At 66.4% G+C, this 43,194-nt stretch carries 37 protein-coding genes, 1 other RNA gene and 4 pseudogenes; 24 read left to right on the top strand and 18 right to left on the bottom strand.

Annotated features, from left to right (window positions below; translation table 11 throughout):
• From C996_RS0106110 to C996_RS0106085, 6 genes are all read right to left on the bottom strand, one after another.
• The coding region (locus C996_RS0106110; RefSeq protein WP_018866570.1) for an NAD-dependent epimerase at positions 1 to 884 on the bottom strand (884 nt) is incomplete at its 3' end.
• Between the two features lie 4 nt (positions 885 to 888).
• The gene (gene minE, locus C996_RS0106105) at positions 889 to 1,146 is read right to left on the bottom strand and encodes a cell division topological specificity factor MinE (RefSeq protein WP_026142882.1); all 258 of its coding nucleotides are present in this window, start codon (positions 1,144 to 1,146) and stop codon (positions 889 to 891) included.
• 2 nt (positions 1,147 to 1,148) lie between these two features.
• Positions 1,149 to 1,958 (bottom strand): septum site-determining protein MinD, encoded by an 810-nt coding sequence (gene minD, locus C996_RS0106100; RefSeq protein ID WP_018866569.1) that lies wholly within the window; start codon positions 1,956 to 1,958, stop codon positions 1,149 to 1,151.
• Between the two features lie 101 nt (positions 1,959 to 2,059).
• Positions 2,060 to 2,830, bottom strand: a complete 771-nt coding sequence (gene minC / locus C996_RS0106095) for a septum site-determining protein MinC (protein WP_018866568.1) — start codon at positions 2,828 to 2,830, stop codon at positions 2,060 to 2,062.
• A gap of 138 nt (positions 2,831 to 2,968) precedes the next feature.
• Positions 2,969 to 3,730: a DUF1295 domain-containing protein gene (locus C996_RS0106090; protein ID WP_019592964.1), complete on the bottom strand. Its 762-nt coding sequence runs from the start codon at positions 3,728 to 3,730 to the stop codon at positions 2,969 to 2,971.
• 15 nt (positions 3,731 to 3,745) lie between these two features.
• Entirely contained in the window at positions 3,746 to 4,783 is a 1,038-nt protein-coding gene (locus tag C996_RS0106085) for a cyclopropane-fatty-acyl-phospholipid synthase family protein (RefSeq protein WP_018866566.1), read from the bottom strand.
• 145 nt (positions 4,784 to 4,928) lie between these two features.
• Here C996_RS0106085 and C996_RS0106080 point away from each other — a divergent pair, with 145 nt between their 5' ends.
• Complete coding sequence (locus C996_RS0106080) at positions 4,929 to 7,085, top strand: DUF1631 family protein (protein WP_018866565.1); 2,157 nt, start codon at positions 4,929 to 4,931, stop codon at positions 7,083 to 7,085.
• An 88-nt stretch (positions 7,086 to 7,173) separates the two neighbouring features.
• Positions 7,174 to 7,704 carry a lipocalin family protein gene (locus tag C996_RS0106075; RefSeq protein WP_018866564.1) on the top strand — a complete coding sequence of 177 codons (531 nt, stop codon included), beginning with the start codon at positions 7,174 to 7,176 and terminating at the stop codon, positions 7,702 to 7,704.
• A gap of 158 nt (positions 7,705 to 7,862) precedes the next feature.
• On the opposite strand, the gene C996_RS0106070 is transcribed toward C996_RS0106075, so the two are convergent.
• Positions 7,863 to 11,528: a hydantoinase B/oxoprolinase family protein gene (locus C996_RS0106070; protein WP_026279222.1), complete on the bottom strand. Its 3,666-nt coding sequence runs from the start codon at positions 11,526 to 11,528 to the stop codon at positions 7,863 to 7,865.
• Positions 11,529 to 11,623: 95 nt separating this feature from the next.
• Here C996_RS0106070 and C996_RS0106065 point away from each other — a divergent pair, with 95 nt between their 5' ends.
• Entirely contained in the window at positions 11,624 to 12,712 is a 1,089-nt protein-coding gene (locus C996_RS0106065) for a metal-dependent hydrolase (RefSeq protein WP_018866562.1), read from the top strand.
• Between the two features lie 59 nt (positions 12,713 to 12,771).
• The gene (locus tag C996_RS0106060; RefSeq protein WP_018866561.1) at positions 12,772 to 13,035 is read left to right on the top strand and encodes a hypothetical protein; all 264 of its coding nucleotides are present in this window, start codon (positions 12,772 to 12,774) and stop codon (positions 13,033 to 13,035) included.
• Between the two features lie 288 nt (positions 13,036 to 13,323).
• Here the strand turns inward: C996_RS0106060 and C996_RS14760 are convergent.
• Positions 13,324 to 13,548: pseudogene (locus C996_RS14760) on the bottom strand (hypothetical protein).
• A 367-nt stretch (positions 13,549 to 13,915) separates the two neighbouring features.
• Complete coding sequence (gene orn / locus C996_RS0106050; RefSeq protein WP_018866559.1) at positions 13,916 to 14,479, bottom strand: oligoribonuclease; 564 nt, start codon at positions 14,477 to 14,479, stop codon at positions 13,916 to 13,918.
• A gap of 127 nt (positions 14,480 to 14,606) precedes the next feature.
• Here orn and C996_RS0106045 point away from each other — a divergent pair, with 127 nt between their 5' ends.
• The 3 genes from C996_RS0106045 to rsgA are packed head-to-tail and all read left to right on the top strand — an operon-like array spanning position 14,607 to position 16,173.
• Entirely contained in the window at positions 14,607 to 14,927 is a 321-nt protein-coding gene (locus tag C996_RS0106045) for a cytochrome c (RefSeq protein ID WP_018866558.1), read from the top strand.
• Positions 14,920 to 15,255, top strand: coding sequence for a 4a-hydroxytetrahydrobiopterin dehydratase (locus C996_RS0106040; protein ID WP_018866557.1), 336 nt, complete (start codon positions 14,920 to 14,922; stop codon positions 15,253 to 15,255). Before C996_RS0106045 ends, C996_RS0106040 begins: the two co-directional genes overlap by 8 nt.
• A 21-nt stretch (positions 15,256 to 15,276) precedes the next feature.
• Positions 15,277 to 16,173: a ribosome small subunit-dependent GTPase A gene (rsgA, locus tag C996_RS0106035; protein ID WP_018866556.1), complete on the top strand. Its 897-nt coding sequence runs from the start codon at positions 15,277 to 15,279 to the stop codon at positions 16,171 to 16,173.
• Between the two features lie 232 nt (positions 16,174 to 16,405).
• On the opposite strand, the gene C996_RS0106030 is transcribed toward rsgA, so the two are convergent.
• From C996_RS0106030 to ffs, 6 genes are all read right to left on the bottom strand, one after another.
• Positions 16,406 to 17,212, bottom strand: coding sequence for a hypothetical protein (locus tag C996_RS0106030; protein WP_369771469.1), 807 nt, complete (start codon positions 17,210 to 17,212; stop codon positions 16,406 to 16,408).
• 30 nt (positions 17,213 to 17,242) lie between these two features.
• Entirely contained in the window at positions 17,243 to 17,587 is a 345-nt protein-coding gene (locus C996_RS0106025) for a histidine triad nucleotide-binding protein (protein WP_018866554.1), read from the bottom strand.
• A 37-nt stretch (positions 17,588 to 17,624) separates the two neighbouring features.
• Positions 17,625 to 18,215 carry a recombination mediator RecR gene (gene recR / locus C996_RS0106020; RefSeq protein ID WP_018866553.1) on the bottom strand — a complete coding sequence of 197 codons (591 nt, stop codon included), beginning with the start codon at positions 18,213 to 18,215 and terminating at the stop codon, positions 17,625 to 17,627.
• Between the two features lie 22 nt (positions 18,216 to 18,237).
• A complete protein-coding gene (locus C996_RS0106015; protein WP_018866552.1) occupies positions 18,238 to 18,564 on the bottom strand; it encodes a YbaB/EbfC family nucleoid-associated protein in 327 nt (108 codons plus the stop codon).
• 43 nt (positions 18,565 to 18,607) lie between these two features.
• Positions 18,608 to 20,437 (bottom strand): DNA polymerase III subunit gamma/tau, encoded by a 1,830-nt coding sequence (gene dnaX, locus C996_RS0106010; RefSeq protein WP_018866551.1) that lies wholly within the window; start codon positions 20,435 to 20,437, stop codon positions 18,608 to 18,610.
• 85 nt (positions 20,438 to 20,522) lie between these two features.
• An RNA gene (ffs, locus tag C996_RS14145) (signal recognition particle sRNA small type) lies at positions 20,523 to 20,619 on the bottom strand.
• 278 nt (positions 20,620 to 20,897) lie between these two features.
• Between ffs and C996_RS0106005 the strand changes: the two genes are divergently transcribed.
• Together C996_RS0106005 and gorA are read left to right on the top strand one after the other, a co-directional pair.
• Positions 20,898 to 21,647 carry a glutathione peroxidase gene (locus C996_RS0106005; protein WP_018866550.1) on the top strand — a complete coding sequence of 250 codons (750 nt, stop codon included), beginning with the start codon at positions 20,898 to 20,900 and terminating at the stop codon, positions 21,645 to 21,647.
• Between the two features lie 174 nt (positions 21,648 to 21,821).
• Entirely contained in the window at positions 21,822 to 23,216 is a 1,395-nt protein-coding gene (gorA, locus tag C996_RS0106000) for a glutathione-disulfide reductase (protein ID WP_018866549.1), read from the top strand.
• 103 nt (positions 23,217 to 23,319) lie between these two features.
• On the opposite strand, the pseudogene C996_RS0105995 reads toward gorA, so the two are convergent.
• From C996_RS0105995 to C996_RS0105985, 3 genes and pseudogenes are all read right to left on the bottom strand, one after another.
• A pseudogene (locus C996_RS0105995) lies at positions 23,320 to 23,532 on the bottom strand (porin family protein); the annotation flags it as partial.
• A 270-nt stretch (positions 23,533 to 23,802) separates the two neighbouring features.
• Positions 23,803 to 24,198: pseudogene (locus C996_RS0105990) on the bottom strand (outer membrane beta-barrel protein); the annotation flags it as partial.
• A gap of 243 nt (positions 24,199 to 24,441) precedes the next feature.
• On the bottom strand, positions 24,442 to 24,735 hold the full coding sequence (locus tag C996_RS0105985) for a hypothetical protein (RefSeq protein WP_231366583.1): 294 nt from the start codon (positions 24,733 to 24,735) through the stop codon (positions 24,442 to 24,444).
• Positions 24,736 to 25,033: 298 nt separating this feature from the next.
• Between C996_RS0105985 and C996_RS14135 the strand changes: the two genes are divergently transcribed.
• The 15 genes and pseudogenes from C996_RS14135 to C996_RS0105920 all read left to right on the top strand — a co-directional run bounded on the left by C996_RS14135 (position 25,034) and on the right by C996_RS0105920 (position 42,954).
• A complete protein-coding gene (locus C996_RS14135; protein WP_018866545.1) occupies positions 25,034 to 25,198 on the top strand; it encodes a DUF1328 domain-containing protein in 165 nt (54 codons plus the stop codon).
• Between the two features lie 188 nt (positions 25,199 to 25,386).
• Complete coding sequence (locus tag C996_RS0105975; RefSeq protein ID WP_018866544.1) at positions 25,387 to 27,264, top strand: DUF294 nucleotidyltransferase-like domain-containing protein; 1,878 nt, start codon at positions 25,387 to 25,389, stop codon at positions 27,262 to 27,264.
• A gap of 43 nt (positions 27,265 to 27,307) precedes the next feature.
• Positions 27,308 to 27,571, top strand: coding sequence for a DUF4212 domain-containing protein (locus tag C996_RS0105970; RefSeq protein WP_018866543.1), 264 nt, complete (start codon positions 27,308 to 27,310; stop codon positions 27,569 to 27,571).
• Between the two features lie 7 nt (positions 27,572 to 27,578).
• Positions 27,579 to 29,348, top strand: coding sequence for a sodium:solute symporter family protein (locus tag C996_RS0105965; RefSeq protein ID WP_018866542.1), 1,770 nt, complete (start codon positions 27,579 to 27,581; stop codon positions 29,346 to 29,348).
• 249 nt (positions 29,349 to 29,597) lie between these two features.
• A complete protein-coding gene (locus tag C996_RS0105960) occupies positions 29,598 to 31,448 on the top strand; it encodes a putative nucleotidyltransferase substrate binding domain-containing protein (RefSeq protein ID WP_018866541.1) in 1,851 nt (616 codons plus the stop codon).
• A 163-nt stretch (positions 31,449 to 31,611) separates the two neighbouring features.
• A complete protein-coding gene (locus C996_RS0105955) occupies positions 31,612 to 32,223 on the top strand; it encodes a 3'-5' exonuclease (protein WP_026279221.1) in 612 nt (203 codons plus the stop codon).
• Between the two features lie 112 nt (positions 32,224 to 32,335).
• Positions 32,336 to 34,294 carry an acetate--CoA ligase gene (gene acs, locus C996_RS0105950; protein ID WP_018866539.1) on the top strand — a complete coding sequence of 653 codons (1,959 nt, stop codon included), beginning with the start codon at positions 32,336 to 32,338 and terminating at the stop codon, positions 34,292 to 34,294.
• Between the two features lie 187 nt (positions 34,295 to 34,481).
• A complete protein-coding gene (locus C996_RS0105945; RefSeq protein ID WP_018866538.1) occupies positions 34,482 to 34,868 on the top strand; it encodes a winged helix-turn-helix domain-containing protein in 387 nt (128 codons plus the stop codon).
• Between the two features lie 252 nt (positions 34,869 to 35,120).
• Positions 35,121 to 35,900, top strand: coding sequence for a molybdate ABC transporter substrate-binding protein (gene modA, locus C996_RS0105940; protein WP_018866537.1), 780 nt, complete (start codon positions 35,121 to 35,123; stop codon positions 35,898 to 35,900).
• A gap of 6 nt (positions 35,901 to 35,906) precedes the next feature.
• A complete protein-coding gene (gene modB / locus C996_RS0105935) occupies positions 35,907 to 36,599 on the top strand; it encodes a molybdate ABC transporter permease subunit (protein WP_018866536.1) in 693 nt (230 codons plus the stop codon).
• Entirely contained in the window at positions 36,596 to 37,702 is a 1,107-nt protein-coding gene (gene modC / locus C996_RS0105930; RefSeq protein ID WP_018866535.1) for a molybdenum ABC transporter ATP-binding protein, read from the top strand. Before modB ends, modC begins: the two co-directional genes overlap by 4 nt.
• Positions 37,703 to 37,861: 159 nt before the next feature.
• The gene (gene drt3a, locus C996_RS14550; protein ID WP_155985243.1) at positions 37,862 to 39,088 is read left to right on the top strand and encodes an antiviral reverse transcriptase Drt3a; all 1,227 of its coding nucleotides are present in this window, start codon (positions 37,862 to 37,864) and stop codon (positions 39,086 to 39,088) included.
• Positions 39,078 to 41,237, top strand: a complete 2,160-nt coding sequence (gene drt3b / locus C996_RS14130; RefSeq protein ID WP_081623679.1) for an antiviral reverse transcriptase Drt3b — start codon at positions 39,078 to 39,080, stop codon at positions 41,235 to 41,237. The genes drt3a and drt3b overlap by 11 nt, the downstream gene beginning before the upstream one ends.
• A gap of 690 nt (positions 41,238 to 41,927) precedes the next feature.
• Positions 41,928 to 42,464: pseudogene (locus C996_RS13770) on the top strand (type I restriction-modification system subunit M N-terminal domain-containing protein); the annotation flags it as partial.
• A 172-nt stretch (positions 42,465 to 42,636) separates the two neighbouring features.
• Positions 42,637 to 42,954, top strand: a complete 318-nt coding sequence (locus tag C996_RS0105920; RefSeq protein ID WP_018866533.1) for a HigA family addiction module antitoxin — start codon at positions 42,637 to 42,639, stop codon at positions 42,952 to 42,954.
• Positions 42,955 to 43,194: the final 240 nt, after the last annotated feature.

The following is a 43,194-nucleotide window of genomic DNA, read 5'->3' as shown; positions in this document are numbered from 1 at the left end:
TCCCCCGGCTGCAGCGGCAGGAGGTTCTTTTCGGCCTTCCGGCCCAGACAGTCCTCCAGCACCTCGATGTAGCGCATCAGCTCCACCGGCTCGTGGTTGCCGATGTTGTAGAGCCGATAGGGCGCGGCACTGGTGGCGGAATCCGGCTCGGCCCCGCTCCACTCGGGGTTGCGCGGCGCCACGTGATCCAGGGTGCGGATCACGCCCTCGACGATGTCGTCGATATAGGTGAAGTCGCGCCGGTGGTGCCCGTAGTTGAAGACGTCGATCGGCTCGCCCGCCAGGATCTTCTTCGTGAACAGGAACAGCGCCATGTCCGGGCGGCCCCAGGGGCCGTAGACGGTGAAGAAGCGCAGGCCCGTCACCGGCAGGTCGTAGAGGTGGCTGTAGGTGTGCGCCATCAGCTCGTTGGCCTTCTTGCTCGCGGCGTAGAGGCTCAGCGGGTGATCGACGTTGTCGTGCACCGAGAACGGCATGGTGGTGTTGGCGCCATAGACCGAACTGGAGCTGGCGTAGACCAGGTGCTCCACGCCGTTGTGGCGGCAGCCCTCCAGGATGTTGCCGAAGCCGACCAGGTTGGTGTCGACATAGGCCGCCGGGTTCTCCAGCGAGTAGCGCACCCCGGCCTGGGCCGCCAGGTTCACCACCCGCTGCGGGCGATGCTCGCGGAACACCCGCTCCATCGCCGCGCGGTCGGCGATGTCCTCGCGCACCTCGGTATAGCTCGGGTGGTCCTGAGTGCGCGCCAGGCGCGCCTCCTTCAGCGAGACGTCGTAGTAGTCATTCAGGTTGTCGACGCCGATCACCTCGTCGCCGCGCTCCAGCAGGCGCAGGCTGAGCGCGCTGCCAATAAAGCCGGCCGAGCCGGTGATGAGCACTTTCATCGTGCTATTCCTTGTCGTCCGGCAGGGTGATGTTCAGCTCGAGGACCTCGCAGTCCCCCTCGCGATCCACATTCATCTGCACCGCGTCGTCATCGACCTGCACATACTTGCGGATCACCTGGAGCAGTTCCTGCTGCATCGCCGGGAGGTAATCGGGCCCGGAACGCGCCGCGCGCTCGCGCGCCACGATGATCTGCAGGCGTTCCTTGGCGACACTCGCGCTCTTCTGCCGCGGCTGGCGGAAGTAATCGAAGATCCCCATGATCACCCCTTGAACAGGCGCCCGAAGAAGCCCTTCTTCGGTACGTCGACAAACCGCAGCGGGCGTTCCTCGCCCAGGAAGCGCGCGACCGCATCCTGGTAGGCCTGCCCGGCGTCGGACTCCTCGTCCAGCACCACCGGCTGGCCGGCGTTGGAGGCATTCAGCACCGCCTGGGATTCCGGGATCACACCGAGCAGCTCGATCGCGAGGATCTCGCCGACGTCCTCGATGCTCAGCATCTCGCCACGTTCGGCGCGCTCGGCCGAATAGCGCGTCAGCAGCAGCTTGCCCTCGATCGGTTCGCCGCCCTGCTCCACCCGCCGCGTCTTGCTCGCCAGGATCCCCAGGATACGGTCGGAGTCGCGCACCGAGGAGACCTCGGGGTTGGTCACCACGATCGCCTCGTCGGCGAAATACGCAGCCATCAGGGCGCCACGCTCGATGCCGGCCGGGCTGTCACAGACGATGTACTCGAAATCCTCGGACAATTCGTTCAGCACCCGCTCCACGCCGTCCTGGGTCAGGGCGTCCTTGTCGCGGGTCTGGGAGGCCGGGAGGATGTACAGGTTGTCCACCCGCTTGTCGCGAATGAGGGCCTGCTTCAGGTTGGCGTCGCCGTTGATCACGTTGACGAAGTCGTACACCACGCGCCGCTCGCACCCCATGATCAGGTCGAGGTTGCGCAGACCCACGTCAAAGTCGATCACGGCGGTCTTGTGACCGCGCAGGGCCAGGCCGGTGGCAATCGCGGCCGAGGTGGTGGTCTTGCCCACCCCGCCCTTGCCCGAGGTAATCACTACGATACGTGCCATGTTGGCTGCAGCTCCTTGTCGTCTTGCCGGTACCCGGCAGTGCCCGGGACAGGCGGACGGGTTCCTGTCATGTCGTGGCCGGCCGCCCCGCGGGCCGCCGTTCAGATCTCCGCGATCTTGAGGCTTTCGCCGTCCAGTGTCACCAGCCGATTCTCGCCACGCTCGGCTTCCGTGATGTCCTCGGCGATCCGGTAATGCCCGGCGATGGACAGCAGCTCGGCATCCAGACGCCGGCAGAAGATACGCGCCGTCACCAGGCCACGCACCCCGGCCAGCGCACGCCCTCTTAACGGCCCCAGCACATGGATGTGCCCGTCGGCCAGCAACTCGGCCCCCGGCGAGACCGCGCCGGTCACGATCAGGTCGCCGCCACGGGCATAGATCTGCTGCCCGGAGCGCACAGGCTGATCGACGATACGGGTCGCGCTGTGGACGGCCGCGACCTCGGCCGGTGCGCTCTTCTCCTGCGCCTCGTCGGCCCGCTCGGGCGCCGGGGTCTCGTCCTCCAGCGACACCTCGCCGGTGGGCGCACCGCCGCGCCCGCCCAGCTGCAGTACCGGCAGGACATCGAACAGTTCGGCGTAGCTCTGCAGCCGCTCGGCGACCTCGCCGGCCTGCAGCCCGATCAGCTTGAAGCCCTCGGCGCGCACGCGCTCGATGGTCGCCTGCAGATCCGACTCCGGGCTCTCGGCCACCGCCTCCAGATCGAGCACGATCGGCATGTCGCGCATCAACTCCGGGGCCTGCTCGCGCCGCGCCGCCAGTACCTCGCCCAGGACCTGCGGATCGGTCTGGTACACGCGCAGCACGGAGACCAGCATCATGCGCCCTTTCAGCTCAATGGCCTGGACGGAACTCGGGGTCGCACTCATTGGATCGATCGACTCGCTCGCGGTTGGCTGCATCAATGAAGGCTGCGCCCGGCGGCGAAACCGCCCGGCGGGACGTGCGCTTTATAGCGCGGAGGGGGAAAGCACGGCAAGGGATCCGGGCCCGTTGCCACCCGCAGTTCAGGGGCGTGGCGGACCCGGGATCAGCGTGTTGGTGCGCCGCACGTAGTCCGCGTACCCGGGACGCGATTTGTGCAGGCGTCGTTCCAGCAACGTGACGCCGGACACACGCAGGATCAGCAGGATCATGAGCACCGCCGACGGGACGGCCCACCAGCCCCCGGCGGCCAGGGCCAGCATGCCGAACCCGACCCAGACCACGATCTCGCCGAAGTAGTTGGGATGGCGGCTGTAGCGCCAAAGCCCGCGATCCATTACCTGCCCGCGGTTACCCGGGTCGCGGCGGAAGCGCGCCATCTGGGCGTCGGCCACCGCCTCGAACCACAACCCGACGGCCCAGGCCAGAAGCCCGGCGACAGCCAGCGGCCACCACAGGCCATCCGCCTGTATCACCGCCAGCATCGGCAGGCCGATCACGGCCACCAGCCCCCCCTGCAGCCAGAAGATGGTCACCAGGCTGCGGGCGGCGAAGGCCGTTTCGCTGCGACCGGCGCGCATGTCGGTGTAGCGCCCGTCCTCGCCATGGCCCCAGTTGCGCCAGGTAATGAAGGCGGACAGGCGCACACCCCACAACAGCACCGGGACCACGATCCACAGCCCCTGCGGCGGCCAGCCGGACAGCCCCCACCACACCAGCGTGACCAGCACGAAGCCCAGCCCCCAGTAACGATCCACCAGGCTGGCGTCGCGGCGGGCGACACTCGCCGCCCAGACCCCCGTCATCAGGAGCAGCGCCGCGGCCAGCCCGGCGAGGAACAGCATCCAGCCCGCCACGGCTCAGGCCTCGGGTCGCGTGAACAGGACGTGCGACACGAACCACTCGTTGCCGCCGCGATAATCGAACAATTCGGCACAGGCCATGTAGAACATGCGCCAGCGCTGGAACCACAGCGCCGCGTCCTGCTTCCCGTAGGTCTGCTCGAACAGCGGCATCAGCTCGTTCCGCGCGGCGTCCTGACGGCTCAGCCAGGCGTTCAGGGTGCGCGCGTAGTGCTGGCCGTTCACCCGCCACTGGCGGACCACCCGCAGGTCGTCCTGGAAGTGCCGCGCCAGGTCGTCCGCCGGCATCAGCCCGTCACGGAAGAAGTATTGCCCCATCCAGTCGTGGGCGCCCTCGCTCTCGAAGAAGTAGGCAAACTCGCGATGGGCGAATACATGCATGAAGAACTGTCCGCCCGGTCGCAGCCAGGTCGAAATGCGCCGCAGCAGCTCCGGCCAGTTGCGCATGTGCTCGAACATCTCCACCGAGACCACCCGGTCGAACCCCGTCTGCTCCGGGGCAAAGTCATTCATGTCGGCGGTCACGATCGTCAGGTTGTCCAGTCCGCGCGCATCCCGGCGCGCCTCGATGGAGGCCCGCTGGGTCGCGGAATTGGACACCGACACAATGCGGGACTGCGGATACTGTTCCGCCATCCACAGGGACAGCGACCCCCAGCCACAACCCAGCTCCAGCACCTGCTGCCCGTTCTCCAGACCGGCCCGCTCGCAGGTCAGTTGCAGCATGCCCGCCTCGGCCGCACGCAGGTCATTCACACCGTCGGGCCACCAGGCACAGGAATATTTCAGCCACGGCCCCAGACAGCGCTCGAAATACTCGGTGGGCACCTCGTAGTGCTGCTCGTTCGCCACCTCGGTCGACAACGCCACGGGCGCCTTGCGCATCGCCTCGATCAGCGCATAGCGCCGTTCCATCGCCTCCTCGGCCGGCGCACCGCTTTCGCGCAAGCGTTCGGCCAGCAGGCGACGAATGCCCGCGCGCACAAACGTATCCGGCAGTCGTCCCTGCTCCGCCCACTCGATCATCTGCTGCATGAATGAAGGTCCCCCGCGTCGATGCAAGGTTGACCCGGGTATCCGCGGGCGGTTCCCCGCCCGACGCGCACCAAGGCGGCATGGACGGTCACACCCGCGGCCGCAGGGGTGCTAGATTGTGGCCTGGACCAGATACATAGCGATCATGGCGCAACGTCACCGGATTCCGGCCCGAACCCTGCATCGCGTCTGGGGCCCCTTCTCCAAGGGCGTCCAGACGCGCCTCGAGACCTTTCTGGGCGAACTCGACGACCGCCTGATGGAGGCCTCCGAGCGCGCGATCGACTCCCAGCGCGCGGCCCAGAACCTCGCCCTGTCGCGCCAGATCCGCATGGCCAGCGCCGCCATCCTCCAGCATTTTCGTGACCGACTTCACAGTGCAGTCACACCCGAGGACGCCGACGACACCGAGGCGGCAGGCGAGCACGAACTGAGCCTGATGGACGCCGCCGATACCGAGCGCGAGGTGGCCCTGCGCAAGCTGGTCACCGGCGCGCGCTCGGTGATGGCGGCGGAGATCGATGCCCTGGAGACCGTCACTCGGGATTACCACCTGGCGCCCGCGCCCGAGGACGCCCCGTGGCACCCGCATGCCCTGGGCGAGGCCTTCCTGGAAGCGCTCGAGGCCGTGCCCCTGCCGCCGGAAGACTGCCTGCTCCTGCTGCACTGGTTCGACCGCGACGTGGTCCGGGAACTGCAGCCGGAAATGCAGGCGCTGCTGCAGGCCTTCCGCGATGCGGGTTTCACGGTGCCCGAGGCACGGGCCGGCACCCGCCCCCATCCGGGCGCGGCCACGGCGACGGGTCCCGTGCCGCAGGGTGCTCCCGGCGGTGGCGGACCGCCACCTGCGGGTGCGGGTGCGGGTGCGGGTGCGACTGCGCCCGCCGCCGGCGCCGCGGGCAACTGGGCGCAGTTCGGCTACCAGGTCCCGGTCGCCGGCCAGGTCGTCGCGGCCGCCGGAGGGGCGCCAGCGGCCGGGGCTGGTTACGGCTCGCCGGCGGATGCGGTCACCACCGTGCTGAACAGTGCCTCGCCCAGCACCCTGGAACCCTTCGTGATGGACCTGCTTCAGGGCCTGTTCGACATGATCCTGAAGCGCGACGACCTCAATCCCGCGTTGCGCGAACCGCTGTCGGATCTCCAGCTCCCGCTGGTACGGATCGCCATGCGCGAGACGCACTTTTTCCGTGACCGCGGCCACCCCGCGCGGCAAATGACCGGGCTGCTGCTGAACATCGCCCTGCGCATCGACCCCGACCTGCCGCTGGACGAGGCTCGCCAGCTGCCGCTTAGCCGTCTGGTCTTCGAGAACGTGGAACGCGTGCGCAACGAGGGCCTTGGCGACAGCGACGCCTACGACCAGGCGCTCGCGCGACTGCGGGACGACCTCGCAGAAGTCGAGGAACAGATCGCCCATCAGGCAGCCAGTGAACAGGCCGAGGCGCAACAGGAAGAACGCACGCTGGAGATCACCTACAACGTGGAATCCACGGTCGAGCGCACCGTGATCTCCATGGGGCAGGACATCCCGGACGAGGCCCGCGAGCAGCTGATGGATGCCTGGGTCCCGCTGATGACCGCGCAAAAGACGGCGGAGACAGATGCCGGGGATGGGAGCGAAAGCACCGGAGCCGAAGCCGCGGGAGACACGGAGGCCGATAACGACGGCATGGCCCTGCTGCACGAACTCCTGGCCCTGATGCAGGCCGAGCCGGATTTTCAGGCCTCGGCCCCCCTCCTGGCCCGCATCCGCGCCTTTCTCGACAAGGCCCCCCTGTCCAAGGAGGAACGGGCCCGCATCAAGCAGGACCTGGTCAGTGCCCACCTGGTGGCCGCCGGAAAACGCCGCTCCACGCCCGCCGAGCCGACCAAGCCCGACATCAGTCCAGCGACCGGGTCGTCCGACGAAACGGCGGCCGCAGACGAGCGCATGGAACAGGCCCGGAAACGGGCCGGCAGCCGGTCGAGCTCGGTGTTCGGCACCTCGCCGCGTCATGCCGACGACGACCCGTCCCTGATGCGCGATCACGACGACGAGCACGTCGAATACGCCGACAACCTGGTTTCCGGCACCTGGATCCAGTTCACCTCGCCTGCGGGCACCAAGGTCACCCGGATGAAGCTGGTCTGGCGCGGCAGTCACGCCGGACGGCTGCTGTTCACCGATGCCGCCGGCCGCGCCAAGCGCCAGCACAGCATTCAGGGACTGGCCCATGAATTCCGCAGCGGACGCGCCCAGATCATCCCCGAGGAATCCCTGTTCGACCACCTGATGGACCAGCGCCTCGGTCAGACCGCCTGAGGCCCGCCCCTCCGGGGAATCCGTCGCCGGGCCGGACCTTTTTCACGCCCCCGTGGTCCATTTCCCGACGCCACCCGGGAAGACGACGATGACACGCTCACTGGCGGCCCTTTGCGCGGGCCTGGTACTGGGGATCCTGATGACCGGATGCAGCACCCCGCAGAAGATGCCCACCGTGGATCACGTGGATCTCGACCGCTACATGGGCGACTGGTACGTGATCGCCAACATCCCGACCTTCCTCGAGCGCGACGCCTATAACGCCCTGGAGCAGTACGCCCTCAACGAGGACGGCACCATTGCCACCACCTTCTCGTTCAACAAGGGCGGCTTCGACGGCCCGCGCCGCGAATACAACCCCACCGGCTTCGTGAAGAGCGAGGACAACGCCGAATGGGGCATGCGCTTTCTGTGGCCATTCAAGGCCGAGTTCCTGATCGTCTACCTCGACGAGGATTACAGCCAGACCGTGATCGGCCGCAGCAAGCGCGACTACGTCTGGATCATGGCACGCGAACCGGAGATGGCCGAGGAGGACTACCAGGCCATCCTCGCCCGCCTCGACGAACTGGGCTACGACACCGACGAGATCCAGCGCGTACCCCAGCGCTGGGATTGAACGTGCGCTGACGCCGGGCGAGAAACGGGAGATTGCCACGGCGCCTGCGGCGCCTCGCAATGACCGACCGGACGGTTCCCTGTCATCGCACGGCCCGCCGCGTCGATCTCCAAGGGCCCGAAGGCCGAGCACCGGACGCCAAGGGCGGTGGCCGGACCCTACCCGCGACCGTAGCCGCCCCCGCCAGGCGTATGGATCTCCACTGCATCCCCCGGGCCCACCTCGCGACGGTCGCAGCCCGCCAGCGGCTCGCGGCCGCCATCCGCACGCAGGATCACGTCCTCGCCCGGCGCCCCGGGCTCGCCCCCGGCCAGCCCGAACGGTGGCACGCGGCGCCGGTTGGCCAGCAGCACCACCTCCATCGGCGCATCGAAGCCCAGTCGGCGGATCACGCCATCGCCACCGCGGTACCGTCCGCCGCCACCGGAGCCCCGGCGATAGCCGAATCGCTCCACCCGCACCGGGAAACGACTCTCCAGCACCTCGGGGTCGGTCAGGCGGGAGTTGGTCATGTGCGTCTGTACGGCGCTGGCCCCTTCGTACCCGGGACCGGCCCCGGCACCGCCGGCGATCGTCTCGTAGTACTGCCGCCCGGCATCGCCAAAGGTCAGGTTGTTCATCGTGCCCTGAGCCGCGGCCTGCACGCCCAGGGCCCCGAACAGCGCATCGGTCACCACCTGCGAGGTCTCGACGTTCCCGGCGACCACGGCGGCGGGCGGCACCGGATTCAGCAGGCAGCCCTCCGGGATCGCCAGGTCCACCGGCGCCAGGCAGCCATCATTCAGCGGGATCTCGTCTTCCAGCAACGTGCGCAGCACGTACAGCACCGCCGCCCGCACGATGGAGCCCGGGGCATTGAAATTGTCCTCGCGGGCCGGCGAGGTCCCCGCGAAGTCGATCCGCAGGCGGCGTGCCCCCGGATCACGCGTGACGGCCACCCGAATCTCGGCGCCGTTGTCCAGCGCATATTGGAACGTACCGCCCTCCAGACTCGGGATCAGCCGCTCGACCGCCTCGGTGGCATTGTCCTGTACGTGCTGCATGTAGGCCGTGACGGTCGGCACGCCATACTCGTCCAGCAGCCGGCCCAGCTCCTCCAGTCCCTTGCGATTGGCCGCCACCTGGGCCTCCAGGTCCGCCAGATTCTGGTCGGGGTTGCGGGCTGGCCAGTCACCCGAGGCCAGGACGTCCCGCAGGAGCGACGTGGCAAAGCGCCCGTCACGGACCAGCCGGGTCGGCGGGATCAGCACCCCCTCCTCCTCCAGTCGACGGGAGAAGGCCGGCATGGAGCCGGGCGTGATGCCGCCGACGTCCGCGTGATGCCCGCGCGAGGCCACGAAGAACGCCGGGGCAGCCACCTCGGCCTCCGGGTCTTCGGTCACCACGCCGCCGGGCCCCACGAACACCGGCGTGACCACCGTGATGTCCGGCAGATGGGTCCCGCCGTTGTAGGGATCGTTCAGCACCCAGGCATCCCCCGGGCGCAGCTCGGCGCCGGCGGCCGCGACCACCGCGCGCACGCTGGCACCCATCGAACCCAGGTGCACCGGCATGTGCGGGGCGTTGGCCACCAGCTGGCCCCGGGCATCGAACAACGCGCAGGAGAAGTCCAGGCGCTCCTTGATGTTCACCGAGTGCGCAGTGTTGCGCAGAGTAAAGCCCATCTGGTCGGCAATCGCCATGAAGCGGTTGTTGAAGACCTCCAGCAGGACCGGATCGCGCGGTATCGCGGCCGGATCACTGGCCGCCGGCTGCGCGCGCCGGTCAGCGTCGGCCTCGCGCTCCAGGCGCAGCGTGCCCTCGTGCTCGATGCACCCGGACCAGCCCGGCTCCAGCACCAGTGTCGCGGTGGCCTCGATCACCAGCGCCGGCCCCGCCAGGGTCATCCCGGGGCACAGCGCCTCGCGCCGGTACAGCGGGACATCGCGCCACTCGCCGGCCACCCGCAGCGATACCGTATCCGCCTGGGGTGCGGGCACCGCATCGGGGCATGCCTCCGGCTTGGCCATCGACTCCCCGGCGCTGGTCGCGATCGCCTCGGCCGCCGCGACCGCCACCACCAGCGGACGATCCGGCGGCGCGAAGCCGTACCGCCCGCGCCAGGCGGCGGCGAAGGCCTCCATCAGTGCCTCGGGCGAACCGGCCGGCACCTCCAGCGCGGTATCCGACCCCGCCAGCCGCAGATGCAGGCGCCGCTCAATGCGCATGGCGTCCGCGGCCACGCCCTGCTCCGCCAAGGCCGCGGCCGCCGCGCCGGCCTGATCCTCCAGCGCCGCATCGATCGCCTCGGCATGCGCCTCGTCCAGCGGCCATTCCAGGCTGCGCTCGCGCAGGGCGCGCAGCTCGCCCAGCCCCATGCCGTAGGCCGACAGCACCCCGCCCAGCGGATGGAACAGGATGTGTTCCATGCCCAGCTGCTCCGCCACCCGGCAGGCATGCTGCCCGCCCGCGCCGCCGAAACACACCAGGGCGTAGCGCGACACATCGTGGCCGCGCTGCACCGAGATGGTCTTGATGGCCTGGGCCATGTGCTCCACCGCAATCTGCAACAGCCCCTCGGCCAGCCCTTCCGGCGTCGCCGCCTCCCCGGTCGCGGAACGGACGGCCTCCACCAGCGCATCGAACTGTCGGCGGACCGGTTCCGGATCCAGCGGCCGGTCGCGCCCGGGACCGAACACCGCCGGGAAATACTCGGGGCGCAGGCGCCCCAGCAGCACGTTGCAGTCGGTCACCGTCAGCGGCCCGTCCTGGCCATAGCAGGCCGGCCCCGGCTGCGCCCCGGCCGACTCCGGCCCGACCCGCAGGCGGATGCCGTCGAAGCGACAAACCGAGCCGCCGCCCGCCGCGACAGTGTGGATGTCCAGCATCGGCACGCGCAGGCGGGCACCGGCCACCTCGCTCTCCTGGCGGCGTTCCAGCTCGCCGGCCAGGTGCGCGACGTCCGTGGAAGTCCCGCCCATGTCGAAGGTGATCAGGCGCTCGAAGCCGAGCGGCGCGGCGGTCTTCAGCGCCCCGACGATCCCGCCGGCCGGCCCCGAAAGGATCGCGTCTCGCCCGCGAAACGGCGCCGCATCCACCAGCCCGCCATGCGACTGCATGAAGCGCAGGGGCACATCGCCTAGTTCCGTGCTGACCTGTTCCACGTAGCGGCCCAGCACCGGCGACAGATAGGCATCCACCACCGTGGTCTCGCCACGGGGTACCAGCTTGATCAGCGGGCTGGTCGCGTGGCTGGCAGCCACCTCGGCAAACCCCATCTCGCGGGCGAGTGCCGCGATAGCCTGTTCATGCGCCGGATAGCGATAACCGTGCATGCAGACAATCGCCAGCGCACGAATCCCGTCCTCCAGCGCCGCCTGCAGGCGCGGGCGCAGGGCCTCCAGATCCACCGGCTGGAGGACCTCCCCGGCCGCGTTCACCCGCTCGCGCACCGGTTCCACGCGGGCATACACCGGCGACGGCAGCCGAATGGCCCGCGCGAACAGGTCCGGCCGCGCCTGGTGCCCGATCGCCAGCACGTCCTCCAGACCCTCGGTGATCACCAGCAGGGTGGGCTCCCCCTTGCGCTCGAGCAGGGCGTTGGTGGCCACCGTGGTCCCCATGCGCACCTCGTGGATCACCCCCTCGGGGATCGGTGCGCCAGGATCGAGGCCGAGCAGGTCGCGCATGCCCTGTACCGCCGCATCGGCATACGCCTGCGGGTTATCGGACAGCAACTTGCGGGTATGCAGCCGCCCCGTCGGATCACGCGCGACCAGGTCGGTGAACGTCCCGCCCCGGTCCACCCAGAAATGCCAGTCTTTCGCCCCTGTGGCTTGAGTCATGTCCACCGCTCTGGTTTGATCGCCCGAACTCGCGCCCCGCGGCCCGGTCGCAGGCTCGGTAATCGTCGAGCCTCTGAATGAAGGAATGATCACGCATGGATCCCGTTACCCACGCCAGTCTCGGCGCCGTGATCGGCGGCCTCGTCCTCGGCTCCCGCCTGGGGCGCAAGGCCGTAGTGCTGGGGGCCGGCGTTGCGCTGCTGCCCGACCTGGATGCGTTCATAGCTTACGGGGACGCGGTATCCGAGTTCATCCACCACCGGGGCTTTACCCACTCCTGGCTGGTACAGCTGCTGGTGGCCACCGGTGTCGCGGGGCTGCTGGCGAAGGTCCCGGCGACGCGGGAGATCGGCTTTGGCCGCTGGTGGCTGTTCTTCTTCCTGATCTGGGCCACGCACGCGCTGAACGACCTGCTGACCACCTACGGCACCCAGGTGCTCTGGCCGCTGCCGGTCGGCCCCCTGTCCACGGGTTCCATCTTCGTGATCGACCCGTTCTACACCCTGCCCCTGCTGGTCGCGGCCATCGGTGCCCTGTTCTACCGTTTCGCGCCACGCCTGCTGGTCGCCGGACTCGTGCTGTCCACCGCCTACGCCGGTTCCGGTCTCGCGCTGAAGGCCTGGCTCGACCATCGCATCCAGCCCACGCTGATCGCAATGGATCTGCAGGACCAGCCGCGCATGATCCAGCCCACCCCGTTCAACCTGCTCCTGTGGCGCGTCACCGTCATCGACGACGGCCACTTCCTGGAGGCCTGGGTCGGCATCCTCGATCAGCCCATCCGGCCGGACTTCGAGGTCTTCGAGCGCGGCGCCCATCTGGAGGATGCCGCGCTGGCCCTGGAGGACGGGCAACGCCTGCAGTGGTTCGCCGGCGACTTCCTGCGTTTCCATCGTGCGGAGCGTGACGACGAACCCGACCGGCTGGTCGTCACCGACCTGCGTCTGGGCGCCCCCGGCTACTTCCCCTTCGGCTTCGAGATCGCGGAGGAACGCGATGGAGAATGGCAGCCCGTCGCCAGCCGCCAGGTCCGCGAGGCCGGCTTGCGTGGCGATGCGATCCGCGCCATCGCCACGCGCATTGTCGACCCGGAGGGAGCGCCCTGTCTGATGGACCTGGCCGAGCCGGACTATGCCATCACCCGGCCGCCGCCGCGCTGCCGCCTCCGCCAGCAGACGCCGTGAACGGATCCGGCCCTCCCGACGGCAGCCCCCTGCACGGATGCGAGCTGTGCGGGCGCCGGATGGATACGCTGACACGCCACCATCTGATTCCGCGCAAGCAGCACCGGCGCAAGCGCATCCGGCGGCGCTTCAGCCGCGCGGAGCGCGAGGGTCGCATTCTCTGGGTCTGTCGTCCCTGCCACGATCACATTCACAAGCACTTCGACGAGCAAGTCCTGGCCGAGCGCCTGAACACACGCGACGCACTGCTGACCGAGCCGGTGATCCGCGACTTTGTCGCCTGGATCGCGCGCCATCCGCCCGGCTTCAAGCCGCGCGGCTAATCCGCCAAGCGCGGGGGCCTACGACGATCCGGGCCTGGTTCGTCGTTCGCTGGTAACGGTGGCTTCGTTCGGCCGCCTGCCTTGTTGTGGCTGGCCCTGGTTCGTCGCTCGGTGTTTACGGTGGCTCCGGTCCGCATACTGCCAGGCGCTGACTCGCCAGCGCGCCCCGAGGTACTTTCTTGCTTGCCCAAGAAAGTACCCAAAGAAGGGCACCCGGATTTCGCCCGGGAACCTTGCTCCAGGGCTCTCGGGCCGGCGGCGCTGAACTCGCTGCGCCTTCGGCTCCGCTCAGACATCCAGCGCCCCGAATTTATGGAAAACGGGCCGGCCCATCACGCCCTCCGCGAGGGGCTCCATACGGGAGGCGAAGGTCAAAACCGAACGCATCACCATGTTTGCGCCTAACCATAGGCAATGCCGCTCGAAAGCCCCTGGCGCCCGCTACGCGGGCGCGGCACGCAACGGCCGCAGGCCGAGCGTGCCCAGGTGTCGGCAGACCCAGCCCCCATCCATTGGCACAAAGGTCAGAACCGCCGTTGTCTTGACCTTGACCCCCCGTTGTCGTCGCGCCGAGTGGAGAGGGTTTTCGCGGGAGACAAGGCGCTGGATGTCTGAGCGGAGCGCAGCGTAGCGAGTTCAGCGCCGCCCGCGAAAACCCTCGGAGCGAGGGCAGCCCCGGCCCGCGCAGCGGGCCGGGGTCGCGGCAGTCGGGCGTGTTTCTTGGTGACTTCTTTGCACGAGCAAAGAAGTGACTCGGGGCGCGCTGGCGAGTCAGCGCCTGGCAGTATGCGGACCGAAGCCACCGTAAACACCCGATGCCGAACCAGGACCAGCCACTACAAGGCAGGCGGCCGAACGAAGCCCCCGCAAACGTCGCAGATCAGTGCTGCGAGGCCGGCGGCAGCTGGATAAAGCGCTCGCGATACAGGCGGAGTTCGTCGATCGAGTCGCGGATATCCTGCAGCGCCTGATGCGAAGCGTTCTTGCGCAACTGCGCGATCACATCCGGCGCCCAGCGCCGCGCGAGCTCCTTCAGCGTCGAGACATCCAGATTGCGGTAGTGGAAGTACTGCTCCAGCTCCGGCATCAACCGCGCCATGAAGCGCCGATCCTGACAAATCGAATTGCCACACATCGGCGAGGCCCCCTTCGGCACGTACTGCGCCAGAAATTCCAGGGTCTCCTGTTCCGCATCCCGGGTCTCCGACGAACTGTTGCGCACACGCTCGATCAGCCCCGAGGTCCCGTGGGTGCGCTGGTTCCACTCGTCCATCGCCTCCAGGACCTCCGCCGGCTGGTAGATCGCGATGACCGGCCCCTCGGCGAGGATGTTCAGTTCCTTGTCGGTGACAATGGTGGCCACCTCCAGGATTCGGTCGGTCTGCGGCTCCAGCCCCGTCATTTCGAGGTCGATCCAGACCAGGTTCTCGGCATTCACGGCCATCTTGTGCCTCCTTGGCGGACAGCCCACGCCTGCATGCTGGCTGCCCTTTCATCTGTCGCAGGAGTCTATCATCATGGTTGCAGGGCTCGTGACCACGGGCCCAAACCCCCGCCACAAGGAGGGAAGCATGCGACATACCCATACCAGCATTGCCACCGCCGCGACCGTGCTCGCGCTGAGCCTGGGCGGCGCGAGCACGGCCCTGGCCGACGACATCCGCGTGGGACAGGACCTGCACAGCGACAACTGCATCAGTTGCCATGCCGACATGGTCGGGGGCGACGGCTCCGGGCTGTACACCCGCGACAACCGCATGGTCGGCTCGCACGACGAACTGGTCGCCCAGGTCAACAACTGCAACGTCAACCTTGGCACCAACTGGTTCGACGACGAAGTCAACGCCGTGGTCGCCTATCTCAACGCGGAGTACTACCAGTTCGATGAGTGATCTCAAGAGCAAGCACTGCCAGTCCTGCGAGGGCTTCACCGACCCGATGCCGCGGGAGGACGCGGAGCGCGCCCTTAAGCAACTGCATGACGGCTGGGGCATCGACGAGGCCGGCAAGAGCATCCAGCGCAGTTTCAAGTTCAAGAACTTCCACGAGACCATGGCCTTCGTGAACGCCGTGGCCTGGATTGCCCATGTCGAGGATCACCATCCCGACATGGCCGTCGGCTTCAACCGCTGCGCGGTGGAATTCTCGACCCATGCCATCGGCGGCCTGAGCGAGAACGACTTCATCTGTGCCGCGCGTATCGATGCCCTGTTCGAGTAACCCCCGCCCGGGAGTCCCGGCTTGAGCCGGGTCGCCCGGGTCTTCGCCCGCCACAACCAGATGGCCGACATCGCGGTGGACCACGAGCCGCCGCGACGCCTGCGGCTGCACCGGCGCTTCCGCGACCTCGCCTGTGGCGACCGCGTGGAGCTGGACGCCGCGGGAGAACAGGTTGCGCGCCAGCTCGATCGCGACAACGTCCTGGTCCGGCGGGACGGGTTCGGGCGACGCAAGGTGATTGCCGCCAACATCGACTGCGTATGGATCGTGATCGCGCCGGAACCCGCCCCGTCGCGTAACTTGATCGACCGCTTTCTGGTCGCGATCCTGAACCTCCCCGCGCGCCCGCGCCTGCTGGTGAACAAGCAGGACACCGGCCCCGCCGAGCCCCCCGAGTGGCTGGCCGCCTATCGCGAACTGGATCTCGATCCGCTGTACGTCTCCGCCAGGACGGGGTATGGACTGGACGAACTGGCGGCGGCCGCGGCCGGGCACACCAATATCCTGGTTGGTCAGTCCGGCGTCGGAAAGTCCTCGCTGGTGGCCGCCCTGCTCGATCAATACGGGATCGCCGACGCCATAGCGCCGGCCACCGGCGATCTCGCCGCCTCCGGCGAGGGCCGCCATACCACGGTCACCGCGCAGTGGTACCCGCTGGCCAACGGGGGTGCCTGGATCGACTCGCCCGGCGTGCGCGACTTCACGCCCGAGATCCCGTCACTGGATACCCTGGAGCGCGGCTTCCCGGACATCGCGGAACGGGCGGTGGCCTGCCGCTTTCGCGACTGTCGCCACCAGACCGAACCGGGCTGTGCGGTTCGCGCCGCCATCGACGCCGGCGAACTCCCCGCGGAGCGCCTGCACGCCTGGCACGAACTCGCCGCCGAGATTCCCGCCCAGACCCGCGCCCGCGGGTAACGGTTCCACCACGTAGCGCACAAGAAAACCAAAAAATCGGTTTACAGGAAGAAGGGAAGACTGGAAGGGAAAGGGATTAAAAACCGCTTGTTCGAGTAAGCCCTGCGAACGACCCCGGCGCCGCTCAGCGCATTAAAACGGGCATTTCTTCCAGCCTTCCCAACTTCCTGTTAACGCTCTTGAAGTGTTTTTTCGGACTAGCAGTGGGAGGGTGTCGCGGCGGGGGCCGGGATCAGAAGGTCAGGCCCATCTCGACGCCGATGACGGAGGAGGTCGGCTCGCGGCTTGCACCCTCGAACTCGAGGCGATCGGCCAGCCAGTTGTCCGCCGAGTTCAGCGAATAGTCGTCGTAGTACAGGCTCAGGGAGAGCTCGGACTGGTTCTGCAGGCGCAGGCGGCCGTCCAGGCTCAGGTAACCGGCAGTACGGCCCGTCTCGCGATAGCGCGTGCCATAGCCAAAGCCCAGGTCACGGGCCTCGCTGGACAGGGGCTGGCGCACCCCCACCCGGAACTGGCTGTCGAAGCGACCGGAGGCAAAGGTCGGACCGAAGCTGAAGTCGGTGAAATACGCGGTGGACTCGCTGGCGGGGCCGAGGTCGTTCCAGTCCGGCCGGGTCTCCATGCCCAGCCCCAGATTCAGGCCGTAGCCAAAACCACCGCCCAGCTCCTGGTGGTAACCGCCCACCGCCTCGAACTGGCGCGTGCTGGCGAAGGCATTGTCGGTATCGTCGAGGATCGAGGCATCCCCGGTACTGCGGACCGACAGCCGGTAGCGCGAATCGCTGTCGCGACCGGTCTCCGGTTCGCCGCGCAGCGTGGTGATCGCCGCATCCGGACCCGCGAACCCCTGCGTCTGAGGCGACGCCAGCAGCGAATAGCGGTCGTCCGCGCTGGCCGGCGCCGCTGCGACCGCGAACCCGCTGACCAGCAGCACTCCAGCGACCAGCGAAGAACGGGGCCCACGCAGACGAACCCGCCCCAGGCCTTGCACCTGAGGCGGGTTCGTCGGGGCTGCACCGTTCAGTCCGTGTCGCGTCACACCAGTGATCCGTATTGTTGTTCTTCTTGCCTAGCCCGGGGGCCAGCTCAGCGCACGCCCGGCCAGGACATGCATGTGTATATGGTAGACCGTCTGGCCCCCGTGTTCGTTGCAATTCATCACGGTTCGATAACCGTTTTCCGCAAATCCGCGATCGCGTGCAATCTGCGCGGCCACCCGGGTCATCTGACCGATGATCGGGGCGTCGGCCGCGTCCAGATCATTGAGCGTGGCGATGTGCTTTTTCGGGATCACCAGCACATGTTCGGGGGCCTGCGGATTCAGGTCTTCGAAGGCCAGCACCGCGTCGTCCTCGAAGACCACCTTCGCCGGGATCTCCCCCGCCACGATCCTGCAGAACACACAATCGGTCATGCCGCCACTCCCGTATCGGTCAAAATATTACCACGTATCAATATTCACGCCGACCCGACAGCGCATGCGCCAGGGTCCCGGCATCGATGTACTCCAGTTCGCCACCACTGGGAATACCCTGGGCAATCCGGGTGGTGCGCACCCCGTGGCGCGCCGCCATCTCCGCGAGGTAATGGGCGGTCACCTCGCCCTCCACCGACGTGTTTGTCGCCAGGATCAGTTCTTCCACGCCCTCGGCCTGCAGGCGCGCCTCCAGCCGGTTCAGCCCCAGCTCTTCCGGGCCGATGCCGTCCAGCGGGGACAGTCGCCCGAGGAGCACATGAAAGCGCCCGCCGAAGTCGGTCGCCGACTCGATCGCCAGCACGTCCCCGGGGCTTTCCACCACGCAGATCACCCGCGAATCGCGTTCCGGATCGGCACACCGACTGCAGGTTTCGGCCGCGGTGAGCGTGCGGCAGACGGAACAGTGCCCGATACGCTGGACCGCGTCGTCGACCGCCCGCGACAGGCGCCGCGCGCCCTCGCGGTCGCGCTCCAGCAGGTGCAGGGCCATGCGCCGTGCCGATTTCGCCCCGACCCCGGGGAGACAGCGCAGCGCCTGGACCAGCTCGTCCAGTTCCGCATCCATCAGACGCGTCCGACCCGGCCGGTCAGAACGGCAGCTTCATGCCCGCCGGCAGGCCCATGCCCTCGGTCAGGCTGCCCATGCGCTCCTGCGTAGTCGATTCGACCTTCTGCACCGCGTCGTTGATGGCCGCGGCCACCAGATCCTCGATCATGTCGCGGTCATCCTCGAACAGGCTGGGGTCGATCTTGACCCGACGCGCCGCGTACTTGCCGGTCAGGACCACGCTGACCAGCCCGCCACCGGCCTGGCCCTCGATCTCCATCTCGGCCAGCTCGGCCTGCACCTTCTGCATATCTTCCTGCATCTTCTGGGCCTGCTTCATCAGGCCGCCCATGCCACCTTTCATCATCGGTTCGATCTCCTGCCCCGCAACGCGGCGGTTTCTGGTTCAGTTACTTGTCTGGCGTGGCGCCGCCGGTCGAGGGGGCCTCGCCGGGTTCGCGAATCCGCACGGCCCCCAGTTCGGCGCCAAATTCCTCGCCCAGCGCCTGGACCACCGGGTCCTCGCGCATGGCCGTCTCGGCGCTAGCCTGACGCTCCGCCGAGGCCGCCGCAAGCCGGGCCGCGGGGGTCTCCCCGGAAGGCTCGGACTGGTTGACGATCTCCAGGCGCAGGCTGTGGCCCAGGGCGTTCTCCAGCGCATCCTTCAGCCGGCCCTTGGCACGATCGGTACACAGTGTGCCCGGGGCCACCGCGATCACCACGCGTTCCGCGCCATGCTCGCGCAGCTCGGCGTGCCGGGCGAGTTCGCGCACCGTGCCCATGGGCAGCCCCTCGGCGAAGCGGTACCAGTCGAAAGCACCATCCGCCGCGACGGGCCGCGCAGCCGCCTCCGGCGCGGAAGGGCCGGCCGTGGAAGGCGACGCCTCGCGCGCCTGACGCGGCGCGGTGCCACCGGCCGGTGCCTCGGCCTGCGGCACCGGCGGCGCCGGCTCGTTCACCTGTTCACGGGGGCGTGACGGCGGCGCGCTGGCGGCGCCGGCACCCCCGGTCGGGCCGGCGGCAGTTGCCGGGGGACTGGCGGAAGCCGCCGATGCCCGGGATGCGGTGCGCGTGGACGGCGCCGGCGCGGTCCCGTCGGGACCGGCCGGCCGACGCGGCGGGGTGTCACCGAACTCGCCCGCAGGCCCGGGAACCGGCTCCGGCCGGAAGGCCAGCAGCCGCAACAGAGTCATCTCCACACCCATGCGCGCGTCCGGGGCGTAGGGCAGATCGCGTACGCCGTGCACCAGGATCTGATAGGCCAGCTGGATCGTCTCCGGGTCGACCCGGTCGGCGGCCTCCCGGGCCCAGACGAGCGCCTCTTCGCCCGCCCCGGGAGCCGTGCCGGCCACCTGCTGGACGGCGACCTGATGCACCAGCGCGGCCAGTTCATCCAGCAGCCGCGACCAGTCGGGGCCCAGGGCATCCAGCTCCGCCAGTCCCGCCAGCAGGCCGGGGCCGTCCCCGGCAAACACGGCATCCAGCAAGCCGGCCAGGCGGGTGCGCGGGAGCAGCCCGAGCATGTCGCAGGCATCGGATTCGCTCAGGCGTTCACCGCCATAGGCAATCGCCTGGTCGGTCAGGCTCAGCGCATCGCGCATCGAGCCCTCGGCCGCCTCGCCCAGGCGCAGCAGCGCGCCCGGCTCCGCCTCCACCCCCTCGGCGGCGAGGATGCGCGTCAGGTGCTCGGCGATCATCGCCGGCGGCATCGGCTTCAGGTTGAACTGCAGGCAGCGCGACAGCACGGTGACCGGAAGCTTCTGCGGATCGGTCGTCGCCAGCAGGAACTTCACATGGTCCGGCGGCTCTTCCAGCGTCTTCAACAGGGCGTTGAAGCTCTTCTCGGAGAGCATGTGGACCTCGTCGATCAGGTACACCTTGAAACGCCCGGTGGTCGGCGCATAGGAGACGTTGTCCAGCAGCTCGCGGGTGTCGTCCACCCGGGTGCGCGAGGCGGCATCCACCTCGATCAGGTCCAGATGGCGACCCTCGGCAATCTCGACGCAGGAGCGGCACTCGCCGCAGGGCGTGGCGGTCACGCCGGTCTCGCAATTCAGGCAGCGCGCGAGGATGCGGGCGATGGTGGTCTTGCCCACCCCGCGGGTCCCGGCAAACAGGTAGGCATGATGCAGCCGATCGCCGCTGAGGGCATTGGCCAGGGCGCGCACCACATGCGGCTGCCCGACCAGGTCCTCGAAGCGCGAGGGACGCCACTTGCGGGCCAGAACCTGGTGACTCATGCCTCCCCCGTCGATCGAGTCATGTGCACGCCCGGGTGCGGGCATCACCGCAGGGGTCCGGGCCGCAGGGAAATAGGGTGGTGGCCCGCACCCGCCACACCCCGGCGCCCGACGCAGCTGCTACCGTTGCTCCCTTCCGGGCCTGGCGGGGTTCACAGCCTGTCGTCGCGAGGGGACTGATACGGACCACCATAACGCGGTCCGCGATTCGGCGTTTCCGAATCGGGGCGGCAAGCTTCCGCATTTCCGGCGAACGCGTCAACCTTGGGGCCATGCGATGGAATCGGTGTAACCACCGCGACCGGCACAACGATAGCTCAAAACTAACGATCAAATAGAAAAGAAACACTGGATCAATCATTAGCCAGGCCTTATCTTGAGTCCCGTAGTCGGGCATCGGCCCGGCCGAAAACAAAATCTTTTCTCTGGCAATCAACACTCAACTGAAGGAGTACAACTCATGGAACTCGAAAATCGCGAAGGTCAGCGCGTACCGGAAGTCACCTTCCGCTGCCGCAAGGACAACGACTGGCACGACGTGCGCTCGGCCGACCTGTTCAAGGGTCGCAACGTGATCGTCTTCGCCCTGCCGGGCGCGTTCACCCCGACCTGCTCCTCCGCCCACGTGCCGCGTTACAACGAACTGGCGCCGGTGCTCAAGGAGCACGGCATCGACGAGATCGTCTGCATCTCGGTCAACGATGGCTTCGTGATGGAGGCCTGGCAGGCCGACCAGCAGGCCGACCGCGTGACCTTCATCGCCGACGGCAACGGCGAGTTCACCGAGCAGATGGGCATGCTGGTCGACAAGAGCGACCTCGGCTTCGGCCACCGCTCTTGGCGCTACTCCATGCTGGTGCGCGATGGCGTGATCGAGAAGCAGTTCATCGAGCCGGACGAACCGGGCGACCCCTTCGTCGTCTCCGACGCCGACACTATGCTCGCCCACGTCGCCCCGGATGCGGCCTGCCCCGAAGACGTGGTCGTCTTCACCAAGCCGGGCTGCCCGTACTGCGCCAGCGCCAAGGAGATGCTGGAGAACGCCGGCCTGGATTACGAAGAGATCATCCTGGGCCGCGACGCCAGCCTGCGCAGCCTGCGCGCCGCCACCGGCGCGATGACCGTCCCGCAGGTGTTCGTGGGCGGCCACCGCATCGGCGGCTCGGAAGATCTGCAGGAGTGGATCTCCCGCGAAAAGAAGGCGGCGTAAACCCTGCCTGCCGGGACGGGTCCTCGTGACCCGTCCCCGGTGGTCACCCGGACGGGTGGCCATCCGTGTCCGGATCCCGCAAACCGGACGTCCGGACACGGATGGCAGACCCTGACGCCCGCGCGCAGCGCGGTCGTTATGTAACACTTTCACCGAACCCTTCGAGGAATCGACATGGAACACTACGACATCATCGTGATTGGCGGCGGCAGCGGCGGCCTGGCCGTGGCGGAACGCGCCGCCCCGCACGGCGCGCGCGTCGCCGTGTTCGATCCCAAGCCGCTGGGCGGCACCTGCGTGAACGAAGGCTGTGTGCCCAAGAAACTCACCTGGTACGCCGCAGAGCACATGTCGCACGCCCGCGAAGCCGGCGAGTTCGGCGTGGACGTCGAGATCAAGGGCATCCGCTACGCCGACCTGGCCAACAAGCGCCAGGCCATGCTGAAGGACCTGAACCAGTTCTGGTCCGGACATCTGGAAAAGCTAGGCGTGACCCACATTCCGGAACGCGCCCGCCTGACCGGCAAAAACCAGGTGGTCAGCGACAGCGGCACCGAATACACCGCCGAGCGCATCGTACTGGCGATGGGCGGCGCCCCGATCGTGCCGCCGCTGGAGGGTGCCGAGCTGGGCGCGACCTCCGACGACTTCTTCGAATGGACCGAGCTGCCGGAATCCATCGCCGTGATCGGCGCCGGCTACATCGGCCTGGAGATGGCCGGGATGCTGCGCTCCATGGGCGTGAAGACCGACGTGGTCGCGATGGAGGACCGCGTGCTGGAGATGTTCGACCCGATGGTCTCGCAGGCGCTGGACCAGCACATGGAGCACCAGGGCATCGACCGCCACCTGGGCGTGAAGGTCGCCGGCCTGGGCGGCAAACCCGGCGCCGTGACCGTCCAGCTCGAGGGCGGCCAGGAGCTGGGCCCCTATGAGAAGGTCCTGTGGGCCGTCGGCCGCAAGCCGGCCACCAGCGACATGGGCCTGGAAGAGGCCGGAGTCGAGATCGCCCGCGGCGGCATCATCCCGGTGGACGAATGGCAGGCCACCAATGTCGACGGCATCTACGCCCTGGGCGATATCATCGGCAAGGGGCCGCTGACCCCGGTGGCGATTGCCGCCGGCCGGCGCCTGGCCGCCCACTGGTATGCCCCCGAGACGAAGCCGGTACCGGTGGACTACGACCAGATCCCCACGGTCACCTTCACCCACCCAACCGCGGGCATGGTGGGTCTGACCGAGCCGCAGGCGGTGGAGAAGCACGGCGACTCGGTACGCGTCTACGAGACCCAATTCGGCGGCCTGAACCGCGCGTTCGCCGAGGGCGAGGTGCCGCCGGTGGCCATGAAGCTGGTCTGCGCCGGGGAGGATGAAAAGGTCGTCGGCATCCACATGATCGGCGCGAATGTCGACGAGATGCTTCAGGGCTTCGCCGTGGCGGTGCGCATGGGCGCGACCAAGCGCGACCTGGACCTGACCATCCCGCTGCACCCCACCAGTGCCGAGGAGCTGGTCACCCTGAAGGAAGGCCGCCCCGGGCGCCAGGAAGGCCTGGCCCAGGCCGCCTGACACCCGCCCCGCCCTCCCTCACGCAAAACGCCGTCCCGAAACACATCCCGGGGCGGCGTCTTTTCTTGCGCGTGCGGTCTGCCGAAGCCCGCGCGGTCGGTTGTCAGAATCGCCAGCCCAACGACGCGGTGAAGGCGTCGATCTTGTAGTCGCTGTCGAAGTCGTAGCGCTCAAACTCGGCGCGAATCAGGAAGCGGTCAAGATTCACCTGCGCACCCACTCCGTAGACCGGGTCCACGCCATCGTTGTTACGCAGCGTGAGGCTCTCATCCCCCAGGTTCCCGCGCACATCCGCATCCCACTTGGCGAGACCCGCCAAGGGAAACACTGGATAATGTACGCGTTCGCGCTCGAGTCGCTTTTGCGTGCGAACAAGGCGCGGTGACTGCCGTGCAGTCATTCTGCACAAGGGAACCGCAACGCCGTGCGCGCGCAAAAGCGGCCGAGCCCCTTCGGGGTTGGCACCCCAGGTTCCCCGATCCTGCGTTGCGGCCCTTGCCGGTAGAACCACTACCGGCTGCGCACCGCGCCTTGTCTCGGAAAACCTGGGGTGTCAACGCGAGCGTGTACATTATCCAGTGTTTCCCTCGGCGAAGAACTCGAAGTGCTGCCCGATCGGCAGCTTGCCGAGCACGCTCGCGCCGTAGGCACTCGACTTGATGTCGGTGTGCGCACCCTGCTCGTCACCGCGCAGCTTCACCTTCCCGAGGTCCGAGTAGAACCCCTCCACCCCTACGTAGGGATTGAAGTTGTATCCAACGAACCCGCGCCAGACGTTGTCATCATCATCCAGGCGGTAGTCGGAGGCACCAGAACCAATAAAATCAGCGACCTCGTCCCGATCATTCTTCAGCGAGCTGAAACCCGTTCCCAGGCCCATGTACAGCCCCTCGCTCCGGTCGGATGGATCCGCCATCACTCCCTGCGGTACCAGAAGACCCGAGGCTGCCACTGCAACGGTTGCAAGCAGGAATTTTTTCATTTTCGCGTCTCCTTGAAACATTGTTGATCACCAAAGGCGCGCCGATTCTCCCGAACCGTCATATAACCAAAAAGGCCGAACCTGTGATGTCCTCCGGATAACCGCAAAAACCCCAAAAGCGCCCCACTCACAACGCGAACCCGACCACAATCAGCACCGCAAAAATGCGCGGGGACGACGCTGATCCACCGACACGCGCCCCCGGATCCCGCAGGACCCGTGCCGGGTTAAGGACACCCGGTGTCAGTCCAGTTCGCGCAGCGGGTCCTCGTTCGCGGAAGGCGCCTGCTCGCCACCGGCTTCGTCCTGCTGGCGTTCTTCCTCGCGCAGATCCTCGACCCAGCCACGCAGGTCCTCCTCTACCTCCTCGACCGTTTCGTCCACGGTCTCGCCGGCCTCCTGTGCCGGGCCGGAGTCGGAACACCCCGCCAGCAGGCCGGCAAGGCCCAGGACCAGGCCCACTGCATATACCGGATGCCGGGTCCAATACGCACCGGGGTCCACGCCCGCGTCTTTTACTCGCACGTCATTGTTCATCTCGCACCTGCCCGTGAATTAAATACTCAAGGTGTTGTCCGGCCAACCCGGGTCCTGTCGTTCACCGAACCATTCTCATGGAAACGCAGCGCGCGCCGCGGGAACGGATTCACATTCGAGGACTCGCTCTTATTGCACCGCGTACCAGTTTGCAAAATGCGTCCTCAACATGCGCGCCGCGTCGCGATTCGAAAAACCGAAATGAGAACGGGTGCGCCAAGCCGGATACAAACCCCACACTGAATCAAAATTTCTGCGCTACACTGATATTTTCAGATGACCGAAAAGGAGAAAACCGATGCTGGGATGGGCCCTGTTGTTTCTGATTGTCGCGATCGTGGCGGGCGCGCTCGGCCTCAGCGGCATCGCCGGAGCCGCCACGCAGATCGCCTGGATCCTGTTTGTCGTGGGGCTGATCCTGGCCGTGGTCTTCTTCATCACCGGGCGCCGGCCCCCGCTTTAGCGAAACGCCCGTCTCCATCACCCCGGAGGCGGGTGTAACGGTAAGAAACACCGGTGTTACGCGACGTAACACACTGAAGAACCAGCCGGGCGCAAGTCACTGTTCCGCCCCGGCAGCAAGATTGGCGCGCTATTTGCAATGAATCCCCGAAACGTGAACACGATCACCTTGGGGATGCCGCCCACGCCATGTCTGACGCGCTCGACAGCACCCGGGAGTTCCTCGGCGCCCACGCCCCGTTCGACCAGCTCGAGGCGGACGCGCTGGAATTCCTGCTTCCACGGCTGGAGAGCCGCTTCTATGCCCGGGGAGCCCGCATCACCGACCCCGAGGCCGGCCCCGCACAGCGTTTCCACATCATTCGCCAGGGCCGCATCCGGGGCGAGACCCCCAGCGAAGACGAACAGCTCTCCGGCAAGGCCTGGGAGCTGATCCCCGGCGAATGCTTCCCGATTGGTGCCCTGCTGGGGCGACGCGCCGTGCACACCGTGCACCGCGCGGCCGAGGACACCGTCTGCCTGGAACTGAACCTGGAGGACTTCGACCGCCTGCGGGCACGCTCGAAGGTCTTCAACGACTTCTGCACCCGCCGCCTGGCCAATCTCCTGGACCGCCTGCAGCAGGGCCTGGACACCCTGTCCGCCCGCGACGGCGGGTCCGCCGGTCAGCTCAACACGCCCCTGGCGCTGCGCATTGCGCGCGAGCCCGTCACCTGCCGCCCGGAATCGCGCCTGCGCGAAGTCCTCGCCTCGATGCGCGACGAACGCGTGGGCTCCATCGTCGCGGTCGACGCGGAACAGCGACCAGTGGGGATCTTCACCCTGCACGACCTGCTGGCGCGCGTGGCGCTCGCGGATGTGGACCTGGATACGCCGATCGCCGCCGTGATGACGCCGGACCCGGTTGCCCTGGCCGAAGACGCCCCCGGGTTCGAGGGCATCGAGGCAATGACGGAGCACGGCATGACCCACCTGTGCGTGGTGCGTGACGGACGCCTGGTCGGGGTGCTGGGCGAGCGCGACCTGCTGACCAGCCAGCCGCTGACCCTGGATGGCCTGGTCCGCGAGATCCGCCGCGCGGACTCGGTGGCGACCATTGCCGAGCGCCTGCGTCAGGTTCCGCGCCTGATCGAGGCGGTAGTCGGCCAGGGCGCGGAGGCGGATCAGGTCCTGCGTCTGATCACCCGCCTCAACGAGCACGCCACCCGCCGCGTGCTGGCGTTGCTGCGCGGCGAACACCCGAGCATCGAGGGCATCGACTTCACCTGGCTGGCGTTTGGCTCCCAGGCCCGCGAGGAACAGGCCCTGGTCACCGACCAGGACAACGGCATCCTGTTCGATGCCGAGGCCGGTGATGCGGACGCCATCCGCGAGCGCCTGCTGCCCTACGCGAAGGCCGTGAACCAGGCCCTGGCGGAATGCGGCTTCACCCTGTGCCCCGGCAACATCATGGCCGGCAATCCGGAGTGCTGCCTGAGCGGCCCGGAGTGGGATCAACGCTTTACCCGCTGGATCGAGCAGGGCACCCCGGAGCACCTGCTCAAGAGCACGATCTTCTTCGACCTGCGCGCGGTGGACGGCGATGCCGGCCCGGTCGAGGCCCTGCGCACCCGGCTGCTGCAGAAGACCGCGTTCAACAGCCGGTTCCGCCGTCAGATGGCGGCCAACCAGCAGATGTTCCGGCCGCCGCTGGGCCTGTTCGGCGAGATCAAGAGCGGGGCCGAGGGCATCGACATCAAGAAGCAGGGGCTCACACCCTTCGTCGACGCCGCGCGCGTCATCGCGCTGGCCGCCGAGCTGCCGGCGACGCGCACCCACGACCGACTGGACCAGGCGGTCACCGCGGACGTGATGCGCGAAACCGATGCCCGCGACTACCACGCGGCGCTGCGCTACCTGCAGATGCTGCGCCTGCGCGCACAGCAGAAAGCCCTGCGCGAGGGGCGCGAGGACGACAACCGAATCCGGCCGGAAGAACTGGGTGCCCTGGAGGGACGGGTGCTCAAGGAGAGTTTCCGGCAGGCCCGCAAGCTGCAGGGACAGCTTGAGGTGCAGTACCAGCTGTGAAGGACCACGGCAAACAACAAAACCTTACGAGAGGAGCATCGTCATGTCACAAGAAGACCTGAGCCGGCAGGCGTACTGGCGGGCGCACCTGCGCCTGCTGGGCATCTGCCTGGCCATCTGGTTCCTGGTGTCGTTCGTGCTGGGCATCCTGGTGGCCCAGCCCCTGAACGCGTTCCAGCTGGGGGGCTATCCGCTGGGCTTCTGGTTCGCACAACAGGGGTCGATCTACACCTTCATCATCCTGATCTTCGTTTATGCCTGGCGCATGAACGTCCTGGATCGCAAGTTCAACGTCCACGAGGAGTAAGCCTGTCATGGATCAACAGACTCTAAGCCTGCTCGTGGTCGGGGCGACCTTCGCCCTGTACATCGGCATCGCCATCTGGGCGCGTGCCGGTTCGACCAGCGAGTTCTACGTCGCCGGGCGCGGCATCAACCCGATCGCCAACGGCATGGCCACGGCCGCGGACTGGATGTCCGCCGCATCGTTCATCTCCATGGCCGGCCTGATCGCCTTCCTCGGCTTCACCGGGGGCGCCTACCTGATGGGCTGGACCGGCGGCTACGTGCTGATGGCCCTGCTGCTGGCCCCGTACCTGCGCAAGTTCGGGAAGTTCACGGTGCCGGAATTCATCGGTGACCGCTTCTACTCGAAGGCCGCGCGCATCATCGCGGTGATCTCCCTGATCGTGATGTCCGTCACCTACGTGATCGGGCAGATGCGCGGGGTCGGGATCGCCTTCTCCAACATCCTGGAGGTGCCGCTGGCCACCGGGCTGTTCGCCGGGATGGCGGTGGTGTTCATCTACGCCGTGCTCGGCGGGATGAAGGGCATCACCTACACCCAGATCGCGCAGTACGTGATCATGATCTTTGCCTACACGGTGCCGGCGATCTTCATCGCCATCACCCTGACCGGCAACCCGCTGCCGCAGCTGGGTCTCGGTTCCACCCTGCAGGGTTCCGATACCTACCTGCTGGATGCGCTGGACCAGACGATGGTGGATCTGGGCTTCCACGCCTACACCGAAGTGGGCGGCATGAGCCTGATGAACATGTTCCTGCTGACCCTGGCGCTGATGATCGGTACCGCGGGTCTGCCGCACGTGATCATCCGCTTCTTCACCGTTCCGCGCGTGCGGGATGCCCGCAAGTCCGCCGGCTGGGCGCTGGTGTTCATCGGCATCCTCTACACCACCGCCCCGGCGGTCGGTGCGATGGCCATCTGGAACCTGGTCAACACCGTGCATCCGGGCGAGATCGGCACCGAGGAAGGCCACCTGGCCCACGCGGACAAGCCGGCCTGGATGGAGCGCTGGGAGCAGACCGGTCTGCTGGCGTTCGAGGACAAGAACGACGACGGCGTGATCCAGTACTACAACGACGCCAACGAAGAGTTCGCCGCGATGGCGGAAGAGGAATACGGCTGGGAAGGCTCCGAGATCGTGACCCTCGACCGCGACATCATGGTGCTGGCCAACCCCGAGATCGCCGGGCTTCCGGGCTGGGTGATCGCACTGGTCGCAGCGGGCGGTATCGCTGCCGCACTGTCGACCGCGGCGGGGCTCCTGCTCGCCATATCGTCGGCCATCTCGCACGACTTGCTGAAGGGCGTATTCATGCCCAGGATCAGCGAGAAGAACGAGCTGATGGCAGGACGTATCGCCATGGCGGTCGCCATCCTGTTCGCGGGGTATCTGGGGCTTAATCCACCCGGCTTCGCGGCCGAGGTGGTGGCACTGGCCTTCGGTCTGGCCGCGGCCTCGCTGTTCCCGACCCTGATGATGGGCATCTTCATGAAGAAGATGAACAAGGAAGGCGCGATCGCCGGCATGCTGGTCGGTCTCGGGACCACCCTGCTGTACATCTTCACGTACAAGGGCTGGTTCTTCTTCTCCGGCACCGCCATGCTCCCGGACAACCCGGACGGCTGGCTGCTGGGTGTGAACCCGACCGGCTTCGGCGCCATCGGCGCGGCCTTCAACTTCATCACCGCCTACATTGTGATGAAGATGACCAAGGAACCGCCGAAGGACATCCAGGACCTGGTCGAAAGCGTGCGCGTACCGCGTACCGAAAGCTGATGGACGGCCCCGTCATGCCTGGCAGCATCGGCATGGCGGGGCTCCCGTCACCATGACTGGATGGAGTTTCAGAAGTAACGACGGGGTCGGCTCGGGTGCACCGGGTCGGCCCCTTTTATCTGGCACATGTCCCGCGGGACAAGCGGCAATCGACCCGAACCCGGTCGATTGCCGGTTGCCCCACACCCTGAACCCCAACGTATCCACGCCCCGGTGTCTCCCCGGGTATATCGCCACACGGACCCGCGCATGAACGGCGAACTCGAAGAGATCCGCGAGTTTCTCGATCGCTGCCCGGATCTGGCCTCCCTGCCGGCGGCCAGCCGGGACGCGATCGTGCGTCAGCTCACCCTGCGCTACCTGCGCGAGGGCAGCCGCTTCCCGCCGGACGCCGAGCCCGGCCTGTGGATCGTGCGCACCGGCACCCTGGAGATCCGCGACGCCCGCGACACCCTGCTGGACCGCCTGGGCGAAGGGGATCTGGTGCATCTCGCCGCGTCACCGCAGACCCCGCTCGGCCCCGTGATCGAGGATGCCCTGGTCTACCACCTGCCTCTGGAGCGCGCCCGGCAACTGGCCGCCCGCGACGGCGCCATCGCCCAGTTCCTCGCCGACGACGCGCCGCGCCCCCTGGCCGCCGGGGGGGCGCCCCACGGCCACGGGGACGACAACCGGCTGCTGACCACGCCAGTCCGCGCGCTGATGACGCCGAACCCGGTGCTGGCACCGAGCACCCTGAGCCTGCGCGAGGCCGCGCGCCTGATGGACCGCGCCGACGTCTCCGCCCTGCTGCTGCACGCCCCGGACCGGCCGGGCGCCCCCGAAGGCATCCTGACCGACACCGACCTGCGGCGCGCCATCGCCAAGGGCATCGATCCCGGGCAACCCGTGGCGGAGTCCATGGCCGGCCCGCTGACCACCGTCCAGCGCGACACACCCGCCTTCGAGGCCCTGCTGCGCATGGCCCGCCACGACATCCACCACCTCCCCGTCGTCCACGAGGCGGACGGGACCCTGGCCGGCATGCTCTCCAGCACCGACCTGATCCGCCATCAGGGCACCAGCGCCGTCTACCTGGTACGCGACCTGCGCCGCGCCGACGATCTCGACGGCCTGAAGGCCGTGATGCAGGCCCTGCCCCGGCTGCAGGCCCAGCTGGTGGACTCCGGCGCGGATGCCGTGCAGCTCACGCAGACCATCACCACCGTGATCGACACCCTGACCCAGCGCCTGATCGAGCTCTGCGAGCGTGACCAGGGATCGGCCCCCTGCGCGTATGCCTGGCTGGCCAGCGGCAGCCAGGGCCGCCACGAACAGACCGTATTCACCGACCAGGACACCGCGCTCATCCTGGCCGACGACGCACCGGAGGGGGCCGGCGCCTGGTTCGAGGCACTGGCCCGCCAGGTCACCGCCGGCCTTGATGCCTGCGGCATCCGCGCCTGCCCCGGCGATGTCGACCCCACCCACCCGGACTGGCGCCGCCCCGCCGCCGACTGGTCCCGCGAGATGGAACGCGTGCTGCATCACCCCGCCGCGCGCGATGCGATGCTGGCCACCCACTATCTCGACATGCGCGTGATCCACGGGGACGCCACGCTGTTCGAGCCCCTGCGCCAGCGGGCCCTGGAAACCGGGGCGCGCCACGAGGCCCTGCTGAGCGCCCTGGCCGACCAGGCCCGCGACCTGCCCCCACCGCTGGGCTTCTTCCGGCAGTTCGTGCTGGAGGACAGCGGCGAGCACGCGGACACCCTGGACCTGAAGATGCGCGGCCTGCTCCCGATCGTGGCCATGGCACGGGTCTTCGCCCTGCATGCCGGCAGCGAGGCGCGCAGCACCGTGGAACGCCTGCGCGCCGCCGCCCGCGCCGGTGTGATCAGCGACACTACGGCCGACAACCTGATCGATGCCTGGCGCTACATCGCCGAGCTGCGCGCCCGCCACCAGGCGCACCAGATCCGCAACGCCCAGCCCCCGGACAACGCGCTGGACCCGGCCGAGCTGTCCACGCTGGAGCGCAGCCACCTGAAGACGGCCTTCCGCCTGGTCAGCGACGCCCGCAAGACGGCGCTCGCGAACGCCGAGCGTGTCCACGGATGAACCGCTCGACTATGCCCGGCCCGGCCCCCGTCAGCTGATGGTCTGCCCGCTCAACCATCCCGACTGGCGCCGACCACCCGGGCACTGGCGTTTCTGCCGGGCCCGCCGGCGCGCCGCGCGCCGGGCCCCGCCGGGCCCGCTGCGTACGTCCCTGGAGGCCCCCCTGCCGCGCGCCGGCCAGGCCGTCGCGGCCAGCCGCTTCCTCGCGGTCGACCTGGAGACCACCGGGCTGGATCCGGAGCACGACCGCATCCTCAGCATCGGCTGGGTGGCGATGGACGGCGCCCGCATCGACCTGGCCACCGCGGACCAGCGCCTGGTGCGCGCCGAGGGCCCGGTGCCGGAGGCCAGCGCGGTAATCCACCGCATCACCGATCAGCGCGCCGCCGAAGGTGTCCCGCTGGACGCGGCGCTGGATGCCCTGTTCGAGGCCCTCGCCGGACGCGTCATGGTGGCGCACCATGCGGCGCTGGAGATCGGTTTCCTGGAACAGGCCTGCCAGCGGCTGTACGGCGTGCGCCCGCCACTGGCGATCGTGGACACCCTGCGCCTGGCGGAGACGGCCCTGCGCCGCGCGGGCCAGCCGATCCCCGCGCACGGGCTGCGCCTGCACACCCTGCGCGCGCGCTACAACCTGCCGGCCTACCGCGCGCACGACGCGCTGTTCGACGCCATCGCCGCGGGCGAACTGTTCGCCGCCCTGCTGAGCCGGCAATCGCCGGACGGCAAGCTGCCGCTCGGGCGCGTGCTGTTCCGCCCCGCATGGCTCTGGTAGGCGCCGCCAGCACCCGGTTCGCATGCTATCCTCGCACCCACCATGGAAACCCTGACGGGGCTGGCCCCAGGCCACTCCCGCCCCCAAACAAGAAATCGATCTGGAGGCCCTGATGAGTGACAACATCGAGTCCACCCTCACCGAGACGCGCCACTTCGCGCCGCCGGCGGAGTTCACCGCAAACGCCCGCCTGAAGCCGGCCGACCTGGAGGCCCTGCACCAGAAGGCCGAGGCCGACTACGAGGGCTTCTGGTGCGACCTCGCGCGCGAGCAGATCGACTGGCAGACCGAGTTCACCCAGGGCCTGGATGACTCCAACGCGCCGCACTACCAGTGGTTCGCCGACGGGCGTATGAACGTCTCCTACAACTGCATCGACCGGCATCTCGAGGTGCGCGGCAACAAGACCGCCCTGATCTTCGAGGCAGAGAACGGCGACACCCGCCACCTCACCTACCGCGATCTCTACAACGAGGTCGGCAAGCTGGCCAACGCCCTCAAGGGCATGGGCGTGGAGAAGGGCGACCGCGTCATCATCTACATGCCGATGAACGCCGAGGCCGTGATCGCCATGCAGGCCTGCGCGCGCATCGGCGCGATCCACTCGGTGGTGTTCGGCGGCTTCTCCGCGGACGCGCTGCGTGACCGCGTGGTGGATTCCGGCGCCAAGGTGGTCATCACCGCCGATGGCGGCGAGCGCGGCGGCAAGGTCGTCGGGCTCAAGGCCAATGTCGACAAGGCGCTCGATTCCAACGGCGGCGACGTCGAGAAGGTCGTGGTGTGCAAGCGCGCCGGCAACGACGTGACCATGCACGAAGGCCGCGACATCTGGTGGGAGGACGCGGTGGACGGCGAATCCGTCGACTGCGAGCCCGAGTGGGTGGAATCCGAGCATCCGCTGTTCCTGCTCTACACCTCCGGCTCCACCGGCAAGCCCAAGGGCATCCAGCACTCCAGCGCCGGCTACCTGCTGGGCGCCATCGTCACCAACCAGTGGGTGTTCGACCTGCAGGGCGACGACGTCTACTGGTGCACCGCGGATGTCGGCTGGATCACCGGCCACACCTATGTCGCCTACGGCCCGCTGGCCGTGGGCGCCACCCAGGTCGTCTACGAAGGCACGCCGACCGTCCCCGACGCCGGGCGCTGGTGGAAAATGTGCCAGGACCACGGCGTGACCGTGTTCTACACCGCCCCCACCGCGATCCGCGCGCTGATGAAGGCCGGCCCGGACCTCCCCAAACAGTACGACCTGTCCAAGCTGCGCCTGCTGGGCACGGTCGGCGAGCCGATCAACCCCGAGGCCTGGATGTGGTATTACACCACCGTCGGCCAGGAGCGCTGCCCCATCGTCGACACTTGGTGGCAGACCGAAACCGGCGCCAACATGATCGCCCCGATCCCCGGCGCGACCACGCTGGTCCCCGGCTCCTGCACGCGCCCCCTCCCCGGCGTGGCCGCCGACGTGGTGGACGAGGACGGCAACAGCCTGGGCGCCGACCAGGGCGGCTATCTGGTCATCAAGAAGCCGTGGCCGCACATGCTGCGCACCGTCTGGGGTGATGACCAGCGCTACAAGGACACCTACTGGCCCAAGTTCGGTGGCAAGTATTACCTGGCGGGCGACTCCGCCCGGCGCGACGCCGAAGGCAACTTCTGGATCATGGGCCGCATCGACGACGTGCTGAACGTCTCCGGCCACCGCATGGGCACCATGGAAGTCGAATCCGCCCTGGTCGCGCACAAGGCGGTGGCCGAGGCCGCCGTGGTCGGCCGCCCGCACGACGTGAAGGGCGAGGCCATCGTCGCCTTCGTGATCCTGCAGGGCAACCGCCTGACCGGCGACGAAGCTGACGCGATGATCAAGGAGCTGCGCAACTGGGTCGCCGACCAGATCGGCCCGATCGCCAAGCCGGACGACATCCGCTTCGCCGACGGCCTGCCCAAGACCCGCTCCGGCAAGATCATGCGACGCCTGCTGCGCTCCATCGCCAAGGGCGAGGAGATCACCTCCGACACCTCCACGCTGGAAAACGAGGCCGTCATCCCGCAGCTCCAGGGCAAGGCCTGAACCGGAGGCCGGGGTATCGCACCCCGGCCCTCAACGCCCCCCGTAGGAGGCCAGCCCCCTGGCCGATAGGACGCCGGATCGGCCCCCATCGGCCAGAGGGCTGGCCTCCAACCATTCCGGGGTATCATTTCGTAACCACACCCCTGTCTCCGCACCCCCTGCACGCAAACCCCAGGCCGCCCAACGCATGAGCACCCACCACTCCGGCAACTCCAAGGACCCGTCCCAGGCCCCGCGCCTGCGCGTCCTGCTGGGCGAGGTCACCGCCATGGGCCCGGGCAAGGCCATGCTGCTGGAGGCGATCCGCGACCGGGGCTCTATCTCCGCGGCCGCGCGCCATGTCGGCATGTCCTACCGCCGCGCCTGGGACCTGGTCGAAACCATGAACCAGAGCTTCCGCGAACCGGTGGTGGCCACGGCCAAGGGCGGCTCCGGCGGCGGGGGCGCACAGGTCACCGAATTCGGCGAGACGGTACTGGGCCGCTACCGCGACATGGAACGCCAGGCCTGCGAGGCCCTGCACGACGAACTGCACGCCTTCGCAGACTTCCTCGCCGAAGACCACAAGCCGTAACCACCACCCGAGCCTTGACGGCCCTCCCCCGGCCCCGCATCATTGCGCCAGTCGATATGCAATCTGAAATATAACGCATCGCACAGCGCCAAAAAGTGCTCGTCACTGCGAGGAGCACCGCGACGAAGCACAAAAGCAGCGAAGCTGCGTTGAACGGCCGCAGGCCGGCCCGAAGGGCGAGCGCAGCGAGTAATCCCTAACGGAACCACCCGAGGCAACCACAACCCGAACCCACAGGGAACCACCCCCAACATGCACCTGCGCGCCCTCCTCCTGACCCTGCTCCTCCTGCTGCCCAGCCTGGCCGCCGCCAACGGCCCGCTGACCATCGCCGCCGCCTCGGACCTGCGCTTCGCCCTGGACGAGATCCTGGACGCCTACCGCGAAGCGCACCCGGAGGACGCGGTGCGCGTCACCTACGGCTCCTCCGGCCGCATGACCACGCAGATCATGAACGGCGCCCCCTACGACGTGTTCTTCTCCGCCGACATCGCCTACCCGCAGAAGCTGCGTGCCGAGGGCCACGCGGCCACCGAACCGGAGGTCTACGCCATCGGCCGCATCGTGCTGTGGAGCAACCGCATGGATGCCTCCACGATGACGCTGGAAGACCTGCTGCGCGACGACATCCGCCGCGTCGCCATCGCCTCGCCCACCCACGCGCCCTACGGCGTGCGCGCGATGGAGGCGCTCCAGTCCGTGGGCGTCTGGGACGACCTGCAGCCGAAGATCGTCAACGGCGACAACATCGCCCAGACCGCGCGCATGATCCAGGCCGGCGGTGCGGAGATCGGCATCATCGCCCTGTCGCTGGCCGAGTTTCCGGACCTCGCCGAACACCCGCACTACCTGATCGACGACGCCCTGCACGAACCCCTCACCCAGGGCTTCGTGATCACCCGGCGCGGCGAACACAACGAGATGGCCCACCGCTTCGCCGAATACATGAACGGCGACACCGCCCGCGACATCATGCGCCGCTACGGCTTCGTGATGCCCGGCGAAGAGCTGCCCGACGACGCCGCCCAGTAACCCCACATGTTCGAACTGAGCCCCACGGACTGGATGGCGATCGAGGTTACCCTCAAGCTCGCGCTGTACACCACGCTGATCCTGCTGGTGATCGCCACGCCCATTGCCTGGTGGCTGGCCAATGGCCGTGCCCCCGGCGGCGTACGCACCGCGGTGCAGGCACTGGTCGCCCTGCCGCTGGTGCTGCCCCCCACCGTGCTCGGCTTCTATCTACTGGTCCTGCTGGGCCCCGCCGGCCCAGTCGGCAGCACACTGGAGAGCTGGGGCCTCAACCACCTGGCCTTCACCTTCCAGGGCATCCTGATCGCCTCGGTGATCTACTCCCTGCCTTTCGCCGTGCAGCCACTGCAACAGGCCTTCGCCAACCTCGGCCGCCGGCCAACCGAGATCGCCGGCTCGCTCGGCGCCGGGCGCATCGACCGCTTCGTGACCGTGATCCTGCCGATGACCCGCGGCGGTTTCATCGTCGCCGCCACGCTCGCCTTCGCCCACACCCTCGGCGAGTTCGGCGTGATCCTGATGCTCGGCGGCGCCATCCCCGGCGAGACCCAGGTGCTGTCCATCCTGATCTACGACCACGCCGAGGCGATGGACTTCGCCTCCGCCCACCGATTGTCGCTGGGCCTGCTGATCTTCGCCTTCGTGGTGCTGTTCGTGGTCTATGCCATCAACCGCCGCTTCGACACGGTGCGCCTGTGACCCGACCCACGAGCGAATCCCTGCGCATCAAGGCGCGTCTGGAACGCTCCGGCTTCGCGCTGGACGTGGACACGGCCTTCCCGCTGGAGGGCGTAACCGCCCTGTTCGGCCGCTCCGGCTGCGGCAAGACCACGCTGCTGCGCATCATCGCCGGCCTGGAACATCCGCCCGGCGCCGAGGTGCACTTCGGCGACACCGCCTGGCAGTCCGGCAAGACCTTCGTCCCGCTGCACCGCCGCCGCGTCGGCCTGGTGTTCCAGGAATCCACCCTGCTCCCGCACCTCTCCGTACGCGGCAACCTGCTCTATGGTTACAAACGCACCCCGGAGCCCCTGCGCCGCCTGCACCTGGAAGAAGTAGCAGACCTACTCGGCATCACCGAGCTGCTGGGGCGCCGCGCCGACCAGCTCTCCGGCGGCCAGCGCCAGCGCGTCGCCCTCGGCCGCGCCCTGCTCACCAGCCCCGACCTGCTGCTGCTCGACGAACCCCTGAACGCCCTCGACACCCAGACCAAGCGCGAGATCATGCCCTTCCTCGCCCGCCTGGCCGAAGAGACCGGCATCCCCAGCCTGCTCGTCACCCACGCCCCGGACGAGGTCGAACGCCTCGCCACCCGCGTCGCCTTCATGCACGACGGCCAGCTAGAACGCCTGGAACCCCTGCGCGAAGCGCTCGCCCGCGCCGACTCCCCCCTGTTCCGCGACGAAGGCGCCGTCTCCGTCCTGCAAGGCGAACTGGGCCCGGCGGACGCCCACGGCCTCCACCCCTTCGGCCCGCCCGAGGCCCGCTACCGCGTACCATCCACACCGGGCGCCACCAACGGCGCCGGCCGCCCGGCCCGACTGCGCATCGACGCCCGTGACGTCTCCATCGCGCTGACCCCGCCCCAGGACGTCTCCATCCTCAACATCATCCCCGTGACCATCGAGTCGCTGGATGAGGCGCCCGGGCACCACGGCCCCGCACGCACACTCGCAGTGTGCCGCCAGGACGATGGGCAGACGTTGATGGCGGAGCTGACGCAGTTATCCACCGACCGGCTGGGCCTCCGCCGGGGCACGCGTGCCCACGCGCTCGTCAAGGCTGTAGCCTTTCTCGACTGAGCGCTTGTTCCACGCCCACCGCATCGACAGACCCCATCAACACGAACCCACATTCCTAACCCAACACACGCATTCCTTTTTTTAATTGACCCATCCGCACAAAACCACCAAGATCCACCCTTCGCGCAAAACTTTTTCAACGTTTGTCGGAGACTCACAATGTACTGGACCCAACTCATCCGACGTTCTATCCATGACACGCTTATCACCTCCGACCACTACAAATCCGGAAGCATTGAAGAGGTGATCACCGAACATCAGGCGGATACCCTATCCGCCACCGACCCAAACCTAGGCCCGTTCGAAGCCAAACGTGCATCATTCAATAAGAAGCCGGGATTGCAACTTACCAACCCACACGAAAAGATTGTCGACATTGCGACCACCCAAATACTTCGACACGAACTAACAATAGCCACAACCCCTAGACACCAACAAATCGGGCAACTCATCTACTCACTACGAGAGCTTGGGCCCGCGACCCTCTATCGATTTGACGTATCCGCCTTTTTTGAATCCTTCGACAGACCCGCCCTCGTAGACCAAGTCAATCGTCGACTGCGGGCAAGCGGCCCCGTAAAGCGGTCACTCTCTCGTTACAATCGAACGTGCGACGCAAACGGCATACCAGGCGTCGCTCGCGGCATCGGGATGAGCTCCGCGCTCACCGAATACGCAATGCAAGACATTGACCTCTACTTTCTTCGTGACCACGAAACGTACTTCTACGGCCGGTTCGTCGACGACATCATAATAATTCGCGCAAAAAACAAATACAGCTACCCCATCAATGAAACACTGCAAACGTTACTAGACCGCGTACCTGGTGACCTACAGATAAACAACAATCCCGAAAAACACCGAGCCATAGACGTCAACAAGACCGAATGCCCGATGCGCGAGCCATTTACCTACTTAGGCTACACATTTACTTGCAGATCAGACCGCTCGGTTTCGGTCGATATAAGCCCGGCAAAAACTAAAAGAATAAAGTCTAAAATCATCAGGTGCTTCATGGAGTTCAAAAGAAACAAAAACTTCAATATCCTTAAAGACTCCCTAAAACTTCTCGCATCCAATACCGCGCTCGTCAGACGCGGGGTGAAATCGCAAGCCATGCTTACCGGGATCTACTACAATTACCCACATCTAACCCCTGACTGCTATGAAACCGGGGCCTTACCCTCTATCGACGCATTTCTTCGCTCGATCCTATATGGAACCAAAACGCCACTCTCCCGAGAACTCCGTGCCCACCTGTCGCCGGAACAACGGCGTCAGTTGCTTTCGATATCATTCACAGCGGGTCACAAACTACGGCTGTTCCACAGAGTCTCGCCCTCGCGCGCTCGCCGGCTGATTGAAGGTTGGTCTCATGGCACATAACCGCAAGTTCCGTACACAAGATGAGCGAGCCTTCTTGCGATCCGACACACTCCGCGCACTCTGGAGTGACACTCATCCGGAAGAACTCCCTCTTTTCCTTGACAACTTCGGGTTGCATCACAATCTCCAGCGCCTTTCGCTAACCAACTGTCAACGCTTCACGGAAGCACGGACAGCCACCCACCACCCCAACCAGGCCGCGTGGCTCGCCAGCTTCATAGCGAAACTAATGGACCCTACCCAAGGGACTCACGAAATCCCATTGCACTTTATTTCACAGACATCTGAAGGCAAATCGAGACATATCGCTCTTCCTCACTGCAAAAGCCAAATCCGCTTCGCATTTTTTCTTCATGAAGAATCTGATCGAATCTTACAGGCAACCTCACGATCCCCCTTAACACTACGAGCCCCCTGCGGAATCGGCGTGGATCGAGTAAAGCTAGAAGCCGCCGTGACACACAGACCCCCAAAACCTCAACTGGATAACTCGGATACCAAAAGCTCGCTGGTTGAGACATCCGAGGAAATGCAACCCCGCCAGTTCTTTCTCTATCGCGGCTACCGTAGGCTATATAAATTCTTTGGCTCAAAGAGTTTTCTTTCCAACGAAGAACAATATCCGATACTCGCGAGCCTAGACGTTCAAGCAGCTTTTCCGAGCATCTACACACATTCCATAGCTTGGGCCATACGTGGAAAATTTCACACCAAAGAGAATATTGAACCTGTAAAGGAGAGGCGGCATAAAAAGTCCGGTCGACTTCAGCCCTTTGGGCCCTATTTTGACTATGTAATGCAACGCGCTAACTGGAACGAGACCCATGGCATTATCGTTGGCCCCGAGATAAGCCGAATATTTGCTGAGATAATATTCCAACAGATCGACTTGAACATCCTCTCCGATTTAGACAACAAATCCGAGATGTCTGGCGAGCCGGGAACGCGCCCTTCGTTCCGAATTTATAGGTACGTAGACAACTACTACGTATTCTGCTCAACCGAAACCGATGCCCAGCATGCGATAAGAATAATCGAGGCAAGGCTCAGCGAATACAATCTACGTTTGAACCAACATAAAACCAACGTTCTTTCGCGTCCATTTCTCGACTTGCACGGGGTTCAATCCCAGACAATCGGAAGGACCATCGGCGCGGCAGTTCAGGCGCTAGACGAACTCATTCAAGCACGTTGTGACACAGCGAAGGGGACGCTCAAGGGAGAGTCGGACACGATGGAGTCTACCACCAAGGAGCTTCACCGATGGCAACGTAAGTTCCTTCAAGACATCCGGCTTTCTTGCGCACAAAGCGGTGGCCTATCTAATGCGGCCGCGCGTGTCCCGGGTGTGATACGCATGCGAGCCCTGAGGCTGGCGGAAGGTCATCCCGCTGTTCCCGCTAGCATCCGTAGAAGCTTGATATGGATTTATATAGATATAGCAGCATACTTCGTCTCGATTCGCCCTACAGATAGCACAGGGATTGCGCTTTCTACGGCAATCTTGTGTTGGCACGAGATACTCAACGGGGAAGATCCCGATCCGTCGACCCTTTGGCATCATGAACGCATTTTCAATCGTGTGGTTGAGGTATTGAACTCTCTAAAGCCTCATAGAGAGTTCAATACGGACGCCAGTAGCGATACCATCAGACCGACAGACAACGGCACCCCTATTATCGTTAACCTACTTGCAACACTGTCCCATTTCCCTACACCATTTAGCTTGGAGCCTGATGAGACACTCTCATACCTTGGGATCGATCCGAAACACTTCAGCGCCAGAGATTATCTTAACGTTATCGGTTTCTTGTTTTACTTTAACAAAAGAGATGGAGAGATACCATTCGGAATCGCGATCTGCAACCGCGCTGGGGAGCTTCTAGAACGGGAAGGGATTGTTAATACAGGCGTATTGCACCTCGCCCTAGATATAATGAGTTGCAAAGGGATCCCACGGACCGCTCGCTATTTATTACTCGAAAGACTCACGAATGCCGCTGAGGCACCTAAGGTGTATATTAAGACTAACGCCGGGAAGGACGAAATTTGTCGCCAATTCGAGGAACATCCCTGGTTCGTTGACTGGGAAGGCCGGGTGGGACTATGGCGAAGAGTACGGCGCCGCGCAGTTCGACAGATCTATTAGGATTCTAGTACCATATCGGCTGCTGGGACGGAGGCTGCACGACGGCTTTAGTTTGGCCGGAACCTATCCCTTAGGCATTTGCCTCTTGGCGGATCGCATGGGAAGTTCAGCTAATACTCGTCGAGTTCGCGATCGCGCGACGACTTGGTTGAACACACACCATAGCAGCCTATCGTCTCAGCACTTTCCAACTTCGATGTGTGAGGACCACACATTACCTGTGGAATTCGGGGTCGGACCACGATAAGCGGCGGAAAACCTGGACCTTAATGCGCTCGCCTCGCCCACATAGAGCCTTAGACGTGCAGTTTCATGGGCGAAAATGGCCGACTAACGGGCAAAACGGGGTCGGGCCTCGATACTCCGCTGAATCTAAAAGGCTAGTTTCCTCTCTTGGCGCTGCACAGGCGCTTAAACGGCCCATTTTCGGGCCGAAAAGCCCAAGCGAAGTGGACACCCATGGCCGTGCGCCGGGAAGCTGGGTGGCCATGCAGGGCCAGCACGATCTCTCGTGTGCACGGAAGGGTGTGGAGCTGGACACCGTGCGGCCGGTGCGGTTCGATGGGCCTGGCGACAGCGGGCAGCCTGCCGCTTAGGACCGCAGGAAGTACGCCAGGGAAGTGGCGCCCACCTTTCTCCTGACCTGCGCGCGAAGGGATAATGCGGCGTCCAAGGAGAGTGGGTGACTGAATGTTCGAGCAAACCTTCCGCAATATCGATGACGTGCTCTGGAAAGAGGCCGGCTGCGCGACTGAGCTGGACTACACGGAGCAGACGTCGTGGATGCTGTTCCTCAAGTATCTGGACGATCTGGAGTACGAGCGCGCGCAGGAGGCGGAACTGGTGGGCAAGTCCTACCGGTACATCATCGATGAGCCGTATCGCTGGTCGGCGTGGGCTGCGCCGAAGACGGCCGATGGCGCGTTCGACCATAACGAGGCGCTGACGGGCGCGGATCTGATCGCCTTCGTCAACGACGATCTGTTTCCGTATCTCCAGGGCTTCCGCACGCGCGCGACGGGGCCGGACACCCTCGAGTACAAGATCGGGGAGATCTTCAGCGAGATCCGGAACAAGTTCTCCAGCGGCTACAGCCTGCGCGATGCGCTGGAGCTGATCGACGGCCTGAGCTTCCGCTCGCAGAAGGAGAAGCACGAGCTCTCCCATCTGTACGAGGCGAAGATCCGCAACATGGGCAATGCGGGGCGCAACGGCGGGGAGTACTACAGGCAGAAGGGGTCAGACCTTGCCTTTTGCCTCCGTACCACGACAGCGTGGGCAGAAGGGGTCAGACCTTGCCTTTTGCCTCCGTACCACGACAGGGGCAAAAGGCAAGACTTGACCCCTTCGGTGCGTTTCCGGTTATGACGACTGCCTTAGGCTTCGAGGATTATCACTGATGACCATGCACAACCCTCCGCACCCGGGCGAATTCATTCGCGAGGTCTATCTGGAACCGTTTGGACTTAGTGCCCGCCAGCTAGCCAGCAAGCTCGATGTCTCGCCTTCCACCCTGGGGCGCGTCCTGCAGGGTCGCAGCGGGGTGAGTCCCGAGATGGCACTGCGTCTGTCCAAAACGCTCGGCCGTTCGCCGGAAAGCTGGCTGGCCATGCAGGATCAGCACGACCTCTGGTGTGCACGTAAGAGCGTGAAGCTGGACGCCGTACAAAAGATGCGGTTCGATGGGCACAGAGAAAACGGGCAGCCAGCCGCGTAGCTGCAGAAAACGCGCGCTAACGGCTTAGGAACAAGAGCGGAAGACTAGGACACCCACGTTCCCTGCCGCGTTATGGCGAGGCCCCGCCGGGGCCGTGGCCATCTCCGAACGCGACCCCAGACGTCCGCCTCGATCAGCGCCAAGGACATCCACAGAGATCGCCACGGCGCTACGCGCCTCGCGATGACGGTGTTTGCTTCTCCGTCGTGATGAAACCTCGCAGGGGCGACGAAGACGAGG

The organism is Thioalkalivibrio sp. ALE25 (assembly GCF_000377285.1).
Classification (GTDB): Bacteria; Pseudomonadota; Gammaproteobacteria; order Ectothiorhodospirales; family Ectothiorhodospiraceae; genus Thioalkalivibrio.
This window is presented reverse-complemented; position numbering and strand designations above follow the sequence as displayed.

Bases quoted from the DNA above. Each gene is read 5' to 3' on its own strand.
- minE (WP_026142882.1), bottom strand. From the start codon at position 1,146: ATGGGGATCTTCGATTACTTCCGCCAGCCGCGGCAGAAGAGCGCGAGT.
- minD (WP_018866569.1), bottom strand. From the start codon at position 1,958: ATGGCACGTATCGTAGTGATTACCTCGGGCAAGGGCGGGGTGGGCAAG.
- minC (WP_018866568.1), bottom strand. From the start codon at position 2,830: ATGAGTGCGACCCCGAGTTCCGTCCAGGCCATTGAGCTGAAAGGGCGC.
- C996_RS0106090 (WP_019592964.1), bottom strand. From the start codon at position 3,730: ATGCTGTTCCTCGCCGGGCTGGCCGCGGCGCTGCTCCTGATGACGGGG.
- C996_RS0106085 (WP_018866566.1), bottom strand. From the start codon at position 4,783: ATGCAGCAGATGATCGAGTGGGCGGAGCAGGGACGACTGCCGGATACG.
- C996_RS0106080 (WP_018866565.1), top strand. From the start codon at position 4,929: ATGGCGCAACGTCACCGGATTCCGGCCCGAACCCTGCATCGCGTCTGG.
- C996_RS0106075 (WP_018866564.1), top strand. From the start codon at position 7,174: ATGACACGCTCACTGGCGGCCCTTTGCGCGGGCCTGGTACTGGGGATC.
- C996_RS0106070 (WP_026279222.1), bottom strand. From the start codon at position 11,528: ATGACTCAAGCCACAGGGGCGAAAGACTGGCATTTCTGGGTGGACCGG.
- C996_RS0106065 (WP_018866562.1), top strand. From the start codon at position 11,624: ATGGATCCCGTTACCCACGCCAGTCTCGGCGCCGTGATCGGCGGCCTC.
- C996_RS0106060 (WP_018866561.1), top strand. From the start codon at position 12,772: ATGGATACGCTGACACGCCACCATCTGATTCCGCGCAAGCAGCACCGG.
- orn (WP_018866559.1), bottom strand. From the start codon at position 14,479: ATGGCCGTGAATGCCGAGAACCTGGTCTGGATCGACCTCGAAATGACG.
- C996_RS0106045 (WP_018866558.1), top strand. From the start codon at position 14,607: ATGCGACATACCCATACCAGCATTGCCACCGCCGCGACCGTGCTCGCG.
- C996_RS0106040 (WP_018866557.1), top strand. From the start codon at position 14,920: ATGAGTGATCTCAAGAGCAAGCACTGCCAGTCCTGCGAGGGCTTCACC.
- C996_RS0106025 (WP_018866554.1), bottom strand. From the start codon at position 17,587: ATGACCGATTGTGTGTTCTGCAGGATCGTGGCGGGGGAGATCCCGGCG.
- recR (WP_018866553.1), bottom strand. From the start codon at position 18,215: ATGGATGCGGAACTGGACGAGCTGGTCCAGGCGCTGCGCTGTCTCCCC.
- C996_RS0106015 (WP_018866552.1), bottom strand. From the start codon at position 18,564: ATGATGAAAGGTGGCATGGGCGGCCTGATGAAGCAGGCCCAGAAGATG.
- dnaX (WP_018866551.1), bottom strand. From the start codon at position 20,437: ATGAGTCACCAGGTTCTGGCCCGCAAGTGGCGTCCCTCGCGCTTCGAG.
- C996_RS0106005 (WP_018866550.1), top strand. From the start codon at position 20,898: ATGGAACTCGAAAATCGCGAAGGTCAGCGCGTACCGGAAGTCACCTTC.
- gorA (WP_018866549.1), top strand. From the start codon at position 21,822: ATGGAACACTACGACATCATCGTGATTGGCGGCGGCAGCGGCGGCCTG.
- C996_RS0105985 (WP_231366583.1), bottom strand. From the start codon at position 24,735: ATGAACAATGACGTGCGAGTAAAAGACGCGGGCGTGGACCCCGGTGCG.
- C996_RS14135 (WP_018866545.1), top strand. From the start codon at position 25,034: ATGCTGGGATGGGCCCTGTTGTTTCTGATTGTCGCGATCGTGGCGGGC.
- C996_RS0105975 (WP_018866544.1), top strand. From the start codon at position 25,387: ATGTCTGACGCGCTCGACAGCACCCGGGAGTTCCTCGGCGCCCACGCC.
- C996_RS0105970 (WP_018866543.1), top strand. From the start codon at position 27,308: ATGTCACAAGAAGACCTGAGCCGGCAGGCGTACTGGCGGGCGCACCTG.
- C996_RS0105965 (WP_018866542.1), top strand. From the start codon at position 27,579: ATGGATCAACAGACTCTAAGCCTGCTCGTGGTCGGGGCGACCTTCGCC.
- C996_RS0105960 (WP_018866541.1), top strand. From the start codon at position 29,598: ATGAACGGCGAACTCGAAGAGATCCGCGAGTTTCTCGATCGCTGCCCG.
- acs (WP_018866539.1), top strand. From the start codon at position 32,336: ATGAGTGACAACATCGAGTCCACCCTCACCGAGACGCGCCACTTCGCG.
- C996_RS0105945 (WP_018866538.1), top strand. From the start codon at position 34,482: ATGAGCACCCACCACTCCGGCAACTCCAAGGACCCGTCCCAGGCCCCG.
- modA (WP_018866537.1), top strand. From the start codon at position 35,121: ATGCACCTGCGCGCCCTCCTCCTGACCCTGCTCCTCCTGCTGCCCAGC.
- modB (WP_018866536.1), top strand. From the start codon at position 35,907: ATGTTCGAACTGAGCCCCACGGACTGGATGGCGATCGAGGTTACCCTC.
- drt3a (WP_155985243.1), top strand. From the start codon at position 37,862: ATGTACTGGACCCAACTCATCCGACGTTCTATCCATGACACGCTTATC.
- drt3b (WP_081623679.1), top strand. From the start codon at position 39,078: ATGGCACATAACCGCAAGTTCCGTACACAAGATGAGCGAGCCTTCTTG.
- C996_RS0105920 (WP_018866533.1), top strand. From the start codon at position 42,637: ATGACCATGCACAACCCTCCGCACCCGGGCGAATTCATTCGCGAGGTC.